Origin of the sequence: Negadavirga shengliensis (assembly GCF_042652345.1) — a bacterium.
Classification (GTDB): domain Bacteria; phylum Bacteroidota; class Bacteroidia; order Cytophagales; family Cyclobacteriaceae; genus Negadavirga; species Negadavirga shengliensis.
The window spans coordinates 230,687-288,357 of record NZ_JBHSJJ010000004.1; the positions used below are offsets into that span (position 1 = coordinate 230,687).

Here is a 57,671-nt window from a genome sequence, read left to right on the forward strand (position 1 = left end):
GCCGCGGTGATGGCCCAGGCATACCGGGTATACCAGGACTTTATGCCTGATCTGGCCAACCGTTGTCTTGAAGCGGCATTGAAAGCCTGGGACTGGGCGGAAAAGCATCCCGATGTCCTCTACCGTCAAAATGAAATGAACGAACGGTATAAACCGGAGGTGACTACAGGGGCTTATGGAGACAACGACGTAGCCGATGAGCGGAACTGGGCGGCATGTGAACTCTATGTCAGCACGCGGGACAATAGGTTTCTTTCGCACATCGAATTGGATAATATCGCTTTTGAGCTTCCGGGCTGGAGAACGGTCGGATGGATGGGATATTACTCCCTGCTTAGGTTCAGGGATCAGCTCAGCGATTTTCCCCAAGGTGACATGGACCGTATTCAGGAAGTGCTGCTTAAGCAGGCCCGCCATTATGCCAGCCATGCCAGGGAAGAAAACCCCTACCAGGTGGTAATGGGGCAGGATGCAAAAGATTTTGTATGGGGAAGTAATTCAGTGGCGGCGAATCAAGGCATAGCATTGATTCAGGCTTATTTTTTGACGGAGGAAAAGGAATACCTCGATATGGCTCTGGCCAATCTGGATTATATCATGGGCAGGAATGCTACCGGCTACAGCTATGTGACCGGGTATGGCCATAAAACGCCCCGGGATCCACATCATAGGCCCTCAGGAGCCGAACCCGATAAAGCTCCCATACGGGGATTGATCGTGGGAGGGCCCAACCCGGGCCAGCAGGATGGTTGTGATTATGAGAGCAAGATAGCCGATGAATCTTACGTGGATGATTATTGCTCGTATGCCTCCAATGAAATTGCCATTAACTGGAGTGCACCCTTTGCTTATCTTACTTTGGGCGTTGAGGCGATCAAAGGAGGGGATCGTCGTTGAATTTAAGTTGAAAAAAACCTTCCAGGTTTATATCTATCGGTTATATCCCAATGGATAAAGCCCGGAAGGTTTTTTTATTTACTTTTACTGAAACTGCTTAGCCACCCTTTTGAAGTAATCCATGCTTTCTTTTACTTCGGGCAGGTTATTTTCCCAGTTGTGTTCGTATTCAGCGGAAAAGACGCCTTTAAATCCTTGGCGGTGCAATTCGTGCAGAACGCCCGCCACATTGCAGTTGCCCGTGCCCCAAGGCACGTCATGGGCATTTCTTACGCCTCTTTTATCCAGGTCTTTCATGTGCAGGCTGATGATCCTGCCTTCCAGTTTTTGGAGGCACTCCACCGGATCCAAGCCGGACCGCAGCCAGTGGCCGATGTCCGCGCAGACTCCCATCAATGGGCTTCTGTTTTCCAATAATCTGAGCGGTACTTCCGGATGCCAGTACATAGAAGGCAGCGGATGATTGTGTAAAGCAATCCTGATCTGATGCTGTTCACAGAGCTTTTCGATAAGGTCATACTGATTGGGACGGGGTTCGGTGGTGATGATGCCAATGCCCATTTCTTTGGCAAAGGCAAAAAGCGCGGGCCACTCCTCATCACTGGGACTTGCCACGCCATAGGCTACGGCTTCGACATCGTATTTTTTCAGCAGGTTTTTGATGGTTTCCCTATCGCTGGCAGAAGCGGAGAAATGGGTAGTGGCTTCGCCAGCTTTGGTTATTTTTTGACCGGGATAGAGTTCGACGTACTTCACCCCGATGCTGTTGAGCTTTTCCAGGGCTTCTTCCAGGGAGAAGAGCCTAAAGGTATAAGCCTGGCTGCCCACCTTCCAGTCAGCGGGAATGCCGTCCTGCGCTGAGGCCCTTAGGGTAAAAACCAGCACAAAGGCTAAAAGCACAAATTTCAGTTGTTTATTGTTCATTAGGTTTGGTGTTTAAGTAAATTAATCAAAGCAAAGCCCGAAAATATCGAAAAAATATTTATTTGAGTTTGCCATTGGTAAAAAATGAAGGAGGAGGGAAGGGCTGTTGTTGCTTTTTCATTGTTGTCGCGATAATCCGATAATAGCCGGGATCACCAGAACAGCTGGAAAGCGGAGCGTTGTGGTGGGGGTCCGGACAAGTAAATGATGTAAACTTTCATGGTAATTATATAAGTTATTTTATATTTTTTTATGAAAATTTGTATTTGATATTATTTATTGTGTAATTATTGTACTAACCCTATATGGAAATAATCAGACAAATCCCGATGAACAACAAGCTAAACGATCCCGGAAAGTCTAGTGTAAAACGAGAGGATATTGCAAAAAATACAGTGAGCGCGGAGCCACTGTAATGGAAGATTTAATTCACTTTGACCACAACAACCATGAATGTCATGCGGGATGATGAAAGGAAATTTGACAATGTTGAAAAAAATGAGTTTTGATAGACAAAAAGCCTGAAGAATTTATAACATCCATCGCCAAATCCCGATTCTGGAAGAGAAAAGAAATGGATTGAACCGCTAACTACTCAAACCCTACCAACCAACTACCCCGTGTACATTTGATGTGCCGGGGGTTTTTTATTGAATCCGCTATCGGCGTCTGTTCCATGATTTATCTGCAAAAACATATCAGGGTTCGGGATGAATATCAGGGTAATATTTAAATTTGACAATGTTATGGAAATCTGAAATAATCGGTAATGAAAAATATCTACCACAGTATAAAATATAGTTTCGCTTTTTTTGGTCTGGTATTTACCTTGGGAATGGGACATGCCCAAACCAATGAAATTGAAACTCTTCGTGAGCGGTTGAAAGTGGATGCCTTGGAGCACAAAGGGTTTATGCCCCGTGTGGAACAATATATGAAACCTGAATTTAAGGAAGCGGAAGCTTATCTTAATACCATAGAGGCCGATGGCAGCTGGAATGACGTGGATTACCACGACCGGGACAACGAATGGGATCCTTTGGTAGCATTGAACAGGACATTGATCATGGCATTTGCCTATGCCAACCCTAAAGACAAACTATATGAAGATGCAAGGTTGTTGTCGGGAGCGGAAAAGGCCCTGGGGTACTGGTATAAGGTGAACCCGGTTTGCGACAACTGGTACAAGAACCGTATTGCCAAACAAATGTACCTTGGGGTGATCGGCTTGCTTCTGCAGGACGCCGTTGATGACAGCCTTCTCCAAAAGATCATTGAGGATCAGACGGATATGCCTGCCATGACGGGCTCCAACCGCACTTTATTGGCAACCTCGGTTTTTTATCGAGGGGTTTTGGAGAAGAATTCCGAAAGAATCATGTCAGGGGTTAAGGGAGTAATTGACCAGGTTGAAATCGGCGAAAAGGAAGGAATACAGCAGGATTACAGTTTTCATCAACATGGGCCTTATTTATATAATGGGAGTTATGGAAGCAATTTTCTGAGAGAAACCATTTGGATGGCTGCCATGGTACAGGGTACCCGGTTTGCTTTTACTGAAGATTATCTGAAAGTACTCCGCGATTATTATTTCCAAGGTACCCGGTGGATGGTGCGCAAGGGGGTTTTGGATTATAATGTAAGGGGCCGTCAGGTAGGAAGGCCCAGTGGTTTTGACCAAAGGGCAGAAATACTCGTGCCGCAATTGGCATATTTTATCAAAGGCGACCCAGCGTTCCAGGAGGAATATAGACAATCCAAGGAAAGCATCCTCAAAAGCCGCCCCCAAGTGATAGGCAACAAGCATTTTTGGAGATCAGATTACACGGTGCATCACCGGCAGGATCATTTCACTTCACTAAGGATGTGCTCAGAACGGACAATTGGCGTGGAAATCGATGTGAACTCGGAAAACCTTCTAGGATATTATTTGCCGTATGGCTTGACCTATATTTACAGAAGAGGGGATGAATATGAGGATATTTTTCCGGTTTGGGATTGGGCGAGGTTACCCGGGGTGACCAATCCTCATGAAATTCCCGTTATCAAAGGAAATTTCAGTCAGGAAGTGGCCTTCGTAGGAGGCGTGAGCGATGGTGCTTATGGTGTTTCTGCCATGGAGCTGGATGTTAAAGCGACCAAGGGCAGAAAATCCTGGTTTTGGTTTGACAAGGAATGGGTGGCATTGGGGACCGATATCACCTCAGAAAGTGACAGCTTGGTCACCACCAGTATCAATCAGACAAGGCTTCATGGAGAAGTTTTGGTGGATGGAGAGATTTTCCCACATGGTGAAGCAAAGATCAAAGCACCTTCCTGGATTTGGCATGATAGCGTAGCATATGTATTTCCCGATTCTCCCAAAGAGCTGAAGCTGGAAGCAGGGGAAAAAAGCGGAAGACTGAACCTGATTTTTGGATTGGGGCCTGATTCGCTGTACCGCCAGGAAGTATTTTCCGTTTGGTATGAGCATGGGATAAAGCCCATAAATGAATCCTATGCCTATGCCGTTTTGCCTGGTGTGTCACCGGAAACAGCTAAGAGATATACCCAAAACCCGCTTGTCAACATAGTGTCCAACACTTCCAGGATCCAGGCGGTGGCCCACAAAGATTTGAAAATCACAGGAATCGTGTTTTATGAAGCAGGTGGTTTTCAGGCTCATGACAATCTCTGGTTGGAAGTCAATGCACCTTGTTTGGTGTTGGTGAACCATAAAACAGAAGAATTGACGATCAGCGACCCCACCCCCCTTTTGAAAACCTTGGAGCTCGTCCTTAAATCCGGGGAAGGGGAGGAAAGACACGTTCAGGTCTCACTTCCGCGAGGACTGGATGCGGGGAAGAGTGTGGCGGTAAAGAATCAGGAAAAATAAACTCCTCCAAGAATGGGGAATCTTTTATCGCAATCAATCTTCCCTATCTCTCAATCCTTATGTACTTTCTCTCACGATCAGTTCCGGTTTGATGATCCTGGTTCTGTATTCAAAAACATCCTCTTCCGAATTGATTTCCTCCAACAGCATTTCGGCGGCCATTTGCCCCATTTCGAAAGACGGCTGGGACATGGTCGTGATGGAGGGGGTGATGAACCTGCCTGTGTCATCATTGCCAAAACCGGCAATGGCCAATTCATCAGGAACCCTGATGTTCATCTGATGGGCTGCGTGCAGGACACCGATGGCCAGGATATCGGCAAAGCAAAAGACCGCGTCTGGGTGGATGTTTTTTTCCCATAAAGCCCTTAATGCCCCGCCTGCCACTTCATAACCGAAATCCTCCAACTCGATTTCAAACTGCGGTTGATAGGGCATTCCTGCTTTTTCCAACGCTTTTCGGTAACCTATGAGCCTTTCCTGACAGACCCCTAATGACAGCGGCCCTCCTATGTATGCGATTTTGGTTTTCCCCCTTTCGATGAGGTGAGTGACGATTTCATAGGCCCCTTGCCGGTCATCGGACATTATTTTTGAAGTGTCGATATCACTACATGCCCTTTCAAAGAGCACCACAGGAATGGATCTGTCTATCACATGCCGGATATGATTGTATTGACAGGTTTCTTTGGAAAAGGCGATGATGATCCCGTCGGCCCGGCTGTTTGCCAGGGTTTCCACGATCTCCACTTCTTTCTGAAAGGATTCCCCTGACTGGAAGATCATTACCTTATACCCCTCATGATAAGCGATGTTTTCTATTCCTGCGATGGAGTTGGACCAGAAGTAGCGGTTAATGGTAGGCACCACCACCCCGAGGATTTTTGATTTTTTGCTGCTGAGTCCGCTGGCTAGCAGATTGGGATGATAATCCATTTCCCGGGCGGCCTGGAGTACCGCAAGCTTGGTTTCTTTTTTGATTTCCGGGGAATTCCTTAAAGCCCTTGATACCGTAGCCACGGACACATTCAGCTTTTCCGCTATATCTTTTATGGTGGTGGGCTTTTTCAAATTGGATGATTTAAAAAGTCGAAGTAAACAATATGATTCATAAACAACAAACATTTTTGCAGGATAATTTGAAATGCTTCCTCAATGGATTTTATGGTTTTTCTTTTTAAAGTCCTGCGATCTGTAAAATATAAGTTGTTTTAGGCTGATGTCCGGTTTGCTTGAAAATCAAAAATAAAGACAATTTCTCCATTGCGGTTTTGTCAATAGAAAAGTCATTTTATTAACATATTTATAAATGTAAACGTTTTCGATAACGTTTACGGTATAAAAATTCAAAAATAATTATAAAATCGTTTTTTTATATTTGAATCGCCACATAACTTGAAATAAAATTTCATAAAATCTCATTTAAGAGGTTTTTAATGATTAACCTAAAATATACCTCTATGAAAAAATTATTACATGGAATGTCGGTAGTGGTGATGATTTTGGTGGGGCTTAATCACACCCTTGGCCAGACAAGAGCAATTTCGGGGACAGTCTATGATGAAGACAAAGCGCCGCTTCCCGGAGCCAGTATTTTGGTAAAAGGTACCAGTTCCGGAACGGTAACAGATATCGATGGAAGATTTGATATCAATGTACCGGATCCAAACGCTGTTTTGGTGGTATCTTTTCTGGGTTATTTGCCCCAGGAGATAGAAGTAAATGGAAGAAGTACCATCGATGTCAATCTCGAGGCGGACATGTCGGAATTGGGAGAAGTGGTCGTGGTAGGATACGGGACCCAGAAAAAAAGTGATCTTACAGGAGCAGTGGCTACCGTAGGAGGGAGGGACATCGCCGAAAGGAGGACGCCCCAGGTTTCACAAGCCCTGCAAGGTGCCGTCGCCGGCGTCATGGTTAGAAGGAGCAACAACGCCCCCGGATCTTCGGCCAATATCCGTATCCGGGGTATCACCAGCATTGGCGACAGCAATCCCCTTATTATTATGGATGGAGTGCCTATCGATAACATTGACCACATCAATCCCAATGATATTGAAAACATCTCCGTACTGAAGGATGCAGCTTCAGCTTCCATTTATGGCGCGAGGGCTGCTGCAGGTGTCATTCTGGTAACCACCAAAAGAGCCAAAAAGGGAGAATTGAGTTTAAACTACAATTTCGAATACGGGACGGAAGTTCCTACCAGGATTCCGGAATATGTAAATGTGGTCCGCTACATGGAACTGGTCAATGAACTGAGATGGAATGATAACGGAAACGACGGCAATGAGTATCCTCTGTATCCAAAAGATATGGTGGACAACTATATGAGCTTGAATGCTTCAAACCCGGATCTATACCCCAATACCAATTGGGTGGATCTTATCTTGAAAAAGCATGCACCGAGACAAAGACATTCCATCGATATTTCCGGTGGAACGGATGCTATCCGCACAAAGGCCTCGGTTGTCTATGACAAATTTGACGCGCTGTATGAAGGCCGTACTTTTGAAAGGGTTACGACCAGAATCAATACTGATGGTAATATCACCAAAAGTCTCGGATTCACCGCGGATGTTTTTTTAAGAAGGGAGATCAACAATCAGCCCAGCATGGATCCGATTTATTACATGCATATTTCCGCACCGGTATATGCTGCCGAATGGAGTGATGGCAGGGTGGCTGAAGGAAAAACAGGGGCAAATATTTACGGACAGTTGAAGCATGGGGGATTTAGACAAAACTGGGAGAATCAAATCGGAGGAAGGCTGGGGCTAAACTATGAGCCTGTCGAGGGATTGAAGTTTTCAGCCATTGCTTCCCCCAATTTTGGATTCAACAAGGGCAAAAACTTTCAAAGAAGGGTCCCTTATACCGCTTGGGATGATCCCACCGCTTTTTTGGGCACCCTGCAATGGGCCAATTCCACCAATCTCAATGAATCCAGAAATGACAATTACCAGTTGACCACCCAATTGTTGGCCAACTATGACAAAGTCTTTGGAGACCATACGATTAGTTTATTGGCAGGAAATGAAAGTTTCCAGGCTTTTTATGAGAACCTTAGCGCTTCCAGGGACCAGTTCATTTTAGACAATTATCCTTACCTTAACCTAGGGCCTTTGGAGTTCAGAAATAACAGCGGAAGTGCGTGGGAAAATGCCTACAACTCATGGTTCGGCCGGTTTTCTTATAATTATGCAGGAAAATACTTTTTACAAGGTAACCTCCGGTATGATGCTTCCTCCCGATTTGCCAAAGATTACCGATGGGGCTCCTTTCCATCCTTTTCCGGGGGCTGGGTGTTGTCAGAGGAATCATTCCTTAAGAATGTCACCCCGATATCTTTCCTCAAATTGAGAGCTTCTTGGGGAACCTTAGGAAACGAAAGGATAGGAAACTACCCTTACCAGTCTACCATCGGTTTCAGCAATGTCCTTTTCCATCAGGGATCAAACGTTGTTTCTTCACAATCCGCCGCACAATGGCAATACGCCATTCCCAATATCTCCTGGGAAAAAACAGTATCCCACAACATAGGCTTTGATGCCAATTTTCTGAACTACAGGCTGAGATTGTCAGGTGAGTATTTTAAGAAGACGACCAAAGATATGTTGCTGCCCTTGGAAATACCGGATTATATAGGCTTTGATAATCCTGACCAAAATACCGGTGAAATGTATACCGAGGGCTGGGAGCTGGATTTAGGTTGGGCAGATGATATCAATGAATTAAGTTACAGCGTCAGTTTTAATATTTCTGATTTCCGGTCCATTATGGGCAACCTGGGAGGAATCCAGTTTTTAGGCAATCAGGTCAGAATGGAGGGGAGTGAATTCGATGAATGGTACGGATACAGGTCCGACGGGCTTTTCCAGAGCCAGGAAGAGGTCAATAATTCGCCGGTGATGAATGCCTCTGTAAGACCTGGAGATGTAAAATACATGGACTTGAGTGGTCCCAATGGTGAACCGGATGGCAGGATTTCCCCTGAACATGACCGGGTTTTATTGGGAGGCAGCATGCCAAGGTACTTGTATGGAGGCAATATCAGGTTGGATTACAAAAATTTCGACTTTGGAATCGTAATTCAGGGTGTGGGCAGACAGAATGTGAGGCTTTCAGGTTTGATGGTGCAGCCCATCATGGAAAACTGGGGACATGTACCGCAGATTTTGGACGGCGACCATTGGAGCCTGTATAATACGGAAGAACAAAACATGGAGGTAAGATATCCAAGGCTCTCCAGGGTGAGTGAGGCCAACAATTTTGCCATGTCAGATTTTTGGTTGATTAATGGGGCTTATTTTAGGTTGAAAAATATCTCATTGGGTTATACGCTTCCCCGGCCGGTATCAGAGAGATTGGGTATGCAAAATATAAGGGTTTACACCAATGCAAGTGACGTGTTCACCATCAACAATTTCCCAAGGGGCTGGGACCCTGAAGTGTCCGCCAGTGGCTACCCCATCACCACCTCTTTTCTCATGGGAGTTTCTGTTCAATTTTAAAACCATAGTAACATGAAATTAAAAGCATTAATATATACAGGGATGATAATGGGGACCATATCCTGCGCGGATCTGGATCTCAACCCCTTGTCTGAGGGATCCAGCGAAGCCTGGTATTCCAATGAAACCGAAATCAGTATGTCCGTAAATGACCTTTTCAGAAGCGTTTTTTGGCCAGGGCACAGTGACGAGTGGACAGATGATTATACCCGTCGTGAAGCCCTAACCCCCATCACCAATGCCACGATCAACGGGGAATGGGGTACAATCAATACATTTTGGGGCAATACGTACAAAGTAATAGCGAGGGCAAATACGATCCTTTTGAACCTCGATAAGGTTCATGGCACAGTGCCTGAGGCCACGCTCAATAAATTTGCGGGGAACGCTCATTTTGTAAGAGCAGCCAAGTATGGAGAACTGGTGTTTTTGTTTGGAGACGTGGTTTATTCGAGAGAAATACTGGATTTGGATGAGGCCTTCACTTTATCAAGAACTGATAAGAATACAGTAAAACAGGCTGTTTATGAAGACTTTGACATTGCCGCAAACTTGTTGCCTGTTGCTTATGGCTCATCTGAAAACAAACAGGCCACCAAAGGAGCAGCTTATGCCATGAAAGCCAGGTTTGCATTGCAAATGGGGGATTATGATGTGGCCAGAGATGCGGCCAAAGCCTGTATGGATTTAGAAGAATATGAACTGTATCCAAATTTTGATGCGTTGTTCCTGACTCAGACAAGAAATCCAAGTGAAGTGATTTTTGCTATACCCAGATCCAGAGCCTTGAATGTGACTTGGGGCGTAAGGGACTTCTTGCCCCGGAACGCAGGGGGATGGGGCGGTGCCCAATCTCCTTCATGGGATCTGTTTCACGGATTTCTGTGTACGGATGGATTGCCGGTAGATGAGTCACCCCTGTACGATCCTCAAAACCCTTTTGAGAATAGAGATCCAAGGTGCTCTTCTACCATAGTGGAATTCCAAAGCCGCCACCTCAACTTTACCTATCAGCCGCACCCGGATTCTCTTACCGTGATGAATTATAACACGGGCACCAGACAAGGCAATAACGACACCCGCTCGGTTGCTCCATTTGCCTCTTTTAACGGATTACTCTTAAAAAAAGGAGTTGATGAGGACTGGCTTCCCAATTTCGCCGCAGAAAACGACAATATCATTATGCGATACGCCGATGTACTCTTGATGTATGCCGAAGCGAAAATTGAGTTGGGGGAAATAGACCAGACCGTACTTGATGCGATCAACGAGGTGAGGGCTAGGGCCTATCAGGTGGATAGGGGCAGTGTTACCGATTACCCCGCTGTCACTACCACAGAAACTTCTGCGTTGAGGAAGATCATACGGATGGAAAGGAGGATGGAGTTGGCTTTCGAAGGTCAAAGGTACAGTGATATCATTCGCTGGAGGATCGCTGACAAAGTGCTTAACAGGGATATCTACGGCATGCTGGATGTGGATGAGTTGAGAGAGAAAGTGGTTAATCCCGGCTTGTGGTTTTTTCCCATGACCCCGGAAATCGATGAGGATGGGGTGGCTGATCTGACCCCCATGTTTGAAGCCGGCTTGGTCAAAAGACTTGCCATCAGGAGGTTTGAAGCCCCCAAGCAATACTTGTGGCCCATACCGACAAAGGAAATTCTCATTAACGGAAACCTCAAACAAAACCCAGGTTATTGATCTTAATTTAATGATGCTCCAACCAGTACTGTTGTCGAGTGCTGGTTGGAGCATTTAGTTTCTTCTAACCCAAAAAACAGAAGTAATCATGAAAGATTTATGGCCCTTTTCCCTTGTATTTTTAGTCACCATCTTCTGTAAAACCCTGGTCTATGGACAAAATGAAAAAAAGATCCCGGCCCAGGTAAGTGGCGTCTATCCATCACTTTCTATGACTGCTGATCATTTTCCCAGAACCGAGGCAGGTACGGGGGCATTGATGCCATGGGCAGATAAATTATGGGTAATGACCTATGTGGCCCATCTTTCTCCGACAGGAAGCGGTACAGGATTATATGAAATTGATGGAAACCTTCAGTTGAAAAAACATCCGAAGAGTATTGTTGGTACATACGCTAACCGACTCGTGCATACCCCCAGCATGCAATTGAGTATCGGTCCCTATCTTATAGATACTTTAGGTAATGTTCGGTTGATCGAGGAATTTTCAAATCATAGGTTGGCAGCCACAATGACGCATTTAAAAGATCCGGAGAATAAACTTTATTATCTGGCCATGGAAGGGGAATTTTTTGAAGTTGACGTTCATACCCTGGAGGTAAAACAACTGTTTCAGCTCATGGATGAGTTGAACGCCCCGAAAGGCAGTAAACCCCATTTTAAAAGCGGTTTTACCAACCATGGAAGAGTAGTGGTCTGCAACAACAGTTATAATGAAAAGGATTTTAATGGAGAGTGGCAGGCAGGGAGGCTAGCAGAATGGGACGGCAACGGCGAATGGGAAATAATTGAAAAAACGGCTTTCACGGAGGTTTGGAGTGCCGGATCATTTGGTCAGCCTATGGTGGCAACGGGATGGGATGACATTTCGGCTATCATGCGGGTATTTATAAATGGTGAATGGAAAAGATACCGGCTCCCTAAGGGCAGTAGGACGTTTGACCAAACCAGTTGTACAGAATGGATGCGGGTGAGGGAAGTTGAAACGGAAAGGGCGTTGATGGATTGTCATGGGTTGTTTTATGAAATTGGGATGCATACCTATGGGGGTGAGCCATGGGCCATAAAGCCCATTTCCAGCCACCTCCGGGTAGTACCTGATTTTTGTTCATGGAAAGGCATGTTGGTCATGGGAGGAAACCAGGCCACTCCTATGAAATTCGGTCCTCAAGACAGAAACCCCCTCGCAGGGCAGCCCCAAGCCGGGTTATGGTTTGGAAAAACAGATGATCTTTGGCATTTTGGTAAACCAACAGGAACAGGCGGCGTCTGGTACAAAACCGGTGTCAATGGAGGTGAGTATTCTGATCCCTACCTAATGTACGGCTTTGACAAAAAATCGGTTCATCTTTACACGGAATCGGAAACAACGGTAGAATTTACCATAGAAACGGATTTCATGGGGAACGGGGATTTCAAGGTTTTTGAAAGGATAACCGTGCCGCCCGGAGAATATGTCCATTATGAATTTCCAGATGCTTACAGCGCTCACTGGATGCGCTTTTCAACAGATAAAAACTGTATAGCATCCGCCATGGTCATATATCGGTGATTGCTTCAATTTTATTTTATATTACAACATATATTTTCCAAATTTTGACCTATTACATATGATATATAAAAAAATATCGGTCGGTTTATTGCTTGGTTTGGCTGTCTTCGGATGCGATGTGCCTGAAGAAAACAATGGTTATCCTTCAATCAGTGGCATATATCCGCATTTGGCTTATTACAACGAAGAAGGGGAATGCGGGACAGGGGCAGTAGTCCCCTGGGCTGGGAAATTGTGGGTGGTAACCTATGGACCGCATTTACCTTTCGGATCCTCCGATAAGTTGTACGAAATCGATGAACATCTCAACAAAACTGAGCGTCCTGAAAGCATAGGCGGCACACCAGCTAATAGAATGATCCATGATGAAAGCCAACAGCTTTTTATCGGGCCTTATGCCATAGATGCGAATGGTAAAGTCAGGACCTTGGCTTACGAGGATATGCCTGGCCGTCATACCGGAAATGCCCGGCATTTAACCGATCCCGAAAACAAGCTTTATTATGCTACCATGGAAGAGGGATTTTATGAGGTGGATGTTCACACGCTCGAAGCCAGAATGCTTTATGAAGACGCCAATGTGGGCCGGCGCAAGAGCAGTGATACGGACAGCAATCCTCCGGGTTCATTGTTGCTTGGAGCTCACGGAAAAGGTGCATATTCAGGCCAGGGCGTGATGGTTTATTCCAATAATGGCGAATCGGGCCAAAAGGCGTTGGAACAGTTTGACATAGAGGCAGGATCACTTTCCGAATGGGATGGAGAAGACTGGAAATTGGTAAGACGCAACCAGTTTGTGGAAGTCACGGGGCCCGGAGGCATTTATGGCAACAGCAATCCCGAAACAGACCCGATATGGGCAACGGGATGGGACCATAAATCAGTCATCCTGGGCGTCAGAAATCCCGATACAGGCTGGGATTTCTACAGGCTGCCCAAAGCCAGTCACAGCTATGATGGCGCTCACGGATGGAATACCGAATGGCCCAGAATCAGGGACATTGGAAAAGAAGGCCAGCCGGATTACCTCATGACCATGCACGGGATGTTCTGGAAATTTCCTGAATCATTTACGGCAAAAAACTCTGCCGGCATCCGTCCGCGTTCATCCTACTTAAAAGTCATCGGCGACTATACCCGGTGGAACGACGGTCTGGTATTTGGCTGTGACGATTCCGCACAGAAAGAGTTTCTTAACAAAAGGAGTGCAAAGGGAAATATAGAAGGGCCCGGTCAATCGAATTCAAACCTTTGGTTTACTTCACTGGATTTACCGGACAAGCTTGGCCCCGCTACCGCCAATGGGGCGGTTTGGCTGGAGGAAGAAGTGGCTGCTGATGTACCCTCAGAGCCTATGCTCTTCTCAGGTTGGGACTTCAGAAATATTTGGATTAAGAACCACGGCAAGCTGACCGTTGAATTTCAGTTTGAAGTGGATCGGTCCGGTGATGGAAGCTGGGAAAATTTCGAAACCGTGGAGCTAAACGGGGGTGAATCACAAATTTTGCCATTCGGAAAAGAGCAACAAGGGGAGTGGTTACGCGTCAGGGCAGATAAAAACACCATAGCAACAGTTCACATCGCCTTTACGGACAAAGATGAAAGAACCGCTTATACCACTGGAATTTTTGAAGGGATTAATGATATCGAAAAAGACAGGTTTTCTGCCGGTTTGCTGTACGGGCTCGGGGATAACAGGAGAAAACTGGGAATTGCGGCACTTCAGTATAATAGCTTGGAAAGCAATGATCTGGGGTATTACGAGCTGGATGAAAAAATGAACCTTGTAGAAGTAGAGGATCCGGAAACATTTCAGTTTATCAAAGACAAATTTGCGATACCCGAAAACGTGTTTAAGGTGGAGGAAGGTTCCGTTCTCATTACGGACGATTCAGGTAGAAGGTGGAGGCTTCCTTTGGGAAATGATCGCTTCACCGGGCCTTCGCTTTCAGGAAACCTCAGGATATGCCGGGAAGTGGCCACGGAGAGGGACCTGTTCAACTGCCATGGGACTTTTTATGAACTGCCTGCGGAAAATGCGGATGGTTTTGCCAAGATCCGTCCCATAAGTTCCCATAATCTTAAGATCAATGACTATGCCTCTTACAGGGGAATGTTAATCATGACAGGTGTGGATGGATCCAAGGCCGTCGATAACCCCCATATCATCATATCAAACGATCAAAAACTGGCCATATGGGCCGGTGTGATCGATGATCTCTGGAACCTGGGTAAACCTGTGGGGAAAGGTGGGCCCTGGGTAAACACCAATGTCAAAGCCGATACCCCCTCTGACCCTTATCTGTTTGGTTTCTATGACCGGAAAAAACTTAAGTTGAGCCATAAGCATTCTGAAGCCGTGAATTTTAGAATTGAATTTGAGCCTATAGGACATGGCCCCTGGATGGCATATAAGGAGGTAACCGTCAAACCTGGGGAAACCTATGAACATGATTTTCCAATTGGGTTACAGGCAAGGTGGATCCGGTTTGTGAGTGATAAAAACTGTAATGCGACCGCCTGGTTATCCTATGAATAATCAAATCTATTGGAGGATGGAAAATAACCGTGTCTTTCGTTGCCTGCTATGTGGCCTGTTATTCCTGATGGTTGATAGTGCTTGGCCACAGCATGCATCTTATGAAGATTTGACAATAGACTTGAACGGCCCCTGGCTTTTCAAAACCGACCCCAATGGCATTGGGGAATCAGAAGGATGGTTCAATGTCCAACAGCCCGGAGCGTTTTGGCATAAAATGGAAGTGCCCGGCAACTGGGACCTGCACAATGAATATGCCCATTATGTGGGGAAGGGATGGTACCAAAAGTCTTTCACCCTGCCTCCGGAACTTAAAGATAAGACCTTTATCCTACACTTTGAAGCAGTCTATCACGACTGCACGGTGTGGCTTAACGGCAGAGAGCTTGGCAAAAACAATTCGGGTTTTTTGCCATTTGAGTTTGAAATAACCCCACTCCTCCGGCAGGATGAAGAAAATACCCTCACGGTTTGCGCGGACAATACCTTCAAAAGGGGGGCTATCTGGAACTGGGGAGGAATCCGCAGGCCCGTGACGCTGAGGGCTAATGAAGGGGTCAGGGTTATACATCAACACATCACTCCGGAAGTCGATCTGCAGAAGCAAACCGCGAATGTAAGCATCAGGTTGTTTTTGGAAAACCACCTAAACCATCCCGTAACGGCCTCGGGGCATGTTCTATTGACCGCCGGAAACGGATTCAGGAAGACCGTGCCCTTTTCGCTCGGTATACCGGCCCACAGCAAAGGGGAAACCGTAGTCAAAACCACGATTGACAAAAAGGATTTTCACCTTTGGCATTTTGACGATCCTTTCATTTACCGATCGTCAATAAAATTGAACGGTAGTCAAAACCATCCGGTTAGCCATGCTTTTGGGCTTAGAAAGATAGAATTGGATAAGGAAACCTGCGAATTCAAACTGAATGGTGAGTCAGTCCGGCTCATGGGCTTGAATCTCGTACCGGACGGGAGAACCACAGGTAATACCATGCCCTTATGGCGGATCAAACAGGACGTGGACCTCATGAAAAGCCTGAACGGCAACCTGGCCCGTTTATCCCACCTTCCTTTGCCGGAAGAAATGCTGGACTACCTGGATGAGCGGGGCATCCTCATATTCTCGGAAATTCCCCTATGGGGCTATGATCCGCTTGCGGACCCCGATAAGGAAACACCTTTTGAATGGCTGGGAAGACTGGTTCATTTACAGTACAATCATCCTTCCATCATCGGCTGGAGTACAGGTAATGAGATTGGTTATTATCCGACCGCCGGGGATTATGTGGCCAAAAGCATTGATTTTGTCCGCGGACTTGACAGTACCCGTTTGGTTTCCAACGTTACCCACACCGCCCATTTAGAGGACGATTATATCCGGTTTGCGGATATGGGCTTGCTCAATAAATACGGCAAGAACCTGGCGCCGATAACCCGGCTGCAACATGAAAAACACCCTGATAAAGTACTCTTCTACAGTGAATATGGCATAGGCCAATTCGGAGAAGGGTTGGATGCCACTATTGAAATCAAGCCGTTGCTGGATTCATTAAGGGGTTTTTCTTATCTGATGGGTGCATCCGTCTGGACCTATAACGATTATAGAAGCAGCTTTGTGGGAACCCAGGAATTGTCCGAAAACCGCGCCTGGGGTGTGGTAGACGCCTACCGGAGAAAGAAACAAGCTTATTTTGATTTGCAAAAGGAACATGCCCCATTTAGAGAAATGAAAGTAATCCCCGCTGTCAAAGAAGCTGCCATTTCCCTGTTGCCGAGAACAAAGCTGGATTTGCCGGCGCATCCGGTAAGGGACTACAAAGTGATGTTTCAGTTACTTGACAAGGACGAGAAAGTAATGGATGGTGATTTGCTGGACTTACCCGACATCTTCCCGAGAGATGCATTATGGGAGGAAAAGGTGCAGTGGCGGGCAGAAAATCCGCATGCGCTGGAGGTTGTCCTGCTTAGTCCACAGATGGATAAGGTACTGGACACGATGATCTATTTCCAAAAACCATCCCGACCAGCAGATTTTGAAGCCTTTGGAGGAAGGATCCAACAAAACAATGTCCCTGCTCAATCCGGCGCCATCCGAGTATTTTATGACAAAACACCCCATGCCACCGCTTATAAGCTGAAATATGGCATTGACAACCTGGATCAGGAAACGGGACCCAGCAGAGAGGATTTTCTGGATATCGGTAAGCTGGAACTGGATCAAACCTATCTGGTCCAGTTGGTAGCCATTAACCCCGCCGGAGAGACGTCTTCCGATCCTATCCGGGTAAAAGTGGGCCGGCGGGACTTTCTCCCCCCGGGTGTCCGGTATGTGGAGCCAGTCAACGAGGGCTTTTTTGTAGCCTACGTTACGGATGAAACGGATTTTCTCTACAGGATAAGGTACCGGGAGAAAGACGGTCCGTCCGGTAATGACAAGATCATCTCATCACGAACGCCGGGGCTTATGGCCGTTCGCCGCCTCAAAAACGGCAGGCCATATACATTTGAAGTACAACGCATAACTGATAACAATTCCTATAGCCGTTGGTCAAAAACCTATGAGGTGGTCCCCGACGGAGATCAGCTTCCAGCTGTTCCGTGGCTCAAAAGTGTTTTCCTGAATAAGAGCGAAGCCGTACTTTCTTTTGTTCCTGTTCCGAAAGCCATAGGATATGAAATCCAGTACAGAACGTCGGGCAGGGGAGAAGCCCGATGGCATAGCTTTTTTCTCAACAGGTCAGAGGTAAATTATGGTAGGATAGGTGACCTTCAGGCCAACCAAACCTATGAATTCAGGATAGCTGCCATGAATGCCAATGGCAAGTCTGCCTATAGCCCCATCATCAAGAGATAGTCCATGAACCTTATCATCAAATACATAGCGCTGAATATTGCGGGATGGTGGGGAGCCGTGCTGATGCAAACTTATATGCATCCATCTAGCGGTGATTACTTGCCAGATCGGGAATTAATCCTGCAAGTAGAGACGGATTCCATTCGCTACGAATTGTGGCTGGCTTATGATGAGCAAGGCAGGCCGGAACAGTATGTGGCGGACATATTCACCCCTGTGTGCTATTCCAATAAATGTTATCCCGTGTTTATTGATTTTTATTGGGATCTCTTGGGAAACTTTAAGCGGTATGAGGTGCCATCCGGCAAGCCGCTTACCAAACTGGACCACATTCCCTTTGAAGAGCACGATTACGAAAAACTTCATGAAATCCTCACCAATACATCATCCATGCTCAGGGATTACCGGGCTGAAGACTTGGTGGTGGACAACCAAAAGGATTTGACCCAGGGGGTGGATGCGGTTACCGGGGCCACGCTCAAAACGCTGCAAAATGAAGTGATAGGCGGTGCTGTTTATTCCTGCTATACCTTGTGGCATCTGGCTCATGGTGAAATGGCCGCCATTGCGCGACAACATACAGAAGAAATCCATGACGGGGAGATGCTTATAAGGTTTTTAAAAAGTCAGGATCATCGCTATCAATATTGGGCCCTGGAAAAGGTATTCCAGTCCAAAAGATATATAGAGGCCAGGTTTGCCGATCCTGTGCTCGCCATTTTGAGGGGCAAAAATATCTTTATTGCCCAAAACCTTTTGGAAAACCTTCCGGCGGAAATGCTTGAAAGCAGGGAAAGACAGGAGTGGTTGTGGGAAACTTACTTAAGCAGCCCTTACCGTTTGCAGTTGGCCATTTTGGACAGACTGGAGCATCTGGATCTCCAGCCCGGGTTGATCGAAAAGATGATTGACGGGCTGGAGAATTCCAACGCCGAACAGAAAAGAAAGATCTTTACTGTTTTGAAAAGTCAAAAGGATTTGTCAAAAAGAGGACAAAAAAACTTGGCTTTGTATCTGGATGATAACCATTGGAGAAAGGAAGTATACCACGTCCTTTCCAACCAAAGGAAACTGGACAGATCCGTTCGCATAGAATTGAACCAAACTGAATTCGAACAATAAGACCAAAAAATAGAGATGATGATGAGAAAATACATAATGTTCATTTGCCTACTGCTCGGCATGTCCGGGACTTATGCCCAGGAGAAGCTGTTTGTGGAGGCGGAATCCTTTGATGACATTGGCGGTTGGGTAATTGACCAGCAATCGTTCGATGTGCTGTTTTCCTCCTACCTGATGGCCCATGGCATGGGTAAGCCGGTGGCCGATGCAAGCACTACCGTGAGATTCCCCAAAACAGGGACTTACCATGTGTGGGTAAGGACAAAAGACTGGGCGCCTTTTCCCAAAGGCCCGGGTGAATTCAGACTCCTGCTCAATGGCATCCCTTTGAAGCCGACTTTTGGGGCGAATGGTTCTGATGAATGGGACTGGCATTATGGAGGCGAGGTAGAGATCAGGAAGGAAGAAACCACCCTTACCGCGCAGGACCTGACAGGGTTCAACGGTCGTTTTGATGCCCTGTATTTTACAACCGATAAAAATGACACTCCTCCTAATGACCATGAAGCACTGTTGGCTTTCAGAAAACAGCTGCTGAATCTCACGGAAGGTCCAAAAGATGCGGGTGAGTTTGACCTGGTGGTCGTAGGTGGCGGTATTGCCGGTACCTGTGCGGCGATCTCCGCATCCAGGATGGGGCTGAAAGTAGCCTTGATTCAGAACAGGCCCGTGCTTGGAGGAAATAACAGTTCGGAGATCAGGGTGCATCTGATGGGAAGGGTCGATCAAAACCATTACCCCAAACTTGGCCGGATCGTGCGGGAACTGGACAATGGAGATCCAGGTAACGGCAACCCTGATGCGGACAGGTATGGCGATGAAAGAAAACTGGCCATCGTGAGGGGGGAGCCTAACATTTCCCTTCACCTCAACACCCATGTATATGACGTGGAAATGGAGGGTAATAAGATCAGGGCGGTAATAGGCAGGGACATTGCGACGAACCAGGAGTTTCGGTTCGAAGGTACTTACTTTTCAGATTGCACGGGGGACGGTACGCTGGGTTATCTGGCAGGGGCTGAATACCGGTGGGGAAGAGAAAGCAGGGAAGAAACCGGCGAATCCCTGGCCCCGGAAAAAGCCGATGATTTTACCCTTGGGACGTCCAACCTTTGGGCCTCTCTGGCGAAGGACAAGCCATCGGATTTTCCAGAAACACCCTGGGCCATACAATTTTCCGACGAGTACCATATCGATGACCACAAGGCTGACTGGCAGTGGGAAACCGGTTTTGGCAACTTCAACACCGTCTACGAAGCTGAAAAAATCAGAGACCATAACCTAAGGGCCATTTATGGAAACTGGTCTTATCTGAAAAACCACAAAAAGGAAAAGTATGCCAATCACGAGCTGGCTTGGGTGGCCTATATCGGAGGAAAAAGGGAATCCAGAAGGCTCATGGGCGACCACGTCCTGACACAAATGGATATCCAGGAGGGCGTGATGTATCCGGATGGCTGTGTCACGGCCACGTGGACCATAGACCTGCATTTTCCGGATGAGAAAAATTCAAATTATTTCCGGGGGGAAGAATTTTTCGCCGCCACCAAACATATCCGGGTACAGCCTTATACGATTCCTTACCGCTCTTTGTACTCCCGAAATATCGACAACCTGTTTATGGCCGGAAGAAACATAAGCACGACCCATGTAGCGTTTGGAAGCACCCGTGTCATGAGAACATGCGGCATGATGGGGGAAGCAGTGGGCTATGCCGCTTTTGTTTCCAAGAAACAAGCATGTAGTCCCCGGGAGGTATATACAGACCATTTAGAAGAATTTATGGGTATTATTGAATCTCCATTAAATATTTACGAATTTCCGGCCATTCCAAAAAATTAAAAACATAAAAAATCCGTTTCCTGCCGCCGTCTATCGGTCCGCCGGCGCCGGCAAGGTTGGGGATTAGAACAAATAATTATGCAGACGACCGCTATTTTCGGAAAATTTCAAGCTGTTATCACTTATATACCATGCGGCTAGTGTTATGTCAAGTATGAAATGTCGGGTTTCGGATCACCCCCCATTAATTTAGTAAGATGTCCACGCCTGCCTCTACGCTGTCGCCACAGCTTTAGCGTAGGAGCCCGGCAGTCAGGGATTGCACAGCCTGCCCCGGACCCGGTCAACGGGACTAGGGGAATTAGCACGAAAAGAAAAATATCTAATTGAAAAGCTGTTTCAATTACATGGTTCTTTCCATAAAATTAGAGCCAATTAGTGTAATTAGTGGATAAAAAATCGTCGGGATTTCCGTCAATTTACACTTGACATGATACTAAGACAAAAAGAGAAACAAATGCAATAAATGAATAGGTATGCAACAGCTGGATTTTCTTACCATCATCATTTTTACGCTGATCATTTTGATAGCCGGACTGTCTTTTGGTCGACGGGGGGGAGACATGAAATCCTTCTTTGCAGCAGGAGGAGCGGTTCCGTGGCCCATCAATGGTCTTTCCCTTTTTATGAGTTTTTTTTCCGCCGGCACTTTTGTGGTCTGGGGATCCATTGCTTATGAATGGGGTTGGGTGGCCATTACCATACAGATGGCGATGTGCATCAGTGGCTTTCTGATAGGCGCTTTCATTGCGCCGCGCTGGAAGCGTACGAGCGTGCTGACTGTGGCGGAATACCTTACCAAACGTTTTGGCAAGCATACGCAACAATATTATACTTATATTTTCCTTTTCCTTTCCTTGGGATATACCGGGGCTTTTCTATATCCCGTAGCCAAGATACTTAATGTGGTCACCGGTTTCGATATCTATTACGCCATTTTGTTACTTGGCGGTATCATCATGGTCTACACGGCGGTAGGAGGACTCTGGGCCGTGGTGGTCACCGATGTGCTGCAATTTGTGATACTGACCGCAGCGGTCCTGATCGTGTTGCCCTTGTCCCTGGATAAGGTAGGGGGTATGGACAATTTTATCAGGGAGGCCCCGGACACATTCTTCCGTATTTTCAATGGAGAATACACCCTTGTTTTCATTATTGCCTTCACCGTTTATAACCTGGTTTTTATTGGGGGGAATTGGGCATATGTACAACGATATACCTCTGTGGCTGACACGAAGGCAGCGGGAAAGGTGGGCTGCCTTTTTGGTAGTTTGTATCTCATAAGCCCACTTATTTGGATGCTTCCACCGATGATTTACAGGGTCATAAACCCTAGCTTGTCAGGGCTGGATACCGAGGGTGCTTATTTGAGGATGTGCATGGAAGTGTTGCCCCTCGGTATGCTGGGGCTGATGTTGGGGGGAATGATATTCGCTACGGCGAGTTCGGTCAATACGTCCCTGAATCTTGCCGCAGCGGTTTTGACCAATGACGTGTACAAGCCCCTTTTTCCACAAGCTTCTTCAAAGCACCTTATGAAGGTGGCCAGGTTGGCCACATTGCTGTTCGGTCTCGGAACCATAGGGGTGGCCTTTATGGTGCCGTTGGCGGGAGGGATTGTGGAGGTGGTATTGAGCATCAGCGCCGTCACGGGAGGAGCCCTGTATGCCCCGGCCATATGGGGGCTTTTTTCCAAAAGACAAACAGGTGCCTCCATCCTCGGGGCTACCACCGTTAGCCTCATAGTAAACCTGTTCTTCAAATTTATCTCGCCGCGGGTTTTTGGTTATTCCCTGGACCGCAGTGGAGAGATGCTGCTGGGGGTCTTGATGCCCTTGTTGTTGTTGGGAGGTTATGAAGCGTATGCCTATCACAAGAACAGAATCAGCCATCACTATTTGGAATTTGCCGTGCATCGTCCCGAGGAAAAAGGAAATACCGAAGAAAGTCAAATTCAGAACATATATGGGATTAAAGTACTTGGCTGGGCATTCCTTTCCATTGGGGCCATGTTTTTGGTGCTGTGTTTGTGGGCGGAGCGGGGATTGGTTTATACGGCGGTGATGGGGATCCTGATTCTGATACTTGGAACGGTTTCCATAGGGTATGCGGCCCGCGAGGAAAACAGCATAAAAAAGAGAGCAAAACAAATCTATTAAACACTATGATAAAAGAAGGCTTTGAACCCGAAAAGAGAAAGTTGCGGGAAGAATACATAAAATCGGATCTGGTCATTATCGGAGGCGGAATGGCGGGCAGCTGTTGTGCCATTACTGCGGCAAGGGCAGGGTTAAAAGTCACTTTGGTACAGGACCGGCCGGTACTGGGAGGCAACGGGTCCTCAGAGATCAGGCTTTGGATATTGGGCGCCACCTCCCATATGGGAAACAATAACAGATGGGCGAGAGAAGGGGGTGTGATTGATGAGATCCTGGTAGAAAACCTATACCGCAATCCGGAGGGCAATCCCTTGATTTTGGATACCATCATGGTAGAGAAGGTAAGCCAAGAGCCAAATATTCGCCTGCTGCTCAACACCGCTATGTATGATTTGGAAAAGAAAGACAATGAGCAGATTGACGCTGTGTGGGCATTTTGCAGCCAAAATGCGACTCTGTACAAATTGAAAGCACCGTTATATGTGGATGCTTCCGGGGATGGAATCATGGCCTTCCTGGCAGGGGCGGCGTTTCGAATTGGGGCAGAATCTGCAGATGAATTCGACGAGTTGTTTGCCCCTAACCAGGATTATGGGGAGTTGCTGGGCCATTCCCTCTATTTTTACAGCAAGGATACCGGCAAACCTGTGCGGTTTGTGGCTCCTGCATACGCCAATAAGGAACTTTCCAAACTTCCCCGCTTCAAAACATTCAACCTTAAAGATCATGGTTGCAGGCTTTGGTGGGTGGAATATGGGGGAAGGAAGGACACCATCCATGAAAGTGAAAATATAAAATGGGAGCTATGGCGTGTGATATATGGGATTTGGGATCACATTAAAAATTCCGGTGAGTTTCCCGAAACCTCTACCCATACACTGGAGTGGGTCGGTACCATCCCCGGGAAACGGGAAAGCAGGCGTTTTGAAGGGGATTATATGCTCTCCCAAAAAGACGTGGTCGAGCAGCGGGAACATTCCGACGCGGTTTCCTTTGGCGGATGGGCGCTGGATCTGCACCCGGCGGATGGGGTATATGGCGACAAACCTGGTTGTACCCAGTGGCACGCAAAAGGGGTTTACCAGATTCCCTACCGGACCATGTACAGCAAAAACATCAAAAACCTCTTTCTGGCCGGACGGATCATCAGTGCCTCCCATGTCGCTTTCGGCTCATCCAGGGTAATGGCCACCTGTGCCCATAATGCCCAGGCAGTGGCCATGGCTGCTGTTTTGTGTAAGAAACATAACCTACTGCCGGCCACTATTGCGGAGAATCAATGGATCGGTAAATTACAGCAAAACCTGATTGCCAATGGCCAGTATATCCCCCGAATAAAATTGGATGATCCGGCGGAGTTGGTAGCCAGGGCCAGCATCCAGGCTTCTTCCCGGCTCAAATTGCAGGAACTGCCTATGGACGGGCCCTGGAAAGCCCTTCATTTTTCGATGGCCCAGTTGATGCCGTTTCCTGAAGGAGAGTTGCCATCTTTTACCATCCGGCTGAGAACAAAGGAAAAAACGGTTCTCAAAACAGCATTAATGACAAGCAGTAAAGCAGGTAATTTTACCCCGGATGTTACCCTGACTGAAAAGAGCTATGTGTTGGAAAAAGGGGAGCAGGATTGTACGCTGGTTTTTGACTACCGCCACCCCGAAACGGGTTATTTATTCGTCTGTTTGCACGTCAACGACCATATTGAGGTCCGGTGTTCGAACATGCGGTTATCTGGATTGGTCACTGTTTACAACAAATTCAACAAGGCCGTGGCGATCAGCAGCCGGCAGGATCCACCCAAAGATATTGGTATAGAATCCTTTGAATTCTGGCTTCCGGAGAGGCGCCCTGAAGGCCACAATCTTGCTTTCAGATTGGACCGGGCTTTGGATATCTTCGGGGAACGTAATCTGCAAAACGGCATATTCAGGCCCGCCTTGCATGCCAATGCCTGGATAGCGGATTTTCAAGATATTCAACCATCAATTGATATAAATTGGAATATATTGCAGAAAATCAGAAGTTTATACATATATTTTGATACCGATTTTGATCATCCCATGGAATCCACTTTGATGGGACATCCTGAATCTGAAATTCCTTTCTGCGTAAGAAAATTCAAGATATGTGACGGAAACGGCACGGTGATCTCCGACATACAAGACAATCACCAAACGATCCATAGGGTAACTTTTGAACAGCCACTGGAAACCGCAAAGATCAGGATTGTCATGGAACAGCCCGGTCAGCACGTTCCAGCAGCCCTGTTTGGGGTTGTGGCTTATTGAATTACTATTCAAGATCTATTGATTATAAAATGAAGAGGATTAAAATTATACTGTTAGGTGCATGTGTGGCACTATTGGGATCAGGGCAATTGCTGGGACAGGAGCCGCTTGTATTGGCCAATGATTACATACAGATCCAGTGGCAAAAATCAGAAGATGGTTATGTCATTGATAAGATCATGATGGCGGCAAATGACGGGTGGGAGGTAATTTCCAATCCATCGGGAGAATATACCCTACTTTGGTCCAAAACCGAACCCAAAGAAAGGACAGATAGGGAATTCACTACCGCCCACGGAGAAGAGTTTCCGGGAAGCTCCTATAAATATTTGATAAATACATGGAAAAACAGAACAAGTGCTTTTGCGCTGAATGTAGGTCATGAACCTGAATATTTTTATCCTTCCCATGCGGAAATGATCAGTCCGGATGAATTGAAATTCTCCCATTCCACCATTTTTGCAGACTTTGACATACATTGGAAGCTTGACCGGGACCAGCCTCAGGATATTTTGGTCTGGATGGCCTGTACAGTTAAAGTACCCGGTTATTATTCCCTGGCTTCCCCTTCTTTGCTTACGGTAGATGAAAAAGGCTTGAAATGGGCCACTGTACCCGGGTATTTCCATGGAGACCGGATGGAAGAGAATCTGCCCATCAGTTACGCCTATGGAAACGGGGTTCCAGCCTTGCCCATCATATTCAGTGAAAAAACGGCCAGTACCTTAAGCCCTATTATCGAATCCAAAGAGGGATTCACGCTGTCGGCTATTGCCATGCCCGATATGGCCAGGAATCCGTGGATAGCAGACCGGAATAACCATCATCAATGGCAATTGGGGCTCTCTCATAAGAACAGCAGGTCCTTGTTGAGCCCTACCCTTTATTATCCCATTATGGGTGAGGGAAATGCCTATTTTAAAGAGGGGCAAAGCTTGGTGATGGGATTTCGATTTCATCTCAGTAACGGCGATTGGTTTTCTTCCATGAAGCACGCCGCATACACCGTGTATGATTTTGAGAAAAGTCTGCAGCTTCGCCGCAACCAGGAATCCCTGAGCCACAGGCTGGAGCGGATGGTAGGGTATTTGACCGATCCCGAAACCTCTCTTTGGCGGGTTGAGACATTTGAGGGCAGGGAAATAGGGGCCCAAGCTTATTTGGGAGGTGTGGTAGGCGCAGACCGGGATGCGATGAAAAACGCCGATTACGGGGCCATGTGGATGTTGGCACAGGCTACAGGCAATCCGTTATTGAAAGAAAAGGTCCTTCCCTATGCGTTGCAGTTCAAATTGGCACAGCAGCAGATGGAGCCAGGGTTTTTCCAAGGCGCCGCCATAGGCCAATATTATCTGTCCAAGTCCAAACGCTTTGTGGAAGAATGGGGGGATATGGTAGAACCCATTGCGCTGACTTATTATATCATGTTGGACATAGGGAATATGCTGCTCTTCGAGCCGGATAATCCGGAACTGAAGGAACGTCTGGGACTTGGGGCCGCCCTGCTTATGGATTGGCAGCGGGAAGACGGGAGTTGGCCGGTCGCCTTCAACAGGGAGGAGGAAGCGCTTTTTAAAGAACTTCAGGATTTTCGGCCCACTTTCTATGGTCTTCTTGTGGCCTACCGGATGTTGGGGGATGAAAAATACTTGATGGCGGCCAAAAAAGGTGCCGATTGGTTTTGGAACAATGGCGTAGTCCATGGCAGTTTTTTGGGAGTATGCGGGGATGCCCGTTATGTACCCGATTTTGCCACGGGGCAAACCGCACAGGCATTTTTGGACTTGTATGAATCAGCACCGGACCCAAAATACCTTGAAGCGGCGGTAAAGGCGGCAAAGGTTTATACCAGTCATGTCTATACCCATCCCATTGCGGATAAAACTTTGGTCAACACTAATGGCAAACTGAGACAGAATTGGGAGATATCCCAGGCCGGGCTGAGCTTTGAACATGGCGGGGCCATTGGTTCCGCTAACGGCAACGGGCCCATTCTCCTCGCCAGCCATGCGGGGATGTTCATACGGATGCATGCATTGACCGGAGAGCGGTTGTTTGCCGATATGGCGAGGGCTGCGGCCGTTGGCAGACATGCTTTTGTGGATGAAGATACGGGTGTGGCCTCGTACTATTGGAGAAGCATGGATGCGGGGGCAGGACCATTTCCACACCATGCCTGGTGGCAGGTCGGTTGGATTACCGATTACCTGATGGCTGAACTGGCGCTTCGTTCAGCCAACAGGATCAACTTCCCAAGCGGTTTTGTTACGCCAAAAGTAGGCCCTCACAAAACTTATGGATTTGCTCCCGGGACGGTTTTGGGACAGGCTGCCGGGTTGGAGGTGCTTCCCGGCTTTGTGAAAATCTCCAATCCAAATTTTGAACACATCATTGCCGCTTCAATGGACAAAAACAAAAGGTGGATTTTGTTGCTCAACCAGTACCATGAGGTGCAAAGCGGTACCCTGAATCTTGCCTCCTCAAACCAGGGAGAACCCGGAACAATCAGATTGTTGGATGCAGAAGGAAAGGCGCAGAAGACTTTTGTGAAGGATGATGCCATAGAGATTCAGGTCGATGGCTATGGCCTTGCCATTTTAGAAATTCAATATTGATTAGAATATGTTTATGAATAAACCCTCCATATCGCTGTTATTGCTGATCCTTTTTGTGTCTTGTAAATACGACACCCATGAATTTGTGCTTGAAAACGGGACGCACAGGTTTATCCTGAGCAGAGACAATACAGCTTTCCAACTGGAAACAAAGGATGGTGAAGTCCTTTTACCCAGACATCCAGACGGAGGGATTTTATTGGGTGACGAAGGGTCAAATAATTTAACCTATAGTCAATTGGTTTCGGTAACCGCCATTGCCCATGATCGTTTAAAGGGCACAACGGTAAATAAGAATGGTAAAGAGCTGGAATTTGAAATTACATTGGGTGAGCATTGCCTCCAAATCGTGTGTCAGCCTGCGGATAAAGGCAAACTGACCATGGAATTGCAAACAGGGGGAATAGGGGGACCTGTATATGGACTGGGAGATCATGGCGGCTATGAAGGGAGAACAGATCTTTTCGGATACACCAACGACCATTTGATCAATGACAGGACAGACCGGTACAACTGGAACCACTACCGTTTCATTTCCTCATTTGTCATTTTTCCAGCCCAGGGAATTGGTCAGGTGGTTTTTGACCGTGGTTCCAAAAGAGTGGCTTTTGGTCAACATGGCAACCGGATGGGTGTAAACGGCTCCGAAGTATTACGTGCCTACTATTTTTTTGGCCAACCCGAAGAAATTTATGCAGCCTACAAAACCGCTAAAAATGAAGCAGGCTATCCGGATAAGAAGCCTAAATATGAATTTTTTGAAATCGGGTATGAAGCCTTTGGTTCACTGGGGTGGAACACTTATCAATCTTCCGTGGAGAAAGATATTCAGATGTATTTGGATAAAGGCTATCCCTTAAAATGGGCGGTGGTAGGCAGCGGGTTTTGGAAGGGGGAGCGGAGAACACCCAGAGAAGGCAGCACCACGGCTTTTGGGATTTGGGACGAGGAGAAGGCCCTTTCCCGAAGCGATGGTTTGCCAAATCCCCGCTATCCGGATGTGACGGGGTTCAAAAATTTTTTTAAAGAGAAGGGCATCAAGCTCTTGCTGGGTTCCAGAATAAACTTTAAAGCACTTGAAGAAGATGGGGGAAACTATTATCCTGATAATGACGGCCCTTTTATCCCGCAGGCACTGGAAAGGGGATATTTCGTCAAAGATGCAAACGGGGAACCCGGGAAGTTCAAGGTTAATTTCCCGCAGGGAAGCAATTATATACTCAATACGGATCTTCCTGAGGCTGTCGACTGGTTCATCGAACAGTTTGACAGATGGGGTGCTGATGGCATAAAAGAGGATATGATGCTTCAGGACGGTGTACTGTTGAATAACGACGGAAAACTGAACCCGGTCAATGAGAAACTGATGGACCTGGGTAAGATGGTGATGGTACGCAATACGGCCTACGGTGTTCCCGGAGACATCATGCGGCTGGAAGACACTAAATACGGCTTCGATCAGGACAGGACCCTGATCAATGCGCTTAACTATGCCTTCAGTGGGGTGGGGAACATTTACCCCGATATCGTGGCCGGCAAATACCTGGAAAATCCTTTGTCCGAGGATGAAAAGAGGTATTTTGTCCGCAATGCCATGACGGCTGCTGTGATGCCTGTCATGTCACTGGGATATGGGCCCTGGCATATGAAAAGCCCCGAATACGAAATGGCGGTCAAAAAAGCGGTGGATTTTCACCACCAGTTGGTCCCTTATATATACAGTGAGGTACAACGGGGCTACGATACAGGCTTTCCGTATGCGATGACGCCCTTGCCTTTGGCTTTCCCCAAGGATGAAGATACCTATTACTTGGCGGATTCTCTTAAAAAACAATACAGCTGGATGATGGGAGAGTCGCTAATGGCTGCCCCTCTCTTTGGAAATGATTATGCCTCCGCGCAGGAAAGGGATGTCTATTTTCCGGAGGGCAAGTGGATGGATTGGCAAAGTAAAGAAGTGATTGAAGGACCCCGAACCATCAAAAATTATCCTCTTCCGGATAATAAAATACCGTTATGGGTAGGAGGAAAGGATGTGATCGTCCTAAGGGAGGAGGAAGGTCTCCGTGCCTATTATTTCCCTCTTAATTTTTCAGGAAGGCCTTATACCTTTTATTTTCCGGACGGTCACTCCACTGCCGAAATCCATACGCCTGCGGTTGCCGGTGACCGTTACTTTGTGCAGCTTCCTGATGGAAAGAAAACGGAGTTGAAAATTAACAAGGACATGGGTGGCTTTGGCTTTTCCATCACGTCCGGCCAGCGATATGTCCTTTCCGCAGAATAAAAACGAATAAGTGAAGTATACAACCCAAAATGATCATGATCAAATATCCAACAGCCTTTCACATAACCGATATACCTATTGTGCCGATTATTTTTTGCTGTTTTCTTCAGTTCTCCGCCATTCCACTTGCCGCGCAGAATGATTTGGCCCAAACCGGCCAGGCAGTTGCCAGTTCCGCCTTGGAGGGCAATGAAGCCGCCAGGGCCATCGATGGGAAAAGGGAAACGCTTTGGGCCAGTGGTAAGGATGATGAGGAGCCATGGCTCATGGTAAGACTGCCGGGGGCCACAGAGCTGACCCGGATCCAGGTCATTTTTGGGCAGGAACTTGCGCCACCCCAAAATTTCCACTTGCAGTATCTCCTTAACGGCGAGTGGCGTAACATCAAAACCGTGAGGGACAACGGGAGTCATGCTGCGGACATCCTGTTGGAGAAAGAACTTCTGACCGATAGGATCCGCCTGGCTTCAGGAGAAAGCCAATCCATGCAGGTGGCTGTTTTTGGGCTTTTCGGGCAGCCTTACGAGGATACGTCAGCCATGGAAACAAAAGCCGTATTGGTCAACCAGAGCGGCTATAATTTGCACAGAACCAAACGTTTCACTGCCCCTGAAATACCGGATCACACCGGCTTTGAAATACGACAAAAAAACCGGCAAGAGGTTCTTTATCGGGGCAAAGTGGTGGAAGAAAAAGGAGACTTTACCGATTTCAATCCCAGATCTGACAAGGAATATGTCATCAGGGTAGGAGATGAGGAATCTTTTCCTTTCCGGATAGGGCCGTACTGGCTTGAGCGGGTGACGTACAGGTTGATGTTGGACTTTATGATCGGCGCCCGGCATTATGTGGGCAATGTGGAGGAAATCCGGCCCCTTTCTTTTGAATGGCGGGACGGGGATTTCTTTAACTGGGCCCTGCAAAGCTTTGTGGCTCTTTATTTGGCCAATCCCGGGGCTTTTGAGCGCATGGAAGTTACCGCACCTTATAGGGACAATGCAACCTTTCCCGAAACCTATAAAGGGCTTTGGGGCGCTCTGGAACCGTATATTGAAGAAACGCCTGACATCGTGCGGTTGATCCATTGGGATGCGGATGTGAAGGTTTCCCAAAGATTGGATCACGAAATGCAAAAAGCCGAACTCGCCCATTTTCTCTATGCCTGGCCTTACCTTAAACGTTGGCTTCCCCAACAGAACTTCAACAGGGTTTATGAGTATGCGAGGGAGGTGTGGGAGAAAAGCACCGTTTCCGAGCATGCCAATTCCAAATATGACCAAAGTCCCGAACATAATCTTCTGGCTTTAAAAACCCGGTTGGGAACCACCAAGGGAGAGATGCCTCCCGGGTTTTCGGTCATTCCTAACCTGATGATGTATAAGGTAGCCCAGCGGGAAAATGAAGCCGATGCCCATAAATATTTCCAGGCGGCTTACCGGCAGATGGAATGGATGATCGCCAATTTGGATTGGCATGATCCCATGACCACCAAAGGCCAGCGTATGTCCGAACACTTGACCATGCGGGCATTTGCTTATTTTCACAGCCAATTTCCGGATCAGGCGCCGGCTGGCCTGGTGGAAAAAGTTACCGGTTGGGCCGGGGTAGCTCTGTCGCGTTCCGACAACATGTGGGATTTCAGAAAATACGACGATGATGATTGGGTGCCACCGGGATGGAATGAAACCGGCAACGTCCTTGGATTTCCCGCAGCGGCATTGGCTGCCATGTCGGTTTTGGGAGATGGGGATATCAAGGATAAGTTGGAAATTTTGGTGTGGTCACATATGGAAAATGCCTTTGGGAGAAACCCGACGGGAAGACAATTTTCTTACAAAGGCCCCGAAGAAGTGGAAGGGGTAGATCTGGGTTGGTACAGCCGGCATAAGGGGGGGATAGGCCTGCTGGAAGAATTGCCCTTTGTGTTTGACGGATCGCCCAAATCGTTTCATTATCCCAACCATCCCGGGGCCGGTAACCTGGGATGGACGGAAGGCTGGGTACAGTTCAACACGGCTTTTAATACCAGTATGGCTTATTTGGCCAATTACTATACGGAGATCTCCCTTGAAAAAAAGAATACCGGTCAGTTGACTATCCGTCTAAAAGCTCCGCTTAATTTTCACGAGGATCAAACGGACAGTTTGGCAATGAATATCCGTAACATGTTAGGTGACAGCATAACTGTGGTTTTGAAGGAGGAAAACCCTTTTTCAGACACCTTGACGGCTACGGTAAAAATTGAAGATGGCGGTATAAAAGCCGAAGGACAGGTTTTACCGTTAGGAAAGGGAGGTAGTATAGAGGCAAGTTATGGGTATGGCTATTTCAGAAAAACAGCGACAATCGTTGTGGAATAACTATCCGCAAAAAAACACAAGGATCATGTTTTCCTAGTCCCCGGTGGATGCATTCATCAAGATATGCCTTTTGTGATCATTATTGATTTTCGGGCACATAAAAAATTCACGAAACCGGTCCTTGTGGGGAAATAAAAAACTTTTCGTTTATATCGGGATAATCAAAACCAATATTATTTTTAGAAATATGCAATAGTTTTATCAAAATTCTTTAACTTGTATAGGTTTTGTTTTAATATTCTTTTATGTCCTCTATTCATAAAGGTTTAACGGTGACTGTTTCTATTGATGAAGATAGGTTGGAAGCTGTTAATGCCTTGCTAGAGGGATTTAGGAAAGACCTGGCCGACGATGTGGCCACATACCGTCAAAAACTACCCAGCACTTTTTTTATCAGCTGGCTGACCTTGCCCGCTCAAAGCTATGCGGAAAAAGAACAGTTGCCTGCCCGGATTTTGTTGATGACCAGTTACGTGGGCAGCAAAAGGCGGCACATAAAGGAACTGGCCTCCGTTATGGGAAAACATTTGAAAATGGTGTTTGGTCATAGCCATGAGTTTCCGCATTGGGTTGAGGGAAATAAAGGGATGGAGGATTTTTTGAATAAGAAAGGTGTTTTCCACGCTTTTTATTCGGGTTTTAAGTTTGTTTTGCCGGAGGATGTTCCTAAGGAAAAGCACTTGAAGGAAACGGTGTATACCTACTTGAATGAACAACGGAGCACAGAGGGGTTCGATCAGCCATCTCCGGAGCAGATCAAACAAAAAATCGAGGCATTCATATGTGATAATCCTGATTTAAAATGGGCGTACAAAAGGCCGCACGAAACCAAAAGAGACCGTTTAAAGATGCTTGTTCCACTGTTGCTCTTTGCGTGCATCATGCTGGGATCTTTGGTTTGTCTGGTGCTTTCTTTTTTTATGGATGTTCTCATTTTAAAAATAGGGGCAATTATTCTGCCTGCATTCCTGTTGGTCATGTTTTTTCTATTCCTATGGCTTAGGATCAACGAAAACAACCCCCATATTCCCAATAAACCGGTAGAGGACGGTTGGATCAGGAAAATCGTCATGCGGGAAAAAAATCCTGTGATCAATGAAATGACTGTAATTGCTCCCTTGAAAAAAGGATGGATCAGAAGAATTTTTCTCGCGGTATCCCTCCGTCTTATTTCACTGGTAGGTTATTTCACCTACATACCCACGGTACACACCGCCCGGTGGTTACAAATAGACAAGGGCAAACGGCTTGTTTTTATTGCGAATTTTGACAACATATCCGAGGCTTATGCGCATGATTTTGTAGACAGTGAAAACAGATCCCGGAATTTGTCGGTGATCTTCAGTCACGCAGCCGGCTTTCCTCCTACAAAGTGGCTGGTAAAAAAAGGGTATAACCACAGAAGCGAATACATGAAAGGCGTGAGGGCCCATCAGAAAATCACCCAATTTTGGTATGCTTTCAACACCGAACTGAGCGTGGAAAACCTAAAAACCAACAGGAGGTTTAGGGAAGGCTTGTTTAAATCGATGGATGAAGATAAACTCAGGGAATGGCTTTTAACGATCTGAATTCATGACGCTCGAACTGAATGACATGCAAGGTTTATTGGTCAGGGGATTTGGTAACCTTCAGGGAGCGCAGTACCTGTTGCTCCGGTTTACTGAAGCCGAAAGATCCAGAAAGTATATAAAAGAACTGCTTCCACTGCTTACCAACGCTTTGCAAAAACCTGATGATCATGCCGTTCAGCTGGCTTTCACCTATGAGGGGCTGTCTTTTTTAGCACTTCCGGACGAAACCCTGCAAAGTTTTTCCAGGGAATTCAAAGAGGGGATGACGGAACCCCACCGGCAGTTTGTCCTTGGGGACACGGGTGAAAACACTCCTGAGAACTGGGTTTGGGGAAGCAAAGCTTCGGGTGAAATTCATTTGCTTCTCATGATTTATTCTCATAATGCAGAGACCCTGGCTCAAAAGCTGGTCCAAGAAGAGGCAAGGGCCGAAGCCTATGGACTTGATCTCCTGCATTCCCTTCCTACGGGAATGCTTCATGACCACAAGGAACATTTTGGTTTTAGGGATGATATCTCCCGTCCGATAATACAGGAGCTGAATAAAAAGCCCACATCGGAAAAAGAGATGACTTTTCCGGCCGGAGAATTCATCATGGGTTATAAGAATCTTTATGACGAGTTTGCTCCCTCACCGGTCATACCTCCAGAATTTGATAAATCCGATGACCTGCCTGATTTGACCAATGACAGTGCCTTTAAGGATTTTGGAAAAAACGGCACTTATTTGGTTTTTCGGCAGATGGAACAGGATGTTTTTGCTTTTTGGGAATACCTGCTGGGTCAGTCAAAAAGCAAGGAAGAAGCCATCCGGCTTGCCAGCAAGATGGTAGGGAGATGGCCCGATGGATCTCCGCTTACTAAAACCCCCGATAAGAATGATCCGGATTTGTCCACCTTTAATGATTTTGCTTTTTGGGAAGAGGATAAGTGGGGATTGAAATGTCCCATAGGGGCGCACATCAGAAGGACCAACCCCAGAGACCACCTCGTGACCGAAAAAACACAAAAGGATTCTGCTGAAATGGCTTCCAAACACAGAATGCTTAGAAAAGGGAGACCTTACGGGGAACCGGTTTGTGGGGATCTCGAACCGTCGCAGCTCATGGAGTTGCCAAGGGATCATAAAGAAAGGGGGCTGCATTTTATTTGTTTGGTGACAGACATCAGAAGGCAGTTTGAATTTATACAGAACAACTGGGTGAATTTTCACAAATTCGGCGGGTTGGAGTATGACGCTGATCCTCTTATAGGCAACCATTACAAGAACGGAAATATCAAGACAGATGAATTCAGCATACCGGAATACCCTATCAGAAGAAAGCTCTGTGATCTGCCCAATTTCACCTTGATGAAAGGGGGCGGCTATTTCTTTTTTCCCGGTATAAGTGCCGTCCGTTTTCTGGCCAACTATGATTGAAAAAAGCAACCATAGAGAAGAAAAAGAAATCCAGGAGATCATCAAAACGATGAAGGATTTTCTGGCCAAAACCTACCCGGATGGGAATATTCGCAGAAATTTTCATCCGAAAATGCATGGCTGCGTAAAAGGCATGCTAGAAGTTAGAAAGGATATTCCTGCCCCTCTCCGGTGTGGTCTTTTCAAAAAACCTGCAAGCTATGAAGCCTGGCTCAGGTTTTCCAACGCCCCGCCGATAGCACAATCCGACAAAAGGAGTTCGGGAAGAGGTTTGGCCATCAAAGTGTTGGATGTCCCTGGAGAGGTCCTGGAACCGGATCCCATTGGGAAAAATAGCCAGAATTTTTTGCTCACCACCAGTCCCATTCTTTCTGCATGGAATATCTCTCTTTACAGGAAAGCCATAAAGGCGGTCTTGTTTGGATGGAAAGAACGGCTGCGGTTTGCTTTGAACCCCGGGCATTGGAGAAGCCTTTATTTGACCTTAAAATACTCCAAAAAGCACGATAACCTCCTGGCACAAACCTATTTTTCAGGTGGGGCATTTAAATATGGCACCGGAAAATATGTCAAATTTCTCTTAGAACCCCATCATCCTGAACTGGAATATACCTTATCGGAGCCCAAATCAGATGATTTTCTGAAAGCACAATTAAAAACTGATTTGGTGACCAGTAAACAGGGGTTTACCCTGTGCATTCAGGTTCATGATAATGAAAAAACAGAGCCTTTGGAAAACACCTCAATAGTTTGGAAAAAAGAAAGCATTCCCGTAGCGGATCTTTGGATACCCCGCCAGGAGTTCGATTTTCCGGAAAGGGAGGAGTTGGGGGACGCCTTGGTGTTTTCACCGTGGATCGCTATGGCAGACCATGAGCCGGTGGGGGAGATAAACAGGGCAAGGAAGCGTGTATACCAAGAACTTGCTGAGTTACGCTCATCTTAAAAATCAATCCAATATGTTTTTAACAAAAGAGTTAGTAAAAGTCTCTCCGGCATAAAGGGCTTGATTCTTTTTCCAACGCTTGAAATCAGGAAAAGCTTTTTGCACCGTTTCACCGGTCCAGGGCAACAATGAGAGCCCCCAATGGGGAACCCCGCCAATGCCGAGTAATTCCCTTTCCAGCCTCATCAGCAGGGAGATGGTACCGGTCACTCCTTTTACGCTTACTAATTCAATCATGCACATATCTGCCTTGTTCATCATGGAAAGATAAGCAGGGCATTGCTTCACAAAGCGCAAAGAAAACGGTGCGGCCAAATGGTGTTCATAGAACTGGGCTTCTTCACATACCTTGAAGATAAGGTCCACCGCCTCAAAAACCCTGTCCATCTCAAAACCGATTTCAATGGCATACCCATAAAATTTCAGCTCGCCCAACCCCTGATCCAGTACCCGGTAAGAGTCCCCTTCAAATCCACCCCCTTTTTCCGCATGGTCAATTAACCGGGTAAGGGAATTGTTGGTTAACCGGGGTATTGCTTTGCTGTTTCTATTGAACACCCAGGGAGAAAGACGGCCCGATATCGAAATTCCGGAAACAAAGGAAGAAATATAATTTCTTTGTTTTGTCGCATTGGACGGGACTTTACAAGAGCGGGAGTAGTCTCTGCTGGTAACCAGGCACTTCCTTTCAGCGTCATCATCATCCGGTCCGTTTTTGTCAATATATGGATTGATCAGTACTTCAAAATGTCTGTGCGCATTGACATACTCATAGAGATTGCCTTTCAGCATCTCTTTTTTTAGCGTTTCCCAATCCCAAAGTTTTCTTTCTTCATATAACCGGTAAGATTCCTGTACTTCCAGAATCAAAGAAAAAACAATGCCCATCGAGCCTATTCCTACCAACGCGGAGTTAAATACATCATCATCCTGGATGAGTTGTATACCATGGGTTTGGACTTCCGGGCCGGCATTGAACAAATCGGCATCAGTGATACCATCGTGAGGCTCTATGCGAAAAGGCTGGCCACCTTTTCCCACAATGGTCACGGACCTCACCATGCTGGGGAGTGGCCCGATTCCAATCCCGGATCCGTGGGTGGAAGTAGCTATGGCCCCCGAGATGGCCTGAATACTGGAGCCTCCTTTGTTCATCAGGGCAAGTCCGTCTTTTTCCAAAGCGGTAATAAGGTGATGGACTTTGGTGCCTCCCCCGGTTTCGAATAAAAAATGCTTTTCAGTGGCTTTTTCATTGCGGAAGTTCACTGTTACCTCAAAGCCGTCGACGAATTCTTTTTTTATGAATTGTACCGGTCTTCTTTGAGTCAGGTTAAGGTCATGGGTACAAACGATGTAATCTTCACACTGGGAAATGGCCGTCAATGCATGGCCTGAACCCACGGCCCTCACTTTTCTTCCTCTTTTCTCAGCCGCTTTTACCAATTCACAGGTTTCTTTTAACCCTTCATAATCGTAGGTATGCCACCGATCGCGGGTGGACTCAAAGTCTTTCACATTGCCGTTACCGGGAACAAAAAATTTCAAAGGTTCTGATGAATGGTTGCCATACCAGTTGCACCATCTTTGGCGGTATGTTTTTTCTTTTCCGAAAATTTGGCTGTAAGAAAGCTCTTCATCGAAAGACAGGATCACGAGCTCGTGACTGGGCATACCTCTGTTAAGCCGGTTTTCAATTAACCTTCGTACTACCCGTGGTTTAATTATTCCATTTATTCGACTGACCCAAACTGTTCTTCTTTCATAGGTACAATGGTTGGTTAAGGTGTCATCAAGTTTTTCGATATGTGAGGGTATATTTTTCCTATTGAAAACAACCGCGATCAAAAGTTGGAAAAAAACCCAGGACACCTTTTTTTTACCGGTCTTTTGCTTTAGGATGCCTGAATAAAAAGCCATGATATGTTGTATTTAAGTCAATATCAAAAAGTATGACCTAATTTAGTTTCGATTTAAACAAATTCAAAATTTTTGTTGGGAATTTACTGAATTTGTAAAATGCGGTTAGGCAGCATTTATGGTCTGGTATTAAGGATTATCCCGTATTTTTTAATCCGCTCGCCAAGGCTGTGGTGATTTCCAGTAACCGGGTCACAAGAGACTCCTCGTCCGAATCATCTTGGCCTTTTCTTTTTCTCCATTGCTTGAGGTTTTTTATCTGCAATTCATGGAGTGCAGACAAGGCATTTTTTCTTCGTTGTAGGCGGTCCAGAAGGCCGGGTCTGCGCTTGCCTCTGTCCAGATCAAACATGGCGCCTATCTGATCAAGGCTTTCTTGGTATTCGCTCGAGATGATAGACATGATTTCAGCCCGGGTTTGTTCAACTTTGACCAAACCTGCGTAGGTTTTCATGATATCCGGGTCGGAATTCATCAGATTGGTCTCTACCTGAATTAAAATATACTTCAGCAGCGGCCACTCATTAGCAAACTTTCTGAGCTGATGATAATTGTCTTGGTGGGTCGCTTTCAACCTTTTTAGAGCATGACCTATGCCAAACCACCCTGTAAGATGGAAACGCGACTGGCTCCAGCTGAATACCCAAGGGATGGCCCGTAGATCCTCCAAGTTACGCGTCCCGGTACGTCTGGCTGGTCTGGAGCCTATTTTGCTGAGTTCCAAAACATCAATGGGAGTGGCTTCCCCGTAAAACTCAATAAATAATGGATGGTGGATGAGTCTGGTGTAGCTGTCTTTGGCATAGGAAGATAATTTCCTGAGAGCATCGATGGGATAATCAGAATGATCCTGCGGAAACAGGCGGTAACCAGTCTGCAAGGCTGTTCCTGAAAGCAGCATTTCCAGATTATAAGTAGCTGTCAGCAAGTTGGCAAATTGCTGGGCGATGGTCTCTCCCTGAACGGTAAGTTTTATTTCGCCGCTTAGGTTTCCCGGAGGCATACTGTCCAAGAAACGGTGGTATTTTCCACCCCCTCTGCTGATTGTCCCTCCAATTCCATGGAAATACCTCAACCTAATGCCATGTTTGGTCCCTACCTGTTGAAGCTGTTGCTCGGCCTGGTAAATATGCCACCTGCTGGCGATGATGCCACCATCCTTGTTGCTGTCGCTGTATCCAAGCATGACTTCCTGTATGTCGGATTCGCTTTTTTGATTGATGGGATGTGATAGAAAATCATCCAATATCTTGTCGGCATTCAAGAGATCTTCTATGGTTTCAAATAAAGGAACCACCTGAAAAACCTTTCGATCCAGGCCTACTTCACGAAAAAACAGGTACACCAACAATAAGTCACTTACCCGCCTGGTCATGCTGACAATAAACGACCCGACTCCGTGAGGCCCATATTTACCTGTAAACTCTTTCACAGCCCTGAAGCATTCCAATACTTTGTCCGCTTCAGGACCGAAGGATTTATCTGCTGTGGCAAAAGGACGGTCACTTTTGAGTTCATCAGTAATAAACCGGATCCTTTTTTCTTCCGGCCAATCGCTGTAGGGAGGCAGTTCTGGGTAGGTTTCTTGTAGGATCTGTTCCATGGCCTTGTCATGAAAACTGCTGTTTTGTCGAATATCCAAACGGGCCAGGTGAAAACCGAAGCATTGAACCTGACGTTCTATGGAAAAAAGCATGGATTCGACTATTCTTTTTGCACCGATTTCCATCAGGCTATTTCTAAGAATCAGCAGGTCTTTGGCAAGATCTTCAGGTCCCGTATAGTATGGCTGATCTTCTGTAACTTCATTTTTAATGGTATTTTCAAGTTGCAAAACAAGCAAATTGATAAATTGTCGCCAGGGTTCATAAGGATTACGGTTGACAGCCTTTTCACCTTCCTGTCCGAATGTGTTTTTCTTTTTGACAATTTCACGGAGAAAAAATTGTGGTACAGTATTTCTGATTTCTGAAAAACTCATGTCAGCAGCCAATTCAAGTAGTTGGCTGTGCAATAAAAGCAAAGCTGCTTTTCTATGTTCTTTTAGAGTGTTATGGGTCAAGGAGGCAGTAACATACGGGTGGCCGTCACGGTCACCACCTACCCAGCTTCCGAATTGAAGAGTAGGAAAATGTTCCGGTAAGCACAAGTTGTCTTTATCAAAGCCCATTTCAAGCCAATTTTGTTTTAAATTAGCATCAGTGTGTTGTAAGGCTTTTGGGAAGACCTTGCTGAAATAATGCATGACGTTGTTCCTTTCCATTTCAACAGTGGGCTTTTCCAGATAAACCTCTCCTGTTCTCCACCACCTTTCCAGCAATGTCATGATTTCCTGTTCAATGATTTTTCTTTCCGAAAATGAAAACGTGGTGTTTTCCAGTTTTACAAGGTTCAGATAAATTTCCCTGTGCAGGTTAAGAATTGAGGCCCTTTTGGCCTCCGTGGGGTGAGCAGTAAGTACAGGAATAACCTTTATAGCACGGATGACTGTAAGCATATGGGTTTCGGTCAGCCCCTGGGATTTCCAGCGACGGAAAGTTTCTGCCCATGAGCCTCTTACAGATTGCAAACCCCAACTGTCTATTTGTCTTCTGCGTGCCTGTACGGCGGTATTTTCCTCTACCAGGTTCATCAATTGAAGGTATATGCTAAGAACCTGAATGTGTTTTTCCTCCAGTTCTATACTTACTTTAGCGACTTCAGCTGGATTGACCTTTTTCGTCAGCAAATCGGCCAGTTGTTCTTCCCCCAGGTCCTTTAATACTTTTCGGAAACACCTGGTTAAAAAATCCATATCTCTATTTATTTTATCAAAAATGCTTTCTTCAGAAAATGCTTTCATAAGTATTTATTTATGAAGGGTTGGCCAAGCTAATTTAATCATTTCAAACAGCAATGAAAACGAATACTCGCCTGTGCTTTGCTTTCTTTTTTGCATCTATAAGCAAATGAACCCTTTGGATTTTGATACAGCGGTTTTTTTGGCCACATGAATTATAACTAAATTATATGAAGGGAACTTTAATCTTATGGATAATTGTAATTATATAAACTGTTCTTGGGTTTTTAGAGAATTGAGATATATTTACTTCTTTGTCACCACCGGCGTATTGCCTACCGATGAAAATGCAAAACCCTTTCCTATACCTTTTTGTTTGTATGCTGACAGGCAGTCTTGGTGTGGCCATATCAGCCAACGGCCAAGGGGAGGAAGAGACGATAGAAAAAAATGTCTCTGTATTCCCTATGCCGGTCATATCGGCAAATCCTACGGCGGGGTGGATTTTAGGCTTGTCCCCCTCTTTTAATTGGAGAAACGGACTTCCTGAAACCACCATGATGTCAACGGCCTTGGCCATGGCTTTGTTTACTACAGAGAACCAGTTTTTTTCATCTATCCGGTCCAACGCGTTCCTAAAAGATGATGCCTGGGCCTTGTTAGCAGATATCCGTTTTAGCGTTAACAATCAACCCACTTTTGGGCTTGGATCCGGAGTTGCACCGGCTACGGTACCGGGAACACCATCTGTCTCAGGGAATGACCCCATCGAGGAGCGGATATATTTCAACCAGTATAGGTTCTATGGTACTGCTTTGAAAAAGGTCCAGGGAACGAGGTTCTTTTATGGCTTGGGATATTTGTTTGACCGTATGTATGATATTCATGATGAATCGTTGGATCTGGGATCCCATCCCATCGGCAACACCTTCCACCATGACTACCAAAACCAAAAAGGCTTTCCCACAGACGCGTATACCCAATCAGGGGTGTCATTCAATGCCGTCTTGGATAGCCGCGATAATGTGGCCAATGCCTATAAAGGCCAATTTGCCTGGTTTTCCTACCGGGCAATGCCCCGGTTTCTGGGAAGCACCACCAACAGTGGGCAGTTGTGGACAGAATACAGGAAGTACATTTCTTTAAATCCGGAAAGGCCTAGACATGTATTGGCATTTTGGACATTCGGATGGTTTGTGGCTGCTGGCGAGGTACCTTATATGTTTTTGCCGGCTCTGGGATGGGACATGTTTAACCGGTCTGGAAGACCTTATACCTTTGGAAGGTTTAGGGGAGAAGATTTGGTGTATGGAGAGATGGAATGGCGCTTTCCCCTTCAGAGACACAAAGATTTTATCGGAGGTGTCCTATTTGTGAATGCGACCAGCGCCAGTAGCAGGACAAGGGATGTAGGTCTTTTTAACCATATACATTTGGGCTATGGACTGGGACTCCGCTTCAAGGTACTTCCCGCTAAAAGGCTGAATGTGGGGGTGGATTATGGATGGGGGGCTTATGGTGCATCGGGATATTTCATCAATATATTCGAAACCTTTTAATCTTCCCCTCCGTGTTCATAACACCGGCAGTGCATCAGTCCTTTTTACCCCGGATCAATTTTATGTTTGAACTGTTACATCAAACCATTATGCCTCATGTTAGTCTCTCTCAGGGAGAAAGAAAGATACTGGAAGAGGCTTTCGTGTTCAGACAAGTACCTAAAAAGTTCAAATTGGCGGAGGAAGGTAAGGTGGCAAAAGAACTGTATTTTATAAACAAAGGACTGCTCAGACTTTTTTATTCAAAAGAGGGGGACGAAATTACAGCCTTTATTTTTCAAGAAGGTTTATTTGCGGCCAGCTATGATTCCTTTCTCAGCGAAAACCCAAGTATTCAATCTTTGGAGACGTTGGAGGATTGCGAATTGCTGGTGGTGGCCAAAGAAGAGATGGAGGAGTTGTACCGTCGGCTTCCTGCCATGAATACGATTACCCGAAAAATCGCAGAGCAGCGGTTCATCAACGCCCAGAGGCTTCTTTCTTCATTCATTTTGGAAACTCCGGAAGAACGTTACCGAAAATTCGAGACCGATCACAAAGACTTGTTGCAGCGGGTACCCCAGCATTATATAGCCTCTTTTTTGGGGATTACCCCGGTAAGTCTGAGCAGGATACGCAAGAGACTACAAAAAAAATGATTTGAGATCCTTTGTTTCTACTGACCCAGCCATTCTTTCAGGTCGCCTGTCTTTTCCCTGCTTACCAAAATGTCGTTATCCCCGCTTCCCAGAAGTTTTATCTTTAACCTGCTGTTGGAATAGGCATAGATTTCGGCAATGGATCCAAATGAGGCAATGTATTGACGGTTGAGCCGGAAAAACTGCTTTGGGTCCAGCATGCTTTCCAGCTGATCCAGCGTAAAATCAAGCACATATTTCCTCTTATCACGGGTTTGCATAAAAGTTATCTTTTCCGCACTGAAAAAAAAGGCAATGTCCTCTACCGGTACACTTTGTATCTTTTCCCCGAATTTTACCAGAAACCTCCGTTTATATTGGGCGGTTAAGCTTCGCAATACCTCCTGTAGGTGATCATAGTTGGGAAGGATTAGACGGTTTTTGAATTTTAGGATGGCGTGTTCCAATTCTCCGGCGTCAATGGGTTTAAGCAAATAATCCACGGAGTTGAGCTTAAATGCGCGGATGGCAAATTGGTCGTAAGCAGTGGTAAAGATAAGAGGGGATTTGATACTGATGTTTTCGAATATTTCAAAACTTTGGCCATCGGCCAACTCAATGTCACAGAAGATCAGGTCGGGAGCTGCATGGCCTTTCAGCCATTTGAGTGTTGAGGAGATGCTTTCCAAATGGCTGAAAATCAGGGCCCCGGGAAGTAGCCTGGAAACCATTTGCCTTAGTCTCTCGGCCGCGTGGCGCTCATCTTCTATAATCAATAGGGTGAGTTGGTCGTCGGTCATAGAAGTGGTTGGATTTTTGAAAAAACATCTGTTTTCAATAAAGGCAATTCCACCAAAAAGATATCGGTGGATTCCCGGATTGAGGGAGAGACACTGCTAATCAAGGCATATCTTTTGGTAATGTTGTTGAGCCCTATCCCGTTTTTTTCTTTTTTCCCCGTTTTCTTTCGTTGGAGATTGTTGCTGATCACCAGGTTTTGACCCTTTATACTGATGGTGATCAGCAAAGGGTTTTCCGTGCTGGCCACGTTGTGTTTGAATGCATTTTCCAACAACAGTTGCAGCGACAAGGGCGGTAAATAGAGGTTTCCGGAATGAGGCACAGCTATATGATAATCCATGGCAGTCCCCAACCGGATTTTTTGCAGGCACAGGTAGCTTTTGGCAAATTCCAACTCCCGGTCCAGGCTCACCAGTTCTTCCCCCTGTATGTCCAGCACATAGCGATAGATCCTGGACAACTGCTGAATAAATTCGACTGATTTGTCGGCATTTTCATAAACAAGGTGTGACAACACATTGAGTGAATTGAACAGGAAATGGGGGTTTAACTGATCTTTGAGTGACTGGTAGCGACTGGCGAGGTTTTCCGATTTGAGCTGTTCCGCTTCAATGGCCGCGTTGCGCCATTCGAACAGCCAGGACCGGGCGGTGAAGAATGCCATGAAGCTCAATCCCAGTGTCACCGGTAATTGGGTATGTTCTAGCAGAAGCGCCCAGGGGATCGCATCTAATGAAAAATTGCCCTGTACATAGACAAAGATGAAAATAATGATGAAACTCGCCACAGCGCAATAAGTGCCATAAACGAGGATTGTTACGGCCAAGCGTTTGATGGGAAACCTGACCCAGGGTATTCTTTTATCCAAAAAACAACTGGTGAGATATCCGCCGAAACTCAAAGGCGTTGATATGAGAAAGGAATAGATAAAACTCGGGAAAATGTCAGTTATCCCTTCCCAAGACAAAAAACACCTGGGACAAAAAAACAACATCAATAAAAAAGCTATCCCGGCATTAAGTAACAGGAAATGAGGTGCCGACCGCCAAATGCTGTCTTTGTCTATGTCTGATGGGATAGGTCTCGCTCTCATTTTATTTACCGCTGGAAAAGGATTAAATTATACATATTCACCGGATAATCAAACAGAAGGGCTTGCTTTTAACATCATGGAGCGTTTTCACAAGCTCCTACCAACTGTTCTATCATTTCTTTCCCCCAACGGGGCTCCAACATATTGTTTCTATTTTTTGCCTTCTCCTGGTTAAATAGTTCCGAACTTGTTTTTGCCAGCTTACAGGCTTTTTCCGTGCTTTGACCAAAGAACTGTGAGGTGCCGTATTCCATCTGGGCCAACAGGATAAGTGCCCTGGGATTATTGGGGTTCAGTGCTGCTGCTTTTTCAAGTGTTTGTAAAGTGATGGCTCCCATATCTGCCCCTCTTGATTGGGGATCAGCGCTTAATTCTCCCATCAGGACAAATCCCTTTAACGCCATGATTTCCGAATTTCCGGATGACAGTCCGGCTGCTCTGTCCACCAGCCTTTTTGCCTCTGCAAAATACTTGTCTTTTGCTTCCAACCCCCCGTTGGTCATGAAGCCCATGTAGGTATATGCCAGGCTGCTGTAATACAAGGGGTGCCATTCGTTGGGATGAATGCCCTGAATGCGGGCAAATGCATTGGCGCAGCGCTGCAGGTCTTCTATGGTGGCCGCCTTTTCCAGCCGTGCTATTTCTGAGGACATGGCCTGGATATAGGTTTCATTGGAAGCTTTGATGACCAGTGAAATCAAGATCAATAAAAGGATGAGGATAAGGTACTTTTTCATGGCTATATACATTTAAAGGTTATTTAATTGATTGGCTGATTTGTCTTTGGAAAGGGTGAGGAAAATACCTAAGAACAAAAAGCGGGGGGCTTGGAGTCCGACCGGAATGTTTTCGTATTTTCCGGAGGCATTTTTTTCGGCAGCAAACTGGTATCCGAATATATTTTCCCGTCCCAGCACATTGTTGCTGGCCAGGTGGATGATCAGACTGGGCTTGACAAGGTAGCTCCAGGAGAGACTGAGGTCTTGAAAACCCCTTGTCTTTGCATTCATCTCTCCGGGATGATTGGGATCTGTATAAGGGTAACCATCATTGATGATGAAAGAGGCACTGAGCTGGGATCGGAGCATGTTGACAAAATGCTTGATCACAACGGAGCCATTATGTCGTGGCGCAAAACCCGGCTGGACTTTTTCGGAATATCCCGCAAATTTTCTCCGGCTGTCTATAAAGCTGTAGGTAATCCAGAAGTCCGTGTTTTTGAAGGTTTTCCGGTCGCGGTAAAAGAAGTCGAATCCCCGTGCCTGCCCCTCTCCATCCTGGCCGATGTGGGTATAGAAAAATGGCTGACCTCGGAATGTTAGTAATTTGTAATAGTTTTTGTAAAAAGCCTCAGCTCTGAATGTTATCCCGTTTTTATCCAATAAATAATTGACAATAAGGTGGTTGGATTGTGAATTTTGAAGTTGGGGTTGTAGTATCCGGAACTCCGGTTCCGGTGATTGGCTGAATTTGCCGGCCGCCAGCGAGAGCTGGCCCTGGTGCCCAAACCTGTATGCCAGCGAGGCTCTCGGGTCAAGCCAGGCTTGTCCGGCTTGACTGCTGTATCCTGACCGCAGTCCCCCCCGGAATATCCATTGCTTGCTGATATAATAATCGGCCTCGGTAAAAAAGTTGCTATGATGATCGATCAGTTTGCCTTGTAAGCGTTCTGAAATGAAATTCTGTCGAAGGCTGAAAAGGTAATGTTCTAATCCTGATTTGAGAGAGAAGCTGTCCGAGAGGCCTTTAACACCCACCACTTTCACATGTCCAACCTGGTTAATATGGTGTACGTCTTGCTGATCCAAACCCAGTTTGTCCACGTTACGCGAGTATGAAATGCCGCCATACAGGTCCCATTCCTTGGAAAAAGCCTGTTTGAAAGTTGATTGGGCAAATGTATAGTTGTTCTGAAGCCGGATCAAGGCTCCTCTTTCCTGTACCCCCGGGGAGGGTTGCCAGATTTGCATGCCACTGGATTCTTTGCGCAAATAGGCCTTGATCATCCCGCTCTTGCCCCAGCGTTGTTTTGCGGCCACTTCGGCGTCCCAGCCGCTTGGAGCCCTCTCCCAATCAAAATTTTGCCGGACAAGGGCCTGATAGGGAGAGAGGTCAAAATAATTGGAAGTCGCTGTAATGCTGTTTTTCTCACCGACCAGGGTTTGGGTAAACCCACCGCCTACCGACATAAGACTGATGTCTCCCTGGTTGCGCAGGGGAATGTCGCTGGTGGACAAGGACAGCGCTGAAGAAAGGGCATGTCCGTACTCCACGGAATAACCTCCTGTGCTGAAAAAAGAGCCTTTGAAAAGGTTTGGGTTGAAACGGGTGCGTGTGGGCACGTTGGCGGCAGTGGTACCGAAAGCATTGCCCACTTTCATACCGTCGATGAAAATGGCTGTTTCGCTGGCATCACCGCCGCGGACGAACAGCCGGCCGTCATTTCCCACGGCCGCGGTACCCGGTAGGGTTTGAAATGCCCCGGCGATGTCTCCCATGGCACCCGGTACCGTGACAATGTCAATAGGACGCAATACCACGGCCTTTTTCTCGTCTGAAGCTCCCATGGCGCCGGCGGAAATGGCGACGGCATTCATCTCACCGATCGCTTCTTTCAGGACCACATTGATGTCATAACTGCTTCCGGACAATGTAACGGGGATTTCACGAGACCTGTAGCCCATGGATTGGAATACCAGTATATGTTGTCCGTTCAGTTCGGTTTGCAGAACGTAACTGCCATCTGTTTCCGAAGAAGTGCCCTCATAGGTGCCTTGAAGGTAAATGTTGGCCCCTGGCACGGGATTTCCATCCGGGCCTTGGACAACACCCTTAACGGTGGTTTGCGCCCAAACCTGGATATGGAAAATCAGGAAGAATGAGGTGAGGAGCTTCATGAGTTTGGCCTTTGTTTCAAAATTCAGCAGAAAGACCTGGGCATGAAATTAAACCTGACCGAACCGTAGTTTTTTAAGGATGGAGTGTGGACATAAGTGGACCAATTGGGTCAGCATTTGTCAATTATTTTCATCATTGTTCTGAATACCAGGCTGGGGTTGGCAGTTTGGTTAACGGTACCGGTGATATAAATCGATTTTTCCGGAACATAAAAGGCGATTGAGCCTACTGATCCGCAATGCCCGATGATTTTGGGTACCGCTTTGAAGGGCGACAATATCCTGGGGATATAAAACCGCTGTAGCCCTATTCCATATTTAAATGGGAAGAAAACATTGTTCCATACCTCAAGCTCAGCGAGTTGCTCCTTTGCGTAAAACTTTCCTGAAAAATAAGCTTCAAGAAAGCGTCGAAGGTCTTTGGCTGAACTGGCTACATCATGATGGGTCGAACCAAAGTATTTGTCAAGTGGAACGGTATTTTGTTTATTGTACACGGGCATATAAGACGTCCCCGATTTTGAAGGCAATACCTCTGTGTCCTGCATGTCCAGTTCCCGGAACATCTCCGTATAAAGTTCGTCTATGGGTTTTCCCTGTATTTGTTGTAAAATTTCGTCGAGCAACCTAAAGTTGGTTTCTCCATAGCTGGCCTTACCCGGGGTTCCGGGAGCAAATTTGGGTTTCATTTTTTTGACCTCCGATACCACTTTGCCGACGGGCCAGGCCTGGTCTTCTCCCCGAAGGATAAAATCCATGTTCTTTTTGCCATCCGGTCTTTTATCTATCAAATAGCATGGCAATCCGGAAGTATGGGACAAGAGGTGTTGAACGGTTATCTCACCCGAAAAGTCCCTTCCATTGATGGTGACCAGGTCTTTCCAAAAGATTTGCGGCAGGTATTGAGTGATTTTATTGGACAGCTGAAGTCTGTTTTCCGTCACTAACCGGAGTGTCAGGGCGGATGTGAAGAGCTTGTTGATGCTGGCAATATAAAACCTGCTGTCAGGTTTCAAGTTACCACAGGCAGACGTAGAATCGATTTGTCTTTCCCGGGAATAAAGATGAAATACCGCGCCGTGGATCAGCTTGTTTTTGCAGACGTTGCCGGTAATAGATTCAAGAATGGTGGTGGTCATGTATAAATGGTGATCAAGTGCCTTGTCAGGACTTAAAATTACAAAATTTCCTTGATCTCCAAACAGCATATGGTTTCGCGGCAAGACAAACGAAAAAAGCTTCCGAAAATAAGTTGTCTCCGGAAGCTTTTGCCTGTATAAAAACGAATCAGGTTGATTTTTTAATCTACCACCCACTTTTTTGCTTCCGGGCTTTTTTCAAACGCGAAAGATTTAAGCTCTATTCCGGGAACAAATGTATAGGAGATTTCAGCCAATTTCTGTACCCAATTTTTATCGGTGACCAACGCCACCTTGTCTACTTTTTCGGTTATCTCCTTCATGTTTTCCAGCCCGAATTTGAGATCTTGCCAGACGGCTTTGGGCTCTACACCGTCGATGCTGTGTAATTCCATATAGATATTGAACTTATCCCGTCTTTTCATTTCAGGTAAGAATTCAGAAAGCGATTGATAAAAGGCCTTTTCATCAAATTTCCCATCCCATTTGTAGGCAGTGACATGATCATTTTGAAAATCGATTTTGCTTAACATAGTAATAAAATTTTAGTGGTTAAATATTTTGAGAACGAGGTTAACCATCAATTCAATAATCATGCAAAGCATACTATATGAATTGATAAATTAAATGAAAAGGATGGGGGAAATCTTGGTTGTCCAGCTTCTTTCTTTACAATTGTTAATGTTCCTTTTCACTATACGGTTTTATGTTTGTTATAAAAAATTGCCTATTATGAAAATTAGAACAGAAATCATCATCAATGCCTCTAAGGAAAAAGTCTGGGAGATATTGACAGACCTTGAAAGTTATCCTCAATGGAATCCCTTCATCATAAAAAGTGAAGGAAAGGTGGTTCAGGGAACCCGCCTGAAGAATACCTTGAAAAACGGTGAAGGCTCCATGGTTTTTAGACCCCGCGTGTTACAGGTAGATCCCAACCGGTATTTTGAGTGGCTGGGCAGTTTGTGGTTCAAGGGGCTTTTTGATGGACACCATTATTTTGAAATCCAGCCTGTTAAAGACAACCAGGTAAAACTGATCCATGGAGAAAACTTTTCGGGTATACTCAAGGGGCCTATCCTCAAAAAAATCGGGCATCAGACCCGAGAGAACTTCGTCAAAATGAACATCGCCCTGAAGGATTTGGCGGAAAGGGCTGATATCGAGGTTTAGATAGCACCCAGCGGCCGGTTTTTGTCATCCGGGCTGGCTTGTAACTTAGCTTCCATTGATAAAATATTGTAGTTGCCTTTGTTGGGGGAACACAAAGTTTCGTAGATTGGGGATTTAAGTTACCAGACAACACTGACCATGTCCAACGAAAAACCGGCCATACTGATCATCGGATGTTTTGATACCAAAGGAGAGGTTTTTGCACATCTTAGGAATGAGATATTAAAAAAAGGGGACAGGATTCTGATGGTCAACGCGGGAGTTTTGGGATCCACCACATTATTTCCGGTTGATGTGGAAGCAGATTTGCTGGCAAAAAAGGGCGGAACGTCCCTTCAGGATTTGAGAAACAAGAATGACCGGGCCCTGGCACTCAGCGTTATGGCGGATGGTGCGGCGGTTTTGCTGCATGAATTGTACCGGAAAGGAAGCATCAAAGCCGCCATCGGAATGGGAGGCGGGGGCGGAACCTATCTTGCTTTAACCGCCATGCAAAATCTACCCTTAGGTTTTCCCAAGCTTTGTGTGTCCACTTTGGCTACCCGTGATGTATCCGGTTTGGTTGGAATGAAGGACATTGTATTGATGCCTTCCGTAGTAGATGTTGCAGGAATGAACAGCATCATCCAGCCCATCATTGACCAAGCTGCAGCGGCCATTACCGCCATGGCCGGTACCGAGTCCATTTCCAAATCCCCCAAAAAAGGAAGTATCGCCATCAGCATGTTTGGCAACACCACGGCTTGTGTAAACCGCTGCACGGAGCTGCTCCAGAATAAGGGTTATGAAGTGATGGCTTTTCATGCCAACGGTGTGGGGGGCAAGGCCATGGAGGCCCTCGTGTTGGAAGGCTGTTTTGACGCGGTTTTGGACCTGACCACCACGGAATTGGCGGATGAACTTTGTGGGGGAATATTGACAGCCGGGCCCAGACGTTTGGAGGCAGCAGTTGCCATGAGATTACCATTGGTGGTGGCTCCCGGCTGTCTGGATATGGTTAATTTTGGCACTCCGGATTCCGTGCCAAAAGGGTATAAGTCCAGACATCTGTACAGCTGGGCGCCGGATGTGACCCTTATGCGGACCAATGAAGAGGAAAACAGGCAATTGGGTCAAATAATAGCGGACAAACTCAATCAGGCTATTGCGCCGGTAAAACTCCTTTGGCCCCATAAAGGTTTTTCGCAATTGGATGCACCAGGAGGAAGATTTTACCGGCCGGATGTCAATGATGCCCTGTTGGTTTCATTAAAAAACCACCTGAGAAAAGATATCCCCGTGGAGCAATTGGATGTCAATATCAATGAGCCCCCTTTTGCTGATGCGGCTGTGACAGCGCTCTTGTATCTGTTGAAAAAAATAGGGCAGGAGTAGGCTGCACTGCTAACCGGATCCCGTTTTTTCTTGAATACCTATTCTTTATAAGGTATCTTGCTTTTTTTATTTTAAAATCTAAATTCAGAACACATTATGCCAAATCCATGGACAGGAAAAGGCAATCCTTATAGCCGCCAGGAGGTGAGGGATCGTCTAAGAAATACTTTGCAGAACAGGAAAGCCATCATAGCAGCAGGTGCCGGCACGGGCATCAGTGCAAAATTTATAGAAAAAGGCGGCGCCGATCTGATCATCATCTATAATTCCGGCCGTTTCAGGATGTCAGGACATGGTTCCACGGCGGGCCTTATGGCCTATGGCGATGCCAATGCCGTAGCCATGGAGATAGGTGAATTTGAAGTGTTGCCGGTGGTGGAGGAAGTTCCCGTGATATGCGGGGTGCATGGATCCGATCCGAGAAGAAGGATATGGCACCACCTTCTCAAGGTAAAGGACATGGGTTTTTCGGGGATCAACAACTTCCCCACCCATTCGATTGTAGACGGCAATTTCAGGCAGATTCTGGAGGAAACGGGTATGGGCTTCGAAAAGGAGGTGGAAATGATCAGGATTGCCAATAAAATGGATCTGTTTTCCATCGTTTATGTGGCCAAACCGGAAGAGGCGATGCAAATGGCTGAAGCGGGGGCGGATGCCATCATTTCCCATGTGGGCACTACGGTGGGCGGGTCCGTAGGGGTAAAAGGAGCGACCTGCACCATGGAAGAGGCCATTGAGCGCACCCAGGACATCATTGATGCTTGTAAGGACATCAATCCGGACCTGTTTTTCCTGGCCCACGGCGGACCTATCAACACCCCCGATGATGTCCGGGAAGTTCTCAGGCATACGCCGGCGCATGGATTTGTGGGTGCATCCTCCCTGGAAAGGATGGGGGTGGAGCAATCCCTGACTGACCTGACAAAAGCATTTAAAAGCATTGGGGTAGGAGGGGCCTGAGTTGCTCGCAAATACCCTTGGCTAACACAGACTTTTGTCTTTAAAGAAATAGCCTAAGGCCATTCATAAAAATTGGGGGTTTTGATGTATCGTTTTTTTGATAAAGTAATGATGTAATGAATCCAACAGTCAGCAAGATAAAGGAGGACATTCGAAAGCTTGGTATCAGCGAGGGGGACAGTCTTTTGGTCCATGCCTCTCTCAACGCTGTGGGGAGATTCCAAAACCGGACAGAAGTTTTGATCGACGCTTTTTTGGAAGTGTTGGGTCCGGACGGGACATTGCTGATGCCCGCTTTATCTTATAAGACAGTCACCAGGGAAAATCCTGTTTTTGATGTACGGCAAACTCCTTCATGTGTAGGGGCTTTGACGGAATATTTCAGGACCATGCCAGGGGTGGAGAGAAGTATCCACCCCACCCATTCCGTGAGTGCTATTGGAAGGCGGGCAGGCTGGTTTGTTGAAGACCATCTGGAAGATGATACCCCTTGTGGCTCCCATTCGCCCTTTGCCAAACTGAAGGAGGTAAATGGCCGGGTCATGTTTTTGGGTTGTGGTCCAAAGCCCAACACCTCTATGCATGCCATCGAAGAGTTGGTGGTTCCCCCGTATCTGTTTGGGGATCCGGTGGTTTACACCTTGCACCTTGCGGATGGGAAAACCATAGACAAAGCATATATCCGGCACGGATTCCAAGGTTACGAGCAACGATATGATCGGTTGTTGGATGTTTTGGACAAGCAGGATTATAGATGTGGCAAGGTATTGGAAGCAGACACGATAACGGTCGACAGTGTTTCCATGTGGGATAAGGCAGAAAAAAAATTATCACAGGATCCGTTGTATTTCGTGGACAAAGTTTGAACAGGAAATTGGAAGTACAGCTTATTTTAGGGATTCGCCTCTTGGAATCCTTTATATTTTCTATAGTAATAACAGGGAGATATATAGTTCAGTTACCACTCCGAATGTAAGGATGAAGACATAAAAGAACCCCAGCAGTAAAAATTTAAAGAGGGTTTTGAACCAATGTTGACGATGAATGTTCCAAACGGAGATGTAAGCGTAAATGGTTACGATAAGAAAGCTGTATTTGAACCCATAGGAGGCTGCCTCCATATTAGAAACGAGATAAATAAGTATCGCCACCCCATATATGGTATAGGCAAACGCATGTAAATGCAGCCCATGAACGAGGTGTTCGATGTAGTAGTGCCCGGTGCGTGAGAACAAAAGTTTTAGCAACAGCGCAAAAAAAGGCAGCAAGGCAAACATCATAAGGGGCAGGTTTTTGGCAGACTGGGCTATAAACATATTGGAGTTGGCTACAAAATTTCGTTTTTTCTCCATACTCAAGTTTAAGCCAATGGAAAAGTTGCTTTGTTCCAGTGCTTTGCCAAACTCCTCCGAACTGACTGTCCTATCGAGGGCCAGGTATTTGAGCTCTTTCCATGTATGTCTTCTTTCAAGAGTGTCCCGCAAATGAGGGAGAACGTCAGTTCCGTTGTTTTTGGTATAAGGCGCTGCCGATTTACTCAGGACGGATCCGATTTCTTCCTGCTCATCCGCTGGCAGGTCTTCTATTTTTTGGATCGTTTCGGTTTCAAAACTGGAAAAATCCTGGCTGAAAACATCGTCCAAAAAGTTTTTGGGAATAACGAGTCCGATGATAAAGAAGTAAAAAAGAGAGAAGATCAGGTACAGCCGGATGGGGTGGGTGTATTTTTGCCTTTTTCCTGCATTATAAGTCTTGGTCAGATTTCCAGGCTTGAAGAAGAAAGGGGTAAGTGTTTTGAAGAACTTGCCGTCAAAGCTCAGAGAATTGGAAATAAAATCACTTATAAATACCCTTATCGGTACTTTTTGATCATTATTTTCCTGTCCACACTCGGGGCAATAGTTTTCTTCTTGGTGGAGAACTTTTCCACAATTCAAACAATGATCTAATTTTCTGCTCTGTTTCACAGGAGATAGAATAGCCTACTAAAAATAATCAAGATATGTCAAAATAAGTTGAATTAACGCTATATAAAAAACCACAAAGATTTTTGTTGGAGCTTGGTGAGAGGGAATACAAAAAACCTTCCGGCAAGGGATTTCCTCGCCGGAAGGCAATCAGTTGGAAAGTGGATATTAAGGAAGCATTTTGCTTCTAAAGACCATGAGTTTCAAGCGTGTCATTTCATGCATGGAATAGGGTATGCCCCCCATCCCTTCTCCGGAAGCATCTCTTCCTCCAAATGGCATCCAGTCCACCCGGAAAGCCGTGTGGTCATTCACCATCACGGCTGTGGCATTGAGCTTGTCTACCGCTTCCAGAGCGATGTCTATGTTTTTGGTGAAAACAGCAGCCTGGAAATGGTAGTCCAGGCCATTGGCCAGTTCAATGGCATTTTCCCTATCAGAATAAGAATAGACGCAGACTACCGGTCCAAAGATTTCCAATTTGGAAACCCTGGCATCCTGAGGGGGATTGAATAAAACCGTGGGTTCAAAGCAGGTGTCACTGATCCTGTTTCCACCACACAACAGTTCCGCCCCGGCATCTACAGCCTCTGTGACCCATTTTTCTATCCGGTCTACTTCTCCTGTGCGGATAAGCGGCCCGACTTCCGTGGATTCATCGAGCGGATCACCCACTTTGAGCTGTTTGGCTGCTTCTGCCAAATCATGTGCCAGTTGGTAAGCCAGTTCCTCATGGGCAAAGACCTTTTGGACGGATACACATACCTGGCCGGCATGGTAAAAGCCGCCTTTTACCAGCAAGGGTAACATTTCATCCACGTCAGCATCTTTTTCCACGATTACAGGGGCGGTCCCCCCATGTTCCAGCGCACAGCGTGTTCCCGGGGCGAGTTTTGATTTGAGGTACCAGCCCACTTTTTCTGACCCTATAAAAGAAAGGTAGTTGACACGCTTGTCGGTCACAAGGGCTTCTGCCAGTTCATTGCTGCAAATGACTGATTGGACCCAGCCATCGGGGACCCCTGCTTCTCCCAATATATTCAACAGGGCGAGGCAGGAGAGCGGAGTGGCAGAGGCTGGCTTGACGATCACCGGACATCCGGCCGCAAAGGCTGTAATGGTTTGGTGAACAATCAGGTTCAGCGGATGGTTGAAAGCAGATATCGAAGCCACCACACCGATGGGTTCCCTGACCGTAAAAGCCAGACGGTTAGTGGAGGACTCGGTTATTCCCATGGGGATTTGTCCGCCTTTGAGTTGGGTAATTTCCTCGGTTGCAATTTTCACCCCGTTGATGGCCCTGAGGACTTCTATTTTAGAATCCTGATAAGGCTTTCCTCCTTCTCTGGCAGCCGTTTTGGTGAGTTCTTCCACCTTCCCTTCCATGATCTTCCTTACTTTTTCCAAGATGGCGATTCTTTTGTGAGCCGGGAGCCAACGTGAAGGGTCTTTGAACAGATTGTAGGCGGTTACCAATTTGGCTTCCAGTTCATCTTTACCGATCATGGGTAATTCTTTGATCAGACTTTGGTCATACGGTGAATGGATTTTCAATACTTTGGTATCACTCATAGCTTCGCGGTTTTTTCTTTTATCAAAACATTAAGGATAGGATGGTTCAAGGAATAATCCACTTGAAGGTCGATGACATGAACGCCCGGACTGTTCAGGGTTTTATCAAGGATATCCTGAAAATCCCTGTCACTTTCAGGGCGATAACCATGGGCGCCGTAGCTGTTGGCATACTGGATGAAATCAGGATTTTTGAAATCCAGACCAAAATTTTTAAAGCCCATGTCTTCCTGCTTCCATTTGATCATGCCGTATGCATTGTCATTCAGAATAATCACTACAAGATTCAGTCCCAATCTCACCGCGGTTTCCAATTCCTGGGAATTCATCATAAAACCTCCGTCACCGCAGACAGCCACTACCTTTTTATTGGGATAAAGTAGGTTTACCGTCATCGCAGAGGGGAGACCGGCTCCCATGGAAGCAAGGGCATTGTCCAACAGCAAGGTGTTGGGTTGGCGGCAGGTGTAATTCCTGGCAAACCAGATTTTATAGACACCGTTATCCAGCGTGATCACGTCGTTATCCCCCAGTTTTTCCCTGAGCAGATTGACCAACCTCTGTGGCAGCATGGGGAAACGCTCGTCTTTAAAGTATTTGGAAAGGTGCCCGGCGACCTCTTCTTTTACCTTTTTATAATAGGAGAAATCCCAGTTTTTTGCTTGGGTAATCTGTGAGGTGAGTTTCTTAACTGAACTGGTGATGTCTCCCACGACGTTGAGTTGAGGAAAATATACCGGATCGACTTCTGCCGGAGCGAAATTCACATGGATGACCTTTTTGCCGCCATGTTTCATAAAGAACGGAGGCTTTTCTATCACGTCATGCCCTACATTGATGATCAGATCTGATTCGTCGATGGCCGCGTGTAGAAAGTCGTTACTGGAAAGGGCAGCCGTACCCAGATACTGGGGGTGCCGTTCGTCAATCACCCCTTTTCCCATTTGGGTTGTAAAAAAATAAATGCCTGTTTCGTCCACAAATTCGGCGAGTGCCTGGCGGGTAACTTTTCGGTTGGCTCCTGCACCAATTAGAAGCAGCGGCATTTTGGCGTTCTCTATCATTTTCACAGCGGCATCAATGGCCCTGTCATCCGGCTTGGGAATGATATAATCCACCACTTCGAAAACGGTTTCTTCCCCTTCTTCCTGTGCGATGTCTTCAGGGAACTCCAGGTGCACGGCCCCGGGCCTTTCTTCCGAGGCCAAACGGAAAGCTTCTCTTATGTTGGAGGCAATGACATTGCTGTTCACGATTTGTTTTGTGTATTTGGTGATGGGCCGCATCATGTCTACCACATCGATGATCTGAAATCGTGCCTGTTTGCTTTTTTTGATAGGCTTTTGGCCCGTAA

The 57,671-nt window shown here is 46.4% G+C and carries 36 protein-coding genes (2 of these 36 running past the window's edge); 23 read left to right on the forward strand and 13 right to left on the reverse strand.

The features are described from left to right. Nucleotides 1-897: the 3' portion of a glycoside hydrolase family 9 protein gene (locus tag ACFPFU_RS08725; RefSeq protein WP_377063552.1), read on the forward strand. 876 nt of this gene lie to the left of the window's left edge; the window shows 897 of its 1,773 coding nt (coding positions 877-1,773); its start codon lies beyond the left edge, outside the window; it ends in the stop codon at nucleotides 895-897. Nucleotides 898-981: 84 nt separating this feature from the next. On the opposite strand, the gene ACFPFU_RS08730 is transcribed toward ACFPFU_RS08725, so the two are convergent. Then, nucleotides 982-1,821: a sugar phosphate isomerase/epimerase family protein gene (locus ACFPFU_RS08730; RefSeq protein ID WP_377063554.1), complete on the reverse strand. Its 840-nt coding sequence runs from the start codon at nucleotides 1,819-1,821 to the stop codon at nucleotides 982-984. 769 nt (nucleotides 1,822-2,590) lie between these two features. On the opposite strand from ACFPFU_RS08730, the gene ACFPFU_RS08735 reads away from it, so the two are divergent. Continuing rightward, on the forward strand, nucleotides 2,591-4,696 hold the full coding sequence (locus ACFPFU_RS08735; RefSeq protein WP_377063556.1) for a polysaccharide lyase family 8 super-sandwich domain-containing protein: 2,106 nt from the start codon (nucleotides 2,591-2,593) through the stop codon (nucleotides 4,694-4,696). A gap of 57 nt (nucleotides 4,697-4,753) precedes the next feature. Here the strand turns inward: ACFPFU_RS08735 and ACFPFU_RS08740 are convergent, their stop codons facing one another. Next, nucleotides 4,754-5,767: a LacI family DNA-binding transcriptional regulator gene (locus ACFPFU_RS08740; protein ID WP_377063558.1), complete on the reverse strand. Its 1,014-nt coding sequence runs from the start codon at nucleotides 5,765-5,767 to the stop codon at nucleotides 4,754-4,756. Between the two features lie 389 nt (nucleotides 5,768-6,156). On the opposite strand from ACFPFU_RS08740, the gene ACFPFU_RS08745 reads away from it, so the two are divergent. From ACFPFU_RS08745 to ACFPFU_RS08815, 15 genes are all read left to right on the forward strand, one after another. Beyond that, nucleotides 6,157-9,210 (forward strand): SusC/RagA family TonB-linked outer membrane protein, encoded by a 3,054-nt coding sequence (locus tag ACFPFU_RS08745; RefSeq protein ID WP_377063560.1) that lies wholly within the window; start codon nucleotides 6,157-6,159, stop codon nucleotides 9,208-9,210. A gap of 12 nt (nucleotides 9,211-9,222) precedes the next feature. Then, complete coding sequence (locus ACFPFU_RS08750; protein WP_377063562.1) at nucleotides 9,223-10,911, forward strand: RagB/SusD family nutrient uptake outer membrane protein; 1,689 nt, start codon at nucleotides 9,223-9,225, stop codon at nucleotides 10,909-10,911. An 88-nt stretch (nucleotides 10,912-10,999) separates the two neighbouring features. Then, nucleotides 11,000-12,463, forward strand: a complete 1,464-nt coding sequence (locus ACFPFU_RS08755) for a hypothetical protein (protein ID WP_377063564.1) — start codon at nucleotides 11,000-11,002, stop codon at nucleotides 12,461-12,463. 58 nt (nucleotides 12,464-12,521) lie between these two features. Then, nucleotides 12,522-15,002: a hypothetical protein gene (locus ACFPFU_RS08760; protein ID WP_377063566.1), complete on the forward strand. Its 2,481-nt coding sequence runs from the start codon at nucleotides 12,522-12,524 to the stop codon at nucleotides 15,000-15,002. A 16-nt stretch (nucleotides 15,003-15,018) separates the two neighbouring features. Next, nucleotides 15,019-17,856 (forward strand): glycoside hydrolase family 2 TIM barrel-domain containing protein, encoded by a 2,838-nt coding sequence (locus ACFPFU_RS08765; protein WP_377063568.1) that lies wholly within the window; start codon nucleotides 15,019-15,021, stop codon nucleotides 17,854-17,856. 3 nt (nucleotides 17,857-17,859) lie between these two features. Beyond that, a complete protein-coding gene (locus ACFPFU_RS08770) occupies nucleotides 17,860-18,978 on the forward strand; it encodes a hypothetical protein (RefSeq protein ID WP_377063569.1) in 1,119 nt (372 codons plus the stop codon). Between the two features lie 21 nt (nucleotides 18,979-18,999). Further along, the gene (locus ACFPFU_RS08775) at nucleotides 19,000-20,820 is read left to right on the forward strand and encodes an FAD-dependent oxidoreductase (RefSeq protein WP_377063571.1); all 1,821 of its coding nucleotides are present in this window, start codon (nucleotides 19,000-19,002) and stop codon (nucleotides 20,818-20,820) included. 476 nt (nucleotides 20,821-21,296) lie between these two features. After that, complete coding sequence (locus tag ACFPFU_RS08780; RefSeq protein WP_377063573.1) at nucleotides 21,297-22,979, forward strand: sodium:solute symporter family protein; 1,683 nt, start codon at nucleotides 21,297-21,299, stop codon at nucleotides 22,977-22,979. Between the two features lie 5 nt (nucleotides 22,980-22,984). Then, complete coding sequence (locus ACFPFU_RS08785; RefSeq protein ID WP_377063575.1) at nucleotides 22,985-25,264, forward strand: FAD-dependent oxidoreductase; 2,280 nt, start codon at nucleotides 22,985-22,987, stop codon at nucleotides 25,262-25,264. A 29-nt stretch (nucleotides 25,265-25,293) separates the two neighbouring features. Beyond that, on the forward strand, nucleotides 25,294-27,879 hold the full coding sequence (locus tag ACFPFU_RS08790) for a YyaL domain-containing protein (protein ID WP_377063576.1): 2,586 nt from the start codon (nucleotides 25,294-25,296) through the stop codon (nucleotides 27,877-27,879). A gap of 7 nt (nucleotides 27,880-27,886) precedes the next feature. After that, nucleotides 27,887-30,166 carry an alpha-amylase family protein gene (locus ACFPFU_RS08795; protein ID WP_377063578.1) on the forward strand — a complete coding sequence of 760 codons (2,280 nt, stop codon included), beginning with the start codon at nucleotides 27,887-27,889 and terminating at the stop codon, nucleotides 30,164-30,166. A 35-nt stretch (nucleotides 30,167-30,201) separates the two neighbouring features. Then, nucleotides 30,202-32,526, forward strand: a complete 2,325-nt coding sequence (locus tag ACFPFU_RS08800; RefSeq protein WP_377063579.1) for a discoidin domain-containing protein — start codon at nucleotides 30,202-30,204, stop codon at nucleotides 32,524-32,526. 245 nt (nucleotides 32,527-32,771) lie between these two features. After that, nucleotides 32,772-34,097, forward strand: coding sequence for a peroxidase (locus tag ACFPFU_RS08805; RefSeq protein ID WP_377063581.1), 1,326 nt, complete (start codon nucleotides 32,772-32,774; stop codon nucleotides 34,095-34,097). A 4-nt stretch (nucleotides 34,098-34,101) separates the two neighbouring features. Next, complete coding sequence (locus tag ACFPFU_RS08810; protein ID WP_377063583.1) at nucleotides 34,102-35,520, forward strand: Dyp-type peroxidase; 1,419 nt, start codon at nucleotides 34,102-34,104, stop codon at nucleotides 35,518-35,520. After that, on the forward strand, nucleotides 35,513-36,466 hold the full coding sequence (locus tag ACFPFU_RS08815) for a catalase family protein (protein WP_377063585.1): 954 nt from the start codon (nucleotides 35,513-35,515) through the stop codon (nucleotides 36,464-36,466). The genes ACFPFU_RS08810 and ACFPFU_RS08815 overlap by 8 nt, the downstream gene beginning before the upstream one ends. A gap of 3 nt (nucleotides 36,467-36,469) precedes the next feature. Here the strand turns inward: ACFPFU_RS08815 and ACFPFU_RS08820 are convergent, their stop codons facing one another. Both ACFPFU_RS08820 and ACFPFU_RS08825 read right to left on the reverse strand, forming a co-directional pair. Next, nucleotides 36,470-38,137, reverse strand: coding sequence for a D-arabinono-1,4-lactone oxidase (locus ACFPFU_RS08820; RefSeq protein WP_377063587.1), 1,668 nt, complete (start codon nucleotides 38,135-38,137; stop codon nucleotides 36,470-36,472). A 382-nt stretch (nucleotides 38,138-38,519) separates the two neighbouring features. Further along, nucleotides 38,520-41,225: a phosphoenolpyruvate carboxylase gene (locus ACFPFU_RS08825; protein ID WP_377063588.1), complete on the reverse strand. Its 2,706-nt coding sequence runs from the start codon at nucleotides 41,223-41,225 to the stop codon at nucleotides 38,520-38,522. Between the two features lie 317 nt (nucleotides 41,226-41,542). Here ACFPFU_RS08825 and ACFPFU_RS08830 point away from each other — a divergent pair, with 317 nt between their 5' ends. Together ACFPFU_RS08830 and ACFPFU_RS08835 are read left to right on the forward strand one after the other, a co-directional pair. Further along, a complete protein-coding gene (locus ACFPFU_RS08830) occupies nucleotides 41,543-42,721 on the forward strand; it encodes a BamA/TamA family outer membrane protein (protein WP_377063590.1) in 1,179 nt (392 codons plus the stop codon). A 62-nt stretch (nucleotides 42,722-42,783) separates the two neighbouring features. Further along, nucleotides 42,784-43,359: a Crp/Fnr family transcriptional regulator gene (locus tag ACFPFU_RS08835; protein ID WP_377063592.1), complete on the forward strand. Its 576-nt coding sequence runs from the start codon at nucleotides 42,784-42,786 to the stop codon at nucleotides 43,357-43,359. Nucleotides 43,360-43,376: 17 nt separating this feature from the next. Here ACFPFU_RS08835 and ACFPFU_RS08840 read toward each other — a convergent pair whose 3' ends face one another. The 6 genes from ACFPFU_RS08840 to ACFPFU_RS08865 form a co-directional block, all read right to left on the reverse strand. Beyond that, nucleotides 43,377-44,138 carry a LytR/AlgR family response regulator transcription factor gene (locus tag ACFPFU_RS08840; protein WP_377063594.1) on the reverse strand — a complete coding sequence of 254 codons (762 nt, stop codon included), beginning with the start codon at nucleotides 44,136-44,138 and terminating at the stop codon, nucleotides 43,377-43,379. Beyond that, complete coding sequence (locus ACFPFU_RS08845) at nucleotides 44,135-45,007, reverse strand: sensor histidine kinase (RefSeq protein ID WP_377063596.1); 873 nt, start codon at nucleotides 45,005-45,007, stop codon at nucleotides 44,135-44,137. Before ACFPFU_RS08845 ends, ACFPFU_RS08840 begins: the two co-directional genes overlap by 4 nt. A 299-nt stretch (nucleotides 45,008-45,306) precedes the next feature. After that, nucleotides 45,307-45,969, reverse strand: coding sequence for a hypothetical protein (locus tag ACFPFU_RS08850; RefSeq protein ID WP_377063598.1), 663 nt, complete (start codon nucleotides 45,967-45,969; stop codon nucleotides 45,307-45,309). A gap of 12 nt (nucleotides 45,970-45,981) precedes the next feature. Continuing rightward, on the reverse strand, nucleotides 45,982-48,129 hold the full coding sequence (locus tag ACFPFU_RS08855; RefSeq protein WP_377063600.1) for a TonB-dependent receptor: 2,148 nt from the start codon (nucleotides 48,127-48,129) through the stop codon (nucleotides 45,982-45,984). 110 nt (nucleotides 48,130-48,239) lie between these two features. Next, nucleotides 48,240-49,268 (reverse strand): serine hydrolase domain-containing protein, encoded by a 1,029-nt coding sequence (locus ACFPFU_RS08860; protein WP_377063602.1) that lies wholly within the window; start codon nucleotides 49,266-49,268, stop codon nucleotides 48,240-48,242. A gap of 161 nt (nucleotides 49,269-49,429) precedes the next feature. After that, nucleotides 49,430-49,801, reverse strand: coding sequence for a SpoIIAA family protein (locus ACFPFU_RS08865; RefSeq protein ID WP_377063604.1), 372 nt, complete (start codon nucleotides 49,799-49,801; stop codon nucleotides 49,430-49,432). Nucleotides 49,802-50,000: 199 nt separating this feature from the next. Here ACFPFU_RS08865 and ACFPFU_RS08870 point away from each other — a divergent pair, with 199 nt between their 5' ends. From ACFPFU_RS08870 to ACFPFU_RS08885, 4 genes are all read left to right on the forward strand, one after another. Next, the gene (locus ACFPFU_RS08870) at nucleotides 50,001-50,441 is read left to right on the forward strand and encodes an SRPBCC family protein (protein WP_377063606.1); all 441 of its coding nucleotides are present in this window, start codon (nucleotides 50,001-50,003) and stop codon (nucleotides 50,439-50,441) included. A gap of 138 nt (nucleotides 50,442-50,579) precedes the next feature. Continuing rightward, on the forward strand, nucleotides 50,580-51,815 hold the full coding sequence (locus ACFPFU_RS08875; RefSeq protein ID WP_377063608.1) for a Tm-1-like ATP-binding domain-containing protein: 1,236 nt from the start codon (nucleotides 50,580-50,582) through the stop codon (nucleotides 51,813-51,815). Between the two features lie 96 nt (nucleotides 51,816-51,911). After that, nucleotides 51,912-52,778, forward strand: a complete 867-nt coding sequence (locus tag ACFPFU_RS08880) for a phosphoenolpyruvate hydrolase family protein (protein WP_377063610.1) — start codon at nucleotides 51,912-51,914, stop codon at nucleotides 52,776-52,778. Nucleotides 52,779-52,894: 116 nt separating this feature from the next. Next, nucleotides 52,895-53,644, forward strand: coding sequence for an AAC(3) family N-acetyltransferase (locus ACFPFU_RS08885; protein ID WP_377063612.1), 750 nt, complete (start codon nucleotides 52,895-52,897; stop codon nucleotides 53,642-53,644). A gap of 60 nt (nucleotides 53,645-53,704) precedes the next feature. Here ACFPFU_RS08885 and ACFPFU_RS08890 read toward each other — a convergent pair whose 3' ends face one another. The 3 genes from ACFPFU_RS08890 to ACFPFU_RS08900 all read right to left on the reverse strand — a co-directional run. Beyond that, a complete protein-coding gene (locus tag ACFPFU_RS08890) occupies nucleotides 53,705-54,715 on the reverse strand; it encodes a DUF3667 domain-containing protein (RefSeq protein WP_377063614.1) in 1,011 nt (336 codons plus the stop codon). A 198-nt stretch (nucleotides 54,716-54,913) separates the two neighbouring features. Beyond that, entirely contained in the window at nucleotides 54,914-56,317 is a 1,404-nt protein-coding gene (locus tag ACFPFU_RS08895) for an aldehyde dehydrogenase family protein (RefSeq protein WP_377063616.1), read from the reverse strand. Then, on the reverse strand, nucleotides 56,314-57,671 hold the 3' portion of the coding sequence (locus tag ACFPFU_RS08900) for an acetolactate synthase large subunit (protein WP_377063618.1). 283 nt of this gene lie beyond the right edge of the window; the window shows 1,358 of its 1,641 coding nt (coding positions 284-1,641); its start codon lies off the right edge, out of view; it ends in the stop codon at nucleotides 56,314-56,316. Before ACFPFU_RS08900 ends, ACFPFU_RS08895 begins: the two co-directional genes overlap by 4 nt.

Bases quoted from the DNA above. Each gene is read 5' to 3' on its own strand.
- ACFPFU_RS08840 (WP_377063594.1), bottom strand. From the start codon at position 44,138: ATGACCGACGACCAACTCACCCTATTGATTATAGAAGATGAGCGCCAC.
- ACFPFU_RS08790 (WP_377063576.1), top strand. From the start codon at position 25,294: ATGAAGAGGATTAAAATTATACTGTTAGGTGCATGTGTGGCACTATTG.
- ACFPFU_RS08855 (WP_377063600.1), bottom strand. From the start codon at position 48,129: ATGAAGCTCCTCACCTCATTCTTCCTGATTTTCCATATCCAGGTTTGG.
- ACFPFU_RS08780 (WP_377063573.1), top strand. From the start codon at position 21,297: ATGCAACAGCTGGATTTTCTTACCATCATCATTTTTACGCTGATCATT.
- ACFPFU_RS08850 (WP_377063598.1), bottom strand. From the start codon at position 45,969: ATGAAAAAGTACCTTATCCTCATCCTTTTATTGATCTTGATTTCACTG.
- ACFPFU_RS08745 (WP_377063560.1), top strand. From the start codon at position 6,157: ATGAAAAAATTATTACATGGAATGTCGGTAGTGGTGATGATTTTGGTG.
- ACFPFU_RS08875 (WP_377063608.1), top strand. From the start codon at position 50,580: ATGTCCAACGAAAAACCGGCCATACTGATCATCGGATGTTTTGATACC.
- ACFPFU_RS08770 (WP_377063569.1), top strand. From the start codon at position 17,860: ATGAACCTTATCATCAAATACATAGCGCTGAATATTGCGGGATGGTGG.
- ACFPFU_RS08760 (WP_377063566.1), top strand. From the start codon at position 12,522: ATGATATATAAAAAAATATCGGTCGGTTTATTGCTTGGTTTGGCTGTC.
- ACFPFU_RS08810 (WP_377063583.1), top strand. From the start codon at position 34,102: ATGACGCTCGAACTGAATGACATGCAAGGTTTATTGGTCAGGGGATTT.
- ACFPFU_RS08865 (WP_377063604.1), bottom strand. From the start codon at position 49,801: ATGTTAAGCAAAATCGATTTTCAAAATGATCATGTCACTGCCTACAAA.
- ACFPFU_RS08755 (WP_377063564.1), top strand. From the start codon at position 11,000: ATGAAAGATTTATGGCCCTTTTCCCTTGTATTTTTAGTCACCATCTTC.
- ACFPFU_RS08870 (WP_377063606.1), top strand. From the start codon at position 50,001: ATGAAAATTAGAACAGAAATCATCATCAATGCCTCTAAGGAAAAAGTC.
- ACFPFU_RS08885 (WP_377063612.1), top strand. From the start codon at position 52,895: ATGAATCCAACAGTCAGCAAGATAAAGGAGGACATTCGAAAGCTTGGT.
- ACFPFU_RS08750 (WP_377063562.1), top strand. From the start codon at position 9,223: ATGAAATTAAAAGCATTAATATATACAGGGATGATAATGGGGACCATA.
- ACFPFU_RS08775 (WP_377063571.1), top strand. From the start codon at position 19,000: ATGAGAAAATACATAATGTTCATTTGCCTACTGCTCGGCATGTCCGGG.
- ACFPFU_RS08880 (WP_377063610.1), top strand. From the start codon at position 51,912: ATGCCAAATCCATGGACAGGAAAAGGCAATCCTTATAGCCGCCAGGAG.
- ACFPFU_RS08825 (WP_377063588.1), bottom strand. From the start codon at position 41,225: ATGAAAGCATTTTCTGAAGAAAGCATTTTTGATAAAATAAATAGAGAT.
- ACFPFU_RS08830 (WP_377063590.1), top strand. From the start codon at position 41,543: ATGCTGACAGGCAGTCTTGGTGTGGCCATATCAGCCAACGGCCAAGGG.
- ACFPFU_RS08800 (WP_377063579.1), top strand. From the start codon at position 30,202: ATGATCAAATATCCAACAGCCTTTCACATAACCGATATACCTATTGTG.
- ACFPFU_RS08815 (WP_377063585.1), top strand. From the start codon at position 35,513: ATGATTGAAAAAAGCAACCATAGAGAAGAAAAAGAAATCCAGGAGATC.
- ACFPFU_RS08895 (WP_377063616.1), bottom strand. From the start codon at position 56,317: ATGAGTGATACCAAAGTATTGAAAATCCATTCACCGTATGACCAAAGT.
- ACFPFU_RS08730 (WP_377063554.1), bottom strand. From the start codon at position 1,821: ATGAACAATAAACAACTGAAATTTGTGCTTTTAGCCTTTGTGCTGGTT.
- ACFPFU_RS08735 (WP_377063556.1), top strand. From the start codon at position 2,591: ATGAAAAATATCTACCACAGTATAAAATATAGTTTCGCTTTTTTTGGT.
- ACFPFU_RS08820 (WP_377063587.1), bottom strand. From the start codon at position 38,137: ATGCCCAGTCACGAGCTCGTGATCCTGTCTTTCGATGAAGAGCTTTCT.
- ACFPFU_RS08805 (WP_377063581.1), top strand. From the start codon at position 32,772: ATGTCCTCTATTCATAAAGGTTTAACGGTGACTGTTTCTATTGATGAA.
- ACFPFU_RS08860 (WP_377063602.1), bottom strand. From the start codon at position 49,268: ATGACCACCACCATTCTTGAATCTATTACCGGCAACGTCTGCAAAAAC.
- ACFPFU_RS08785 (WP_377063575.1), top strand. From the start codon at position 22,985: ATGATAAAAGAAGGCTTTGAACCCGAAAAGAGAAAGTTGCGGGAAGAA.
- ACFPFU_RS08765 (WP_377063568.1), top strand. From the start codon at position 15,019: ATGGAAAATAACCGTGTCTTTCGTTGCCTGCTATGTGGCCTGTTATTC.
- ACFPFU_RS08835 (WP_377063592.1), top strand. From the start codon at position 42,784: ATGTTTGAACTGTTACATCAAACCATTATGCCTCATGTTAGTCTCTCT.
- ACFPFU_RS08795 (WP_377063578.1), top strand. From the start codon at position 27,887: ATGTTTATGAATAAACCCTCCATATCGCTGTTATTGCTGATCCTTTTT.